52 protein-coding genes (2 of these 52 cut by a window edge) are annotated in these 56,711 nt (G+C 67.6%); 30 read left to right on the forward strand and 22 right to left on the reverse strand.

Going from position 1 to position 56,711, the window contains the following annotated elements; genetic code table 11:
- Positions 1-1,002, reverse strand: the 5' portion of a protein-coding gene (gene fliF / locus ABDW59_RS03465) for a flagellar basal-body MS-ring/collar protein FliF (RefSeq protein WP_343628057.1). 723 nt of this gene lie to the left of the window's left edge; 1,002 of the gene's 1,725 nt are visible here — the first part of the coding sequence; it begins with the start codon at positions 1,000-1,002; its stop codon lies off the left edge, out of view.
- A 167-nt stretch (positions 1,003-1,169) separates the two neighbouring features.
- On the opposite strand from fliF, the gene fliE reads away from it, so the two are divergent.
- Positions 1,170-1,487 (forward strand): flagellar hook-basal body complex protein FliE, encoded by a 318-nt coding sequence (gene fliE / locus ABDW59_RS03470; protein WP_273490848.1) that lies wholly within the window; start codon positions 1,170-1,172, stop codon positions 1,485-1,487.
- A 37-nt stretch (positions 1,488-1,524) separates the two neighbouring features.
- Here fliE and ABDW59_RS03475 read toward each other — a convergent pair whose 3' ends face one another.
- The 7 genes from ABDW59_RS03475 to ABDW59_RS03505 all read right to left on the reverse strand — a co-directional run bounded on the left by ABDW59_RS03475 (position 1,525) and on the right by ABDW59_RS03505 (position 8,326).
- Positions 1,525-2,268 (reverse strand): flagellar regulator YcgR PilZN domain-containing protein, encoded by a 744-nt coding sequence (locus ABDW59_RS03475; protein WP_343628059.1) that lies wholly within the window; start codon positions 2,266-2,268, stop codon positions 1,525-1,527.
- 186 nt (positions 2,269-2,454) lie between these two features.
- Entirely contained in the window at positions 2,455-2,754 is a 300-nt protein-coding gene (locus tag ABDW59_RS03480; protein ID WP_343628248.1) for a flagellar protein FliT, read from the reverse strand.
- Between the two features lie 108 nt (positions 2,755-2,862).
- Entirely contained in the window at positions 2,863-3,297 is a 435-nt protein-coding gene (gene fliS, locus ABDW59_RS03485) for a flagellar export chaperone FliS (RefSeq protein ID WP_343628061.1), read from the reverse strand.
- Positions 3,298-3,553: 256 nt separating this feature from the next.
- Positions 3,554-4,981 carry a flagellar filament capping protein FliD gene (gene fliD / locus ABDW59_RS03490; protein ID WP_343628062.1) on the reverse strand — a complete coding sequence of 476 codons (1,428 nt, stop codon included), beginning with the start codon at positions 4,979-4,981 and terminating at the stop codon, positions 3,554-3,556.
- A 143-nt stretch (positions 4,982-5,124) separates the two neighbouring features.
- Positions 5,125-5,994 (reverse strand): flagellin, encoded by an 870-nt coding sequence (locus tag ABDW59_RS03495; RefSeq protein ID WP_343628063.1) that lies wholly within the window; start codon positions 5,992-5,994, stop codon positions 5,125-5,127.
- Between the two features lie 349 nt (positions 5,995-6,343).
- The gene (locus tag ABDW59_RS03500) at positions 6,344-7,186 is read right to left on the reverse strand and encodes a flagellin (protein ID WP_343628065.1); all 843 of its coding nucleotides are present in this window, start codon (positions 7,184-7,186) and stop codon (positions 6,344-6,346) included.
- Positions 7,187-7,486: 300 nt separating this feature from the next.
- The gene (locus ABDW59_RS03505; protein WP_343628067.1) at positions 7,487-8,326 is read right to left on the reverse strand and encodes a flagellin; all 840 of its coding nucleotides are present in this window, start codon (positions 8,324-8,326) and stop codon (positions 7,487-7,489) included.
- A gap of 639 nt (positions 8,327-8,965) precedes the next feature.
- Here ABDW59_RS03505 and ABDW59_RS03510 point away from each other — a divergent pair.
- From ABDW59_RS03510 to ABDW59_RS03630, 25 genes are all read left to right on the forward strand, one after another.
- On the forward strand, positions 8,966-9,463 hold the full coding sequence (locus ABDW59_RS03510) for a hypothetical protein (protein WP_343628069.1): 498 nt from the start codon (positions 8,966-8,968) through the stop codon (positions 9,461-9,463).
- Positions 9,464-9,904: 441 nt separating this feature from the next.
- Positions 9,905-10,228, forward strand: coding sequence for a flagellar transcriptional regulator FlhD (gene flhD, locus ABDW59_RS03515; RefSeq protein ID WP_343628071.1), 324 nt, complete (start codon positions 9,905-9,907; stop codon positions 10,226-10,228).
- A 76-nt stretch (positions 10,229-10,304) separates the two neighbouring features.
- Positions 10,305-10,841, forward strand: a complete 537-nt coding sequence (gene flhC / locus ABDW59_RS03520) for a flagellar transcriptional regulator FlhC (RefSeq protein WP_067068221.1) — start codon at positions 10,305-10,307, stop codon at positions 10,839-10,841.
- 78 nt (positions 10,842-10,919) lie between these two features.
- Positions 10,920-12,008, forward strand: coding sequence for a glycosyltransferase (locus ABDW59_RS03525; RefSeq protein ID WP_343628074.1), 1,089 nt, complete (start codon positions 10,920-10,922; stop codon positions 12,006-12,008).
- A gap of 179 nt (positions 12,009-12,187) precedes the next feature.
- Positions 12,188-12,511, forward strand: a complete 324-nt coding sequence (gene flhD / locus ABDW59_RS03530) for a flagellar transcriptional regulator FlhD (protein ID WP_343628076.1) — start codon at positions 12,188-12,190, stop codon at positions 12,509-12,511.
- A gap of 47 nt (positions 12,512-12,558) precedes the next feature.
- Positions 12,559-13,095: a flagellar transcriptional regulator FlhC gene (flhC, locus tag ABDW59_RS03535; RefSeq protein WP_067068212.1), complete on the forward strand. Its 537-nt coding sequence runs from the start codon at positions 12,559-12,561 to the stop codon at positions 13,093-13,095.
- A 78-nt stretch (positions 13,096-13,173) separates the two neighbouring features.
- Positions 13,174-14,262, forward strand: a complete 1,089-nt coding sequence (locus tag ABDW59_RS03540) for a glycosyltransferase (RefSeq protein ID WP_343628074.1) — start codon at positions 13,174-13,176, stop codon at positions 14,260-14,262.
- Between the two features lie 179 nt (positions 14,263-14,441).
- Entirely contained in the window at positions 14,442-14,765 is a 324-nt protein-coding gene (gene flhD, locus ABDW59_RS03545; protein ID WP_343628076.1) for a flagellar transcriptional regulator FlhD, read from the forward strand.
- Between the two features lie 47 nt (positions 14,766-14,812).
- On the forward strand, positions 14,813-15,349 hold the full coding sequence (gene flhC, locus ABDW59_RS03550; RefSeq protein WP_067068212.1) for a flagellar transcriptional regulator FlhC: 537 nt from the start codon (positions 14,813-14,815) through the stop codon (positions 15,347-15,349).
- 13 nt (positions 15,350-15,362) lie between these two features.
- Positions 15,363-16,127 carry a class I SAM-dependent methyltransferase gene (locus ABDW59_RS03555; protein WP_343628077.1) on the forward strand — a complete coding sequence of 255 codons (765 nt, stop codon included), beginning with the start codon at positions 15,363-15,365 and terminating at the stop codon, positions 16,125-16,127.
- Positions 16,128-16,308: 181 nt separating this feature from the next.
- Positions 16,309-17,166 (forward strand): flagellar motor stator protein MotA, encoded by an 858-nt coding sequence (gene motA, locus ABDW59_RS03560; protein WP_067068208.1) that lies wholly within the window; start codon positions 16,309-16,311, stop codon positions 17,164-17,166.
- Between the two features lie 15 nt (positions 17,167-17,181).
- Positions 17,182-18,129, forward strand: a complete 948-nt coding sequence (motB, locus tag ABDW59_RS03565) for a flagellar motor protein MotB (protein WP_343628079.1) — start codon at positions 17,182-17,184, stop codon at positions 18,127-18,129.
- Positions 18,130-18,228: 99 nt separating this feature from the next.
- Positions 18,229-18,621 carry a chemotaxis response regulator CheY gene (gene cheY / locus ABDW59_RS03570; protein ID WP_067068202.1) on the forward strand — a complete coding sequence of 131 codons (393 nt, stop codon included), beginning with the start codon at positions 18,229-18,231 and terminating at the stop codon, positions 18,619-18,621.
- Between the two features lie 16 nt (positions 18,622-18,637).
- Positions 18,638-19,276, forward strand: coding sequence for a protein phosphatase CheZ (locus ABDW59_RS03575; RefSeq protein ID WP_343628083.1), 639 nt, complete (start codon positions 18,638-18,640; stop codon positions 19,274-19,276).
- Between the two features lie 205 nt (positions 19,277-19,481).
- Entirely contained in the window at positions 19,482-20,678 is a 1,197-nt protein-coding gene (locus ABDW59_RS03580; RefSeq protein WP_343628084.1) for a flagellar type III secretion system protein FlhB, read from the forward strand.
- Positions 20,679-20,786: 108 nt separating this feature from the next.
- Positions 20,787-22,889, forward strand: coding sequence for a flagellar biosynthesis protein FlhA (gene flhA, locus ABDW59_RS03585; RefSeq protein WP_343628085.1), 2,103 nt, complete (start codon positions 20,787-20,789; stop codon positions 22,887-22,889).
- Positions 22,886-24,562 carry a flagellar biosynthesis protein FlhF gene (flhF, locus tag ABDW59_RS03590; RefSeq protein WP_343628088.1) on the forward strand — a complete coding sequence of 559 codons (1,677 nt, stop codon included), beginning with the start codon at positions 22,886-22,888 and terminating at the stop codon, positions 24,560-24,562. The genes flhA and flhF overlap by 4 nt, the downstream gene beginning before the upstream one ends.
- A gap of 329 nt (positions 24,563-24,891) precedes the next feature.
- Positions 24,892-25,713 carry a flagellar biosynthesis protein gene (locus tag ABDW59_RS03595; RefSeq protein ID WP_343628090.1) on the forward strand — a complete coding sequence of 274 codons (822 nt, stop codon included), beginning with the start codon at positions 24,892-24,894 and terminating at the stop codon, positions 25,711-25,713.
- Positions 25,714-25,734: 21 nt separating this feature from the next.
- Positions 25,735-26,448: an RNA polymerase sigma factor FliA gene (locus ABDW59_RS03600; RefSeq protein WP_343628091.1), complete on the forward strand. Its 714-nt coding sequence runs from the start codon at positions 25,735-25,737 to the stop codon at positions 26,446-26,448.
- Between the two features lie 57 nt (positions 26,449-26,505).
- Positions 26,506-27,879 carry a methyl-accepting chemotaxis protein gene (locus tag ABDW59_RS03605; RefSeq protein WP_343628093.1) on the forward strand — a complete coding sequence of 458 codons (1,374 nt, stop codon included), beginning with the start codon at positions 26,506-26,508 and terminating at the stop codon, positions 27,877-27,879.
- Positions 27,880-28,223: 344 nt separating this feature from the next.
- On the forward strand, positions 28,224-28,754 hold the full coding sequence (locus ABDW59_RS03610; protein WP_343628095.1) for a hypothetical protein: 531 nt from the start codon (positions 28,224-28,226) through the stop codon (positions 28,752-28,754).
- A 432-nt stretch (positions 28,755-29,186) separates the two neighbouring features.
- Positions 29,187-29,519 (forward strand): hypothetical protein, encoded by a 333-nt coding sequence (locus ABDW59_RS03615; protein ID WP_343628096.1) that lies wholly within the window; start codon positions 29,187-29,189, stop codon positions 29,517-29,519.
- A 114-nt stretch (positions 29,520-29,633) separates the two neighbouring features.
- Positions 29,634-30,926, forward strand: a complete 1,293-nt coding sequence (locus tag ABDW59_RS03620; protein ID WP_343628097.1) for a DUF445 domain-containing protein — start codon at positions 29,634-29,636, stop codon at positions 30,924-30,926.
- An 834-nt stretch (positions 30,927-31,760) separates the two neighbouring features.
- Positions 31,761-33,236, forward strand: coding sequence for an Ig-like domain-containing protein (locus ABDW59_RS03625; protein WP_343628098.1), 1,476 nt, complete (start codon positions 31,761-31,763; stop codon positions 33,234-33,236).
- Positions 33,237-33,310: 74 nt separating this feature from the next.
- The gene (locus ABDW59_RS03630; RefSeq protein ID WP_343628099.1) at positions 33,311-33,826 is read left to right on the forward strand and encodes a DUF1697 domain-containing protein; all 516 of its coding nucleotides are present in this window, start codon (positions 33,311-33,313) and stop codon (positions 33,824-33,826) included.
- 66 nt (positions 33,827-33,892) lie between these two features.
- Here the strand turns inward: ABDW59_RS03630 and ABDW59_RS03635 are convergent, their stop codons facing one another.
- The 3 genes from ABDW59_RS03635 to ABDW59_RS03645 form a co-directional block, all read right to left on the reverse strand.
- Entirely contained in the window at positions 33,893-35,869 is a 1,977-nt protein-coding gene (locus ABDW59_RS03635; RefSeq protein ID WP_343628101.1) for a diguanylate cyclase, read from the reverse strand.
- Positions 35,870-35,933: 64 nt separating this feature from the next.
- Positions 35,934-38,141 carry an EAL domain-containing protein gene (locus ABDW59_RS03640; RefSeq protein ID WP_343628103.1) on the reverse strand — a complete coding sequence of 736 codons (2,208 nt, stop codon included), beginning with the start codon at positions 38,139-38,141 and terminating at the stop codon, positions 35,934-35,936.
- On the reverse strand, positions 38,138-38,521 hold the full coding sequence (locus ABDW59_RS03645) for an Hpt domain-containing protein (RefSeq protein ID WP_343628105.1): 384 nt from the start codon (positions 38,519-38,521) through the stop codon (positions 38,138-38,140). Before ABDW59_RS03645 ends, ABDW59_RS03640 begins: the two co-directional genes overlap by 4 nt.
- 230 nt (positions 38,522-38,751) lie before the next feature.
- Between ABDW59_RS03645 and ABDW59_RS03650 the strand changes: the two genes are divergently transcribed.
- Positions 38,752-40,449 carry an ATP-binding protein gene (locus ABDW59_RS03650; RefSeq protein WP_343628107.1) on the forward strand — a complete coding sequence of 566 codons (1,698 nt, stop codon included), beginning with the start codon at positions 38,752-38,754 and terminating at the stop codon, positions 40,447-40,449.
- Between the two features lie 10 nt (positions 40,450-40,459).
- On the opposite strand, the gene ABDW59_RS03655 is transcribed toward ABDW59_RS03650, so the two are convergent.
- The 5 genes from ABDW59_RS03655 to ABDW59_RS03675 form a co-directional block, all read right to left on the reverse strand.
- Positions 40,460-41,095, reverse strand: coding sequence for a response regulator (locus ABDW59_RS03655; RefSeq protein ID WP_343628108.1), 636 nt, complete (start codon positions 41,093-41,095; stop codon positions 40,460-40,462).
- Positions 41,096-41,192: 97 nt separating this feature from the next.
- Complete coding sequence (locus ABDW59_RS03660) at positions 41,193-43,745, reverse strand: PAS domain S-box protein (protein ID WP_343628109.1); 2,553 nt, start codon at positions 43,743-43,745, stop codon at positions 41,193-41,195.
- Positions 43,746-43,789: 44 nt separating this feature from the next.
- Positions 43,790-44,716: a DNA-binding protein YbiB gene (ybiB, locus tag ABDW59_RS03665; RefSeq protein WP_343628110.1), complete on the reverse strand. Its 927-nt coding sequence runs from the start codon at positions 44,714-44,716 to the stop codon at positions 43,790-43,792.
- A gap of 182 nt (positions 44,717-44,898) precedes the next feature.
- Entirely contained in the window at positions 44,899-45,459 is a 561-nt protein-coding gene (locus ABDW59_RS03670) for an outer membrane beta-barrel protein (protein WP_343628112.1), read from the reverse strand.
- Positions 45,460-45,630: 171 nt separating this feature from the next.
- Positions 45,631-46,758: an ornithine cyclodeaminase gene (locus ABDW59_RS03675; RefSeq protein ID WP_343628113.1), complete on the reverse strand. Its 1,128-nt coding sequence runs from the start codon at positions 46,756-46,758 to the stop codon at positions 45,631-45,633.
- A gap of 258 nt (positions 46,759-47,016) precedes the next feature.
- Between ABDW59_RS03675 and ABDW59_RS03680 the strand changes: the two genes are divergently transcribed.
- A complete protein-coding gene (locus ABDW59_RS03680) occupies positions 47,017-47,442 on the forward strand; it encodes an Lrp/AsnC family transcriptional regulator (RefSeq protein ID WP_343628114.1) in 426 nt (141 codons plus the stop codon).
- Here the strand turns inward: ABDW59_RS03680 and ABDW59_RS03685 are convergent.
- Both ABDW59_RS03685 and ABDW59_RS03690 read right to left on the reverse strand, forming a co-directional pair.
- On the reverse strand, positions 47,427-48,308 hold the full coding sequence (locus ABDW59_RS03685) for a hypothetical protein (RefSeq protein WP_343628115.1): 882 nt from the start codon (positions 48,306-48,308) through the stop codon (positions 47,427-47,429). The genes ABDW59_RS03680 and ABDW59_RS03685 overlap by 16 nt on opposite strands.
- Before the next feature lie 192 nt (positions 48,309-48,500).
- On the reverse strand, positions 48,501-49,097 hold the full coding sequence (locus ABDW59_RS03690; RefSeq protein WP_343628116.1) for a hypothetical protein: 597 nt from the start codon (positions 49,095-49,097) through the stop codon (positions 48,501-48,503).
- Positions 49,098-49,414: 317 nt separating this feature from the next.
- Between ABDW59_RS03690 and pncB the strand changes: the two genes are divergently transcribed.
- Positions 49,415-50,629 (forward strand): nicotinate phosphoribosyltransferase, encoded by a 1,215-nt coding sequence (gene pncB, locus ABDW59_RS03695; protein ID WP_343628117.1) that lies wholly within the window; start codon positions 49,415-49,417, stop codon positions 50,627-50,629.
- Positions 50,630-50,685: 56 nt separating this feature from the next.
- On the opposite strand, the gene ABDW59_RS03700 is transcribed toward pncB, so the two are convergent.
- A complete protein-coding gene (locus ABDW59_RS03700; RefSeq protein ID WP_343628118.1) occupies positions 50,686-53,085 on the reverse strand; it encodes a penicillin acylase family protein in 2,400 nt (799 codons plus the stop codon).
- A 90-nt stretch (positions 53,086-53,175) separates the two neighbouring features.
- Here ABDW59_RS03700 and ABDW59_RS03705 point away from each other — a divergent pair, with 90 nt between their 5' ends.
- Positions 53,176-54,135, forward strand: coding sequence for a patatin-like phospholipase family protein (locus ABDW59_RS03705; RefSeq protein WP_343628119.1), 960 nt, complete (start codon positions 53,176-53,178; stop codon positions 54,133-54,135).
- 13 nt (positions 54,136-54,148) lie between these two features.
- Here the strand turns inward: ABDW59_RS03705 and ABDW59_RS03710 are convergent, their stop codons facing one another.
- The 3 genes from ABDW59_RS03710 to ABDW59_RS03720 form a co-directional block, all read right to left on the reverse strand.
- On the reverse strand, positions 54,149-55,480 hold the full coding sequence (locus ABDW59_RS03710; RefSeq protein WP_343628120.1) for a hypothetical protein: 1,332 nt from the start codon (positions 55,478-55,480) through the stop codon (positions 54,149-54,151).
- An 85-nt stretch (positions 55,481-55,565) separates the two neighbouring features.
- Entirely contained in the window at positions 55,566-56,135 is a 570-nt protein-coding gene (locus ABDW59_RS03715) for a YdeI/OmpD-associated family protein (RefSeq protein WP_343628121.1), read from the reverse strand.
- A 23-nt stretch (positions 56,136-56,158) separates the two neighbouring features.
- On the reverse strand, positions 56,159-56,711 hold the 3' end of the coding sequence (locus tag ABDW59_RS03720; RefSeq protein WP_343628122.1) for a methyl-accepting chemotaxis protein. It continues 986 nt past the right edge of the window; only the last 553 of its 1,539 coding nucleotides appear in the window; its start codon lies beyond the right edge, outside the window; the stop codon is at positions 56,159-56,161.

The following is a 56,711-nucleotide window of genomic DNA, read 5'->3' on the forward strand; positions in this document are numbered from 1 at the left end:
CTGCGGCGGAACCTGGTTGGTGGTCGCGCCGGGCACGCCGGTGGGCACGGCGGCGCTGCCGCCGGTCTGCTCCTCGGAGGTCAGGCGGCGCACCGAGCTCTGGGTGTTGGGGCCCTGGTTGGGCTTGTATTCCTCGGCGGTGGACTCGACCTGGTTGAAGTCGACGTCGGCGGTGACCGTGGAGCGCAGGTTGTCGCGGCCGACCACCGGTTCGAGCAGCTCTGCCACACGCTTGTTCAGGCTGGCCTCGACCTGCTGCTTGTACTGCAGCTGCTGGCTGTCCAGGCCGGAGCCGTTGCCGTCGGGGTTCTGGGAGAGCAGGGCGCCGGTGCTGTCCAGCACGCTGACCGCCTTGGGGTTGAGCTCGGGCACCGAGGAGGACACCAGATGGACGATGCCGGCGATCTGGGCGCGGTCCAGGGTGCGGCCGCCGCGCAGGGTCAGCATGACCGAGGCGCTGGGCTTTTGCTGCTCGCGGAAGAAGCCGTTCTGCTGCGGCATGGCCAGGTGGACGCGCGCGTCGGCGACGTCGGACATGGCGGTGATGGTGCGGGTGAGCTCGCCCTCGAGCGCGCGCTGGAAGTTCAGGCGTTCATTGAACTGGGTCTGGCCGATGGACTGCTTGTCCATCAGCTCGAAGCCGACGATGCCGCCCTTGGGCAGGCCGGCGGAGGCCAGCTTCATGCGCAGGTCATAGACTTGGCTGGCGGGGACCATGATGGTGCCGCCGGCCTCGTTGCGGTAGGGCACGTTCATCTGCGCGAGCTGCGCGATGACGGCGCCGCCGTCCTTGTCGGACAGGCCGGAGAACAGAGGCCGGTAGTCGCCCTTGCCGGTCATCAGGGCCATGGCCACGACAACGGCGATCAGCGCGGCCACGCCGCCGCCCAGCATCAGCTTGCTCTTGGCGGGCATGGCGGCCAGACGGGCGGGGAAGCTCGTCGGGGCGGCTTGCTGCACCTCGGGAAGTCCGGCGGCGGGGCTGCTCAGGGCGTTGTCCATGGGGCGGTCGGTCGAGTTACGGCTGGGGGCGGGCGGGGCGCCAAAGCGGACGCTCCGGCACAGTCGAAATTATTTCGATCCGGGGCCTCAAGAATGCCGAGAACAAGCCGACCAAGCCCCCCCAGTTCCAATCAACGGGAGTCCGCGCCCTGGCTACGATGCGTGCCGTGGACCTGAAACTCAAACCCTTCGACTTCGCCAGTGCGGTGGCCCGTGCCGGTCTGACCCCCCAAGGTCAGCCGGTGGCCAAGCCTGCGCCGGGCGCGAGCTTCGCCGATGCGATGAGCTCGGCGCTGAAGTCGGTGAGCACGCAGCAGAACGAGGCATCCCGGCTGCAGCGCGAGGTTCAGCTCGACAACCCGACGGTGAGCCTGGAAGAGACCATGGTCGCGATGCAGAAGGCGCAGATCGGATTCCAGGCCACGCTGCAGGTGCGCAACCGGCTGGTGTCGGCGTATTCGGAAATCATGAACATGCAGGTGTGACCGGGAGGTCGTGCCGAAGAACAACGATGCAGGCGACTTACACCGCCCGCCGCATCAACCGTTCCCGCTTCTGCGCCTGGTCGATGAAGACCTGGAGCGCGCGGGCCGCGTTCGGGGAGAGCGAGACGAATGCGCAGCCGACATGGTGTGGCGCGCCGTTCTCGCCCTCGCTGACGTGCTGCACCCGCAGCAAGGTGGAGAAGCTGACTTCACGCTCGAGCTCCAGCGTCCCGCTGAGCTCTTCCAGCGCTTGCGGCGTCGGGACGACGTTCGCCGGCCATTGCAGAGCGACGCCGCCCGCGCTCAGATTGACCACGCGGATGCGCGGCAGGTCGCCATCCGCCAGCTTGAGCGCCGGATACAGCTGACCGGCCGAGGCCACCCGGTAGGCCTGGCGTCGCTGGAAGCGGTAGATCCGCAGCGGCACCGGCGCGCGCAGTACCTCGCCCTCACCGCGGATCGCCACCAGTCCCGACACGTCGAACTGCAGTTTGATCTTGTCCAGGTAGGCGGTCGCCACCAGCTCGTCGCTGGCCAGTACGGGCGGCAGCGCCTCGCGCGATTGCGGCGCCTCCATGGTCAGCATCCCGTGCGGCGTGTCCAGGGAGCGCAGCACCGTGTGGATCGCCGATCCGTCCGGCGTGCTCAGCTGGATCCGGGCTTGCGAGCGCAGCAGCTCGCGCAGCCAGTTCATGATCTCGCCGGGCGCGTCCAGCCGGAAGTCGGTATCGACGACGGAGGCGGCTTCCGGGGCCGCGGGGGGAGTCTTCGGATCGCTCAAGGCGCAGCTTTCGGCAAGGAGTCGTACGCAAAGGGACGGATAAATTCTCGCCCAGTCCAAAGGCAAACGCCGCGCCAACCCATCGATGCAGGGGGTCGGTCGCGGCGTCGGCCGGCTCGGGGAGCGGTGCCGACAAGCGGCGTCGCTGCGAGCTCAAGTCCCGGTCAGGTCCGAATCACATCTGGATCAATGGACCGTCTTGGACTTGCCCTTCATCAGGTGATCCAGATCTTCCAGCCACGGCTCGGCCAGGTGGCGGATCTCGGCGTCGTTCACCAGGATGCGCTGCATGATGCGCGTCTTGAGCTGGGTCTCATCCGGGCCCAGCTGCTGCTGCGACGCGGCATGCTTGAGCTGCGAGATCAGCAGCACGCAAGCGCCCTCGAGCTTCACCACTTCATCCCAGTTGCCCGAACGGGCGGCGCTCAGCATGTCGGCGCTGGCCTGTTCGATGGCTTCGTAGTAGCTCAACAATTGGGTGTTCATGATGCGGTCCGTGGTCGTCGGGGCGGCGGCGGTCAGGGGCTTGGCGGTGTGCTTGGGCATGGAACAGCTCGAAATCTGAGGGCGGGGCGGTCGGTCCGGGACTCCGGATCAGGCCGCGGCGCGTTGTTCGGCGGCGGCCGGGGAGATCGAGCCCCAGGCTTCGCGAATCGGTTGCAGCAGGCGCACGCACTCCTCCACGGCGGCGACGTCGGTGTGCAGATTGGCGTGGGTGAGCCTCATGCACATGTAGGCATACAGGTCGCGCAGATCCAGCGCCAGGCTGCCGCTGTCCAGATCGAGGGCCGCCTTCAGGCCTTCATCCAGGATGCGGACCGCGCGGCTCAGGCTGCGGTTCTTGATCTCGACATTCCCGGTGCGGATCGCCCCGATGGCTTGCGTCATCGAGTCATTCGCGCCGTCCAGCAGCATGGCGACCAGGCGGTGCGGCGTCGCCATCAGGACGTCCGTCTCCACGCCCACGCGGTTGTACATGTTGCTTGCGCGTTGGCCGTGGGAAGCGAAAGGGGAGGAATTGCCGTACATGATCTGCTTTTCTGCTGCGGGATTGCTGTAGTGCTTGAATCAGTTTTCGGCCCGCGGCGGCTCAACTTGAGCCCTCCATCCGTTGAATATGTCTCTGAATTCTGAGCGATTCCAGAAAAGAGAAAGCCTCCGTGAGGAGGCTCGTCGACGCGCTTTTCGAAGCGCCGGAGAAGGGCGGTGACCACCGGCTAGTTCATCTCGTGCCCACCCCGTCGTGACGGGGCGTGGATGCGGCGCCGAGTCGCCGAGACCGCCCTCAGCTGCTGGTCAGCATGCTGGTGATCTTGTTGACGTAGCTCTGCATGTCGTTGAGCTTGGCCATCTGCGTGTCCAGCGCCGTGTACTGCGCGCGCACCCGCTTCTCGTAATTGGCGGCGCGGTCGTTGAGTTCGTCCACGCGCTTGTTGTTGGCCGTCACTCGCGACTGCAGCCCGGTGGTGCGCGTCGTGATCTGACCGTCGAAGCCGGTGACCTGGTCGGCGAACGAGCGCCAGCGCGAGGCCAGACCGTTGTTGTTCGGGTCGTTGTTGTCCACGCCCATGAACAGATTCTTCAGATCGCTCATGTTGCCCAGCGCGCTGGTGAGCTTGGTGTCGTCGACGGTGATGGTGCCGGCGGTGCCGATGCTCAGGCCCAGATCGGACAGGCGCTGGAACGCGCCGCCCAGCGTGCTGCCCGAGGCGGTGATGTTGCGCAGCTGGCTCTGCAGGCCCACCGCCGTGCTGTCGCCTTGCAGCGGGCCGGCGGTCTTGTTGGCGTCGTCGTACTTCGTGTCGTCGCGCATCAGGTTCATGAGCGAGTTGTACGAGGTGACGAAGTCGTTGATCGCCTTCTTGACGCTGTCCTTGTCCTGGCCGACGGTCACGGTGGACTGGCCGGTCTTGAGCAGATTGATGGTCAGGCCGTCGACGGCGCCTTCGATGTTGTTGGACGCGGAGCTGATGTCCAGGCCATTGATCGTGAGTTTGGCATTGGCCGCGGCCGTGTTCTGCGTCATCGACGTGATCGACGCGGTCGGGTCGTAGGCGAGGGCGGACAGGCCGCTGGCGTCGCCGTTGCCGCCGTCGTCGTCGGCCGTGGAGATGCGGAAGCCGTTGGCCTCGCCGGTGTCTTTGGAACGGATCACCAGACGCGAGCCGCTGGCGTCGGTCACCACCGAGGCCAGCACGCCGGCGCCCGAGCCGTTGATCTTGTCGCGGATGGTGCTCAGCGTATCCGTGGCGGAGATGCTGATGCTCACGGGCGAGGCGCCGTCCTTGCTGGTGAAGGTCGAGTTGTTCGTCCCGCTCCACTGGCCCAGCTCGATGGTCATCGAGCCCGAACCCACCGTCGCGTTGTTGGCGAAGGCCTTGCTGGACAGGCTTTGCGAGGAGGCCATGCTGGTGACGTTGAGCGTGTAGGCGCCCGCGCCGCTGCCGGTGCCGGCGATGACCGAGGCCATGGTGGCGTCGGACGAGGTCGCCGTCAGCCCCTGCCAGGTGCTGGGGTTGCTGAGCTTGGCCGCCGCATCCCGCATCGCGCTGAAGGCGCTGTTGATCTTGCCGTAGGCGGAGATCTGTGTCTGGATGGTGGACGTGCGGTCTTGCAGGTCCGTGATCGGCTGCTTCTCGATCGCGACCAGCTTCGAGACGATGCTCTCGACGTCCAGGCCGCTGCCCAGACCGGTGGAAGTGATGGATGCCATCTTGCGGAACTCCTGTGACCTTGGCCAGGCTTCGTGCGAAGCCCCATGCGCGACAGGGCCCCGCGAGAGGCCCTGTCCTGCATATCGGCGCCTGGCGCTCCGACTTTAGGACGGAGCCCTGGATGCTCTATTGCGTTTTTCTATCAGCCCTTGAGCAGCGACAGCACTTGCTGCGGCAGCTGGTTGGCCTGCGCGACCATCGCGTTGCCGGCCTGCTGCAGGATCTGCGCGCGGCTCAGGTTCGAGGTTTCGACCGCGAAGTCCGCGTCCATGATCCGGCTGCGGGAGGCGGTCTGGTTCTCGTAGGCCACCTGCAGGTTGGAGATCACGGCGTCGAAGCGGTTCTGCGTCGCGCCCAGCGTCGCGCGCTGGCTGTTGACCGAGTCCAGCGCCGCATCGATGTTGGAGACGACGGCGGCGATCGCCGTGGCGTCGGCCGTGTGGTCGATCACCGAGCGGCCGTTGCCGCTGTTGTCGTTGCCCGAAACCTTGGTGATCGCGTCATCCGAGGACATGTTGGGCGTGATGACGGTGATCTCGTCATTGGAGCTGGTGTTCGGGCCCACCTGGAAGGTCTGCGGGGTGCCCGCATCCGCGCCCAGGATGTACTTGCCGTTGAACGTGGTGCCGCCGGTGACGCGCTGGATTTCCTTGGCCAGCTCGCCGAACTCCTTGTCCAGCGAGTCCTTGTCGCTGTCCGCGTTGGTCGCGTTGCGGGCCTGGATGGCCAGCTCACGCATCCGCTGCAGGGAGTCCGCCACCTTGCCCAGCGCGCCTTCCGCCGTCTGCGACAGCGAAATGCCGTCGTTGGCGTTGCGGATCGCCACGGACATGCCGCGTGCCTGAGCGTTCATCCGCTCGGCGATCGCCAGGCCGGCCGCGTCGTCCTTCGCGGAGTTCACCCGCAGGCCCGAGGACAGGCGCTGCATCGACGTCGCCAGGGAGGACTGGGACGAGTTCAGATTGCGTTGCGCGTTCAGCGAAGCAAGATTGGTGTTGATGGTCTGTGGCATTGATGCGCTCCTGCGGAGATCCTGTCCTGGCTGCGATCCCGGTTGGGGTGGTCGTTCCCGACCTCGCCTGCGGAATCCGCGCCGCGCTGTCGCGGTCGATGTCGGAGCCCGCCGGTTGGACCGGTGATCGAGCCGTCAGTTCATGCTCGATGACTCCATTGTGCGAAGAGAGCGCATGCACCAATTGGCCGAACAAGGCCCCAAACACCCGCCAAAAGAAAACAACAAAAGAGGCCCCGCATCGCTGCCGAGAGGCGCGATGCGGGGCCTGGAGGCTCGGCCGCGAGGGCCGTGCTTGAGGAGTCTTGCGAGGGCTGGCGGTGTCCTGGAGCGACGCGAGCCTGGTCGATCAGCCGCGCAGCAGCGACAGCACTTGCTGGGGCAGCTGGTTGGCCTGGGCCACCATCGTGTTGCCGGCCTGCTGGAGGATCTGGGCGCGCGACAGGTTGGCGGTTTCCGCGGCGAAGTCGGCATCCATGATGCGGCTGCGGGCGGCGGTCTGGTTCTCCACCGAGACCTGCAGGTTCGAGATGATCGCGTCGAAGCGGTTCTGCGAGGCGCCCAGGACCGAACGCTGGCCCGAGACCGTGGTGATGGCGGCGTCGATGTTGTCGATGACCGTCTTCAGGCTGGCCGCGTCGGAGGTGTCGTCGATGACGCCGCCGGTCACCGCGGTGATCGTCGAGTCGTTCGTCATGTCGTTGGTGATCACGTCGACCGAGTCGTTGGTCGTCGTGTTGGCGCCGATCTGGAAGGTCTGCGTGCCGGCGTCGCCGCCCAGGATGGCCTTGCCGTTGAAGGTGGTGCCGCCGAGCACGCGGCCGATTTCGGCGCCGAGCTGGGCGTATTCCTTGCCGATGGAGGCCAGGTCGGAGGTCGTGTTGGTCGCGTTGCGCGCCTGCACCGCCAGTTCACGCATGCGCTGCAGCGAGTCGCTGACCTTGGACAGCGCGCCTTCAGCGGTCTGCGACAGCGAGATGCCGTCGTTGGCGTTGCGCACCGCGACGTTCATGCCGCGGACTTGCGCGTTCATGCGGTCGGCGATGGCCAGACCGGCGGCGTCGTCCTTGGCGGAGTTGACGCGCAGGCCCGAAGACAGGCGCTGCATCGACACCGACAGCGAGGACTGCGATTGCGACAGGTTGCGCTGAGCGTTCAGCGATTGCAGGTTGGTGTTGATGATTTGAGCCATGATCCATTCCTTTAAAAAACAGGGACCTTGTCGGTCCGGTCGGACGGTTGATTAACTGTCCGACTGGGCCGGACTACGCGGCCCCTTGCAAATTTGCGGACCCGTTGATGCAGTTATCGGGCCGCCAGGAATGGACTTGAGGCCTTCTTCAAAAGAAAGCGTGCAACGGCCTGTGTAGACCGTGATGGATTGGCGGGGGCCAATCGCAAGAGTCGGGAAAAAAGAGGCCGGCTTGTGCCGGCCCTTCGGTGGTCGCCGAGGCAGCGCGCGGGCTGCTTCGGCGATCTTGCCGCGCCGGGATCAGCGCAGCAGGGCCAGGACCTGTTGGGGCTGCTGGTTGGCCTGCGCGATCATCGCGTTGCCGGCCTGTTGCAGGATCTGCGCACGGCTCAGGTTGGCGGTTTCCGAGGCGAAGTCCGCGTCCATGATCCGGCTGCGGGCGGCGGACTGGTTTTCCACCGAGATCTGCAGGTTCGACACGATCGCGTCAAAGCGGTTCTGCGAGGCGCCCAGCGTGGAACGCTGCGTGGAGACCGTGGTGATGGCGGCGTCGATGTTGTCGATGACCGTCTTCAGGCCGGCGGCGTCGGAGGTGTTGTCGATCGCGCCGCTGGTGACGGCGGTGATCGTGGCGTCGCCAGTCATGTCGGTGGTGACCACGTCAACCGAGTCGTTGGCCGTCGTGTTCGCGCCGATCTGGAAGGTCTGCGTGCCGGCGTTGGCGCCCAGGATGGCCTTGCCGTTGAAGGTGGTGCCACCCAGCACGCGGCTGATTTCAGCGCCCAGCTGCGAGTATTCCTTGCCGATCGAATCCAGGTCGGAGGTCGTGTTGGTCGCGTTGCGCGCCTGCACCGCCAGTTCACGCATGCGCTGCAGCGAGTCGCTCACCTTGGACAGCGCGCCTTCAGCGGTCTGTGCCAGGGAGATGCCGTCGTTGGCGTTGCGCTGGGCGACGTTCATGCCGCGGACTTGCGCGTTCATGCGGTCGGCGATGGCCAGACCGGCGGCGTCGTCCTTGGCGGAGTTGACACGCAGGCCCGAGGACAGGCGCTGCATCGACACGGCCAGCGAGCTTTGGCTGGTGGACGTGTTGCGCTGAGCGTTGAGCGACAGCAGGTTGGTGTTGATGACTTGGGCCATGATTGCTCCTAACAGCTATACATAAATACCGGCAAAAGCGCCGAACCACACATGAGCGCCTGAGTCCTCCGATCCTCCGACCCGCCGTGAGGCGAACCGGCCGAGGATCTCGGATGCTCCTGCTGAACCTGCCGGGCGCATCCCGGATCGGTCCCAGTCCGACGCTAGTCAACCGTTGCCGTCCCACTCCCCCTCGTCGGGTTCCCTGGATCGTCTGGCCTTCTAACCGGACCACGTGTCGCTGCTGCTTCGATGCGCCAGCTGCTTGTTGCTGGCTTGTCGCTGCGATCAGCAGACCCGTTGTTTTGGTTGTCGGCACCCGCTCCATAGAACTTGAGGGCAATTTGTCAAGACATCTGATCCGTGGATAAGCAGGCCTTGCAACGCGCTATTCATCGTTTGACTTCGGCCCGGACTTGCGCCTGGGCGTCGTCTGGCGACGGACATGACTGTGGTTACGGCCGGAATGCGGCGGGATTGAGGGGGAAAGCCGGCGCTTTTCGTGCGCTCGATCACGGGGGTGCCCCCCTAAAGTGACCAACGGTGCTGCCGACAAGGGGTGGCACCGCATCCGCCGGGGTCCGGAGGGTGACACCACCGGGACTCGATCGACGAGCCACAACGACCATGGAGAGGTCTATGCCACTGCAATCGCAAACCGAGGCACGGTCCACCGTGTCGATGATCAACGCCTCGATCGAGGAACAAATTCACGGCGAGCGCCGCGTCCGTCAGGGCTCGAGCGAAGCCCGCCTGCTGCTGGCGCAAGCCCGCAATGCCGCTTATGCGCAAGCGGCGCAGGGCCGCATCGGCGACGGCGTGACGCTGCTGTGCGACGCGCTGGAAATGGCGCCGTCCAGCGTCGATCTGCTGAGCGACGTCGGCGCGCTGCTGCTGGCCTCGGGCCAGCTGCGCGACGCCGCGCTGTATGCGCACCGCGCCGTCGAGCTGTCCTCGCAGCACGCGCCGTCGCTGTACACGCTGGGCTTCGCGCTGTCGGGTCTGGGCGAAATCAAGGCGGCCATCGAAGTGCTGAGCATCCTCAGCGAAGGTCAGGCTTTCGAGAGCCTGAAGAAGGACTCGCCGGAGCTGGTCGCCATCGTCGAGACCGAGCTGGCGCGCCTGCAGGCCGCCTGAGCATCGGGCGCCGCTTGCTCGACTCCGGGGCGGTGTTCGCTCCGAAGCAAAAAGGCGGGCGGAGCGCGCGATCACAGCGTCGTGCTCCGCGCCGCCTTCACGCTTCGATCGGCGTCTTCTCGGACGCTGATCAATCGCTGATTCTTGTCAGTCGCCGGTCACCCGGCCATCGCCGCGCGTGAGCGCCGCCGCCGTCCCTCGCGGACGCGCCTGACAGGCGGTCCGCTTCGCCGCCTCCCTCCCAAGCCCCTGGCTGCCGGCCTTGCGGCGACTTCATCCCCCGCTCCCGCCGCGTCGGCCCTGGCACCGTGTAGGAATCCGTCTGACAAGCCCGTCGGCGGGCTTCGTAGCTTGTATCTGGCAGCAACCTGATGTTGCTGAAGCGGCTGCTTGTTCAGAATTCATTCCATCGCAGCACGCCACCGACCAGGAGCCCCCGAGATGAACACCGAGCAGATCCTTGCCGAAATTCGCGAAGCCAACCTGTCCTACCTGATGCTGGCCCAGAGCCTGATCCGCGCGGACCGCGAACAAGCGCTGTTCCGTCTGGGCATCTCGGAGGAGACCGCGTCGCTGCTGAACACGCTGAGCCCGGCGCAGATGATGAAGATGGCTTCCGGCAACACGCTGCTGTGCCGCTTCCGCATGGACGACGACCTGGTGTGGGGCCTGCTGACTTCCCACGGCAAGCCGGCCGCCAACGACAGCGTCTCCCGCCTGCATGCCTCCATTCTGATGGCGGGCCGCCACCAGGAAGCCGCCTGAGCCGCAGGGCTTCCGCCCCGCACAGGCAACCCGATTGCCGCCCGAGAACACGTTCCTATAAAGAGACGGAGCCGCCATGCGTACCAAGTCCATCTTGACCGAAGCCAAGCAGATCGAACGCGCCGTGACGCTGATCAAGCTCGGCGCCCGCCTGCAAGTGCTGGAATCGGAAACGGACCTGAGCTACGAGCGCCTGCTGCGCCTGTACAAGGAAGTCTCGGGCAAGAGCCCGTCCAAGGGTCAGCTGCCGTTCTCGACGGACTGGTTCATGACCTGGCAGCCCAACATCCACGCCTCGCTGTTCCTCAACATCCACGAGTACCTGAACAAGGTCGCGGAGATGGATGAGATCGACGTGGTCATCAAGGCCTTCCAGCTCTACGACGAGCAGACCAAGGCGCAGGGCCTGGAGCAGCTGCTGTCGGTGACGCGGGCCTGGCGCCTGGTCAAGTTCGTCGACAACGGCATGCTGACGATGACCAAGTGCAGCAAGTGCGGCGGCCACTTCGTGACGCACCCGCATGAGGTCGCCAAGCATTACGTCTGCGGCCTGTGCAACCCCCCGGCGCGGGCCGGCAAGGGCAAGGCGGCCGGCGGCATCCAGATGCATTGATTCGGCGCGGCTCGCATCGACATCGAATCTCCGCCCGAATCGCCCCGATTCCTTCTCGAATTCAAGCCTCAATCCCCGATGCGCTGGCGCAGCTGTCTCGTCGTGATCGCCCGCAATGAAGCGGCCACGATCACGAGGCTGCTGGCCAGCGTTCGTCCGTTCGTCGACGACATGCTCGTCATGGACACCGGCTCCAACGACGACACCGTGCGACTGGCCGAAGCCGCTGGCGCGCGGGTCGCGCATTTCACTTGGATCGATGACTTCGCGGCCGCGCGCAATGCGGCGCTGGACGCTGCGGGCGCGGACTGGCATGTGGTCCTCGACGCCGATGAATGGCTGATCGGGGAGGGCAGTGGGGCGGCGCTGAATGCGCTTCGACTGACCGCCCCAGAGTTCATCGGCACGATCGATCTGCACGACCAATTCGACGGCGGCACCGCGCAATCGCGATTGAGCCGTGTGCTGCCGGGTGCTGTCCGCTACACCGGGCGCATTCACGAGCAGCCCGTCCATTCATTGCCGATTCGCGCGCTGCCCATTCAGGTCGCGCATGACGGCTATCTGCCGGAGCGGCTTCACGTGAAGCAGGGGCGCAACGCGCAACTGCTGGTCGCGGAGATTCAGGGCGATCCGGCCAATTCGTATCTCTGGTATCAGCTCGGCAAGGACCACTCGGTCTATGACCGCTTCGCCGATGCGGAAGTCGCCTTCGCGAATGCGGTCGAGTGCTTGACCGCTTTGACCCCTCCGACCGATGCGGCCGAAGGGGCATTGAACGACGAATCGCAGCGCCCGCCCTGGTGGTTCGATCTGGTCGCGCGCCGGCTGTTCGGACTCAAGTCGCTGAAGCGCCATGCGGATGGTATGGTCTTCGCGGAAACGCAACTGCACCTTTGTGCGGAGTCTCCGGATTTCTTCTTCGCGCTGGGCGACTTGCTGCTCGACTGGGCGGCCGAGACGCCGGAGCAGTCCGAGGTCCTGATTCCGATGATCGAGGACGCTTGGCGACGCTGCCTGGAGATCGGCGAGCAGCCCGGCCAATCGGGCGCTGTCGCGGGACGCGGCAGTCATCTGGCGGCGCACAACCTGGCGCTGGTGCTCGAAGCGACGGGGCGAGCCGAAGAGGCGCAAGCGCTCAGAGCGCGTCATCGATCCGTCAAATAGGACGGCCGAAATAGCGCTGATCCGGCACCGTGTAGGAATCTGTCTGACAAGCGCGTCGGCGCGCTCCCTAACCTGTTGATGGAAGCGACCTGATGTTGGCTTCTTGTGGGGATCTCTACAGTTCGTATCACGCTGAAACGCAGCAACGAACACCCCGAGACCCCCGCAGGAGCCGAACGATGAACGCCGACCAAATCCTCGCCGAGATCCGCGAAGCCAATCTGTCCTACCTGATGCTGGCTCAGAGCCTGATCCGCGCGGACCGCGAGCAAGCCCTGTTCCGCCTGGGCATCTCGGAAGAAACCGCCGCTCTGCTGAACACGCTGAGCGCCGCCCAGATGCTGAAGATCGCCTCGGGCAACACGCTGCTGTGCCGCTTCCGCATGGACGACGACCTGGTGTGGAACCTGCTGACCTCGCACGGCAAGCCGGCCGCCAACGACAGCGTGTCCCGCCTGCATGCGTCCATCCTGATGGCTGGACGTCATCAAGAAGCCGCCTAAGCTAGTGATCGACGCCGTCCGACCGAACTGAAGCCGGAGACACCGACATGCGCACCAAGTCCATCCTGACCGAAGCCAAGCAGATCGAGCGCGCCGTGACGCTGATCCACCTGGGCGCCCGCCTGCAGGTGCTGGAGTCGGAAACGGACCTGAGCTACGAGCGCCTGTTGCGCCTGTACAAGGAAGTCTCGGGCAAGAGCCCGTCCAAGGGCCAGCTGCCGTTCTCGACGGACTGGTTCATGACCTGGCAGCCCAACATCCACGCCTCGCTGTTCCTCAACATCCACGAGTACCTGAACAAGGTCGCGGAGATGGACGAGATCGACGTGGTCATCAAGGCCTTCCAGCTCTACGACGAGCAGACCAAGGCCCAGGGCCTGGAGCAGCTGCTGTCGGTGACGCGCGCGTGGCGCCTGGTCAAGTTCGTCGACAACGGCATGCTGACGATGACCAAGTGCAGCAAGTGCGGCGGCCACTTCGTGACGCATCCGCATGAGGTCGCCAAGCATTACGTCTGCGGCCTGTGCAACCCCCCGGCGCGGGCCGGCAAGGGCAAGGCGGCCGGCGGCATCCAGATGCATTGATTCGGCGCGGCTCGCATCGACATCGAATCTCCGCCCGAATCGCCCCGATTCCTTCTCGAATTCAAGCCTCAATCCCCGATGCGCTGGCGCAGCTGTCTCGTCGTGATCGCCCGCAATGAAGCGGCCACGATCACGAGGCTGCTGGCCAGCGTTCGTCCGTTCGTCGACGACATGCTCGTCATGGACACCGGCTCCAACGACGACACCGTGCGACTGGCCGAAGCCGCTGGCGCGCGGGTCGCGCATTTCACTTGGATCGATGACTTCGCGGCCGCGCGCAATGCGGCGCTGGACGCTGCGGGCGCGGACTGGCATGTGGTCCTCGACGCCGATGAATGGCTGATCGGGGAGGGCAGTGGGGCGGCGCTGAATGCGCTTCGACTGACCGCCCCAGAGTTCATCGGCACGATCGATCTGCACGACCAATTCGACGGCGGCACCGCGCAATCGCGATTGAGCCGTGTGCTGCCGGGTGCTGTCCGCTACACCGGGCGCATTCACGAGCAGCCCGTCCATTCATTGCCGATTCGCGCGCTGCCCATTCAGGTCGCGCATGACGGCTATCTGCCGGAGCGGCTTCACGTGAAGCAGGGGCGCAACGCGCAACTGCTGGTCGCGGAGATTCAGGGCGATCCGGCCAATTCGTATCTCTGGTATCAGCTCGGCAAGGACCACTCGGTCTATGACCGCTTCGCCGATGCGGAAGTCGCCTTCGCGAATGCGGTCGAGTGCTTGACCGCTTTGACCCCTCCGACCGATGCGGCCGAAGGGGCATTGAACGACGAATCGCAGCGCCCGCCCTGGTGGTTCGATCTGGTCGCGCGCCGGCTGTTCGGACTCAAGTCGCTGAAGCGCCATGCGGATGGTATGGTCTTCGCGGAAACGCAACTGCACCTTTGTGCGGAGTCTCCGGATTTCTTCTTCGCGCTGGGCGACTTGCTGCTCGACTGGGCGGCCGAGACGCCGGAGCAGTCCGAGGTCCTGATTCCGATGATCGAGGACGCTTGGCGACGCTGCCTGGAGATCGGCGAGCAGCCCGGCCAATCGGGCGCTGTCGCGGGACGCGGCAGTCATCTGGCGGCGCACAACCTGGCGCTGGTGCTCGAAGCGACGGGGCGAGCCGAAGAGGCGCAAGCGCTCAGAGCGCGTCATCGATCCGTCAAATAGGACGGCCGAAATAGCGCTGATCCGGCACCGTGTAGGAATCTGTCTGACAAGCGCGTCGGCGCGCTCCCTAACCTGTTGATGGAAGCGACCTGATGTTGGCTTCTTGTGGGGATCTCTACAGTTCGTATCACGCTGAAACGCAGCAACGAACACCCCGAGACCCCCGCAGGAGCCGAACGATGAACGCCGACCAAATCCTCGCCGAGATCCGCGAAGCCAATCTGTCCTACCTGATGCTGGCTCAGAGCCTGATCCGCGCGGACCGCGAGCAAGCCCTGTTCCGCCTGGGCATCTCGGAAGAAACCGCCGCTCTGCTGAACACGCTGAGCGCCGCCCAGATGCTGAAGATCGCCTCGGGCAACACGCTGCTGTGCCGCTTCCGCATGGACGACGACCTGGTGTGGAACCTGCTGACCTCGCACGGCAAGCCGGCCGCCAACGACAGCGTGTCCCGCCTGCATGCGTCCATCCTGATGGCTGGACGTCATCAAGAAGCCGCCTAAGCTAGTGATCGACGCCGTCCGACCGAACTGAAGCCGGAGACACCGACATGCGCACCAAGTCCATCCTGACCGAAGCCAAGCAGATCGAGCGCGCCGTGACGCTGATCCACCTGGGCGCCCGCCTGCAGGTGCTGGAGTCGGAAACGGACCTGAGCTACGAGCGCCTGTTGCGCCTGTACAAGGAAGTCTCGGGCAAGAGCCCGTCCAAGGGCCAGCTGCCGTTCTCGACGGACTGGTTCATGACCTGGCAGCCCAACATCCACGCCTCGCTGTTCCTCAACATCCACGAGTACCTGAACAAGGTCGCGGAGATGGACGAGATCGACGTGGTCATCAAGGCCTTCCAGCTCTACGACGAGCAGACCAAGGCCCAGGGCCTGGAGCAGCTGCTGTCGGTGACGCGCGCGTGGCGCCTGGTCAAGTTCGTCGACAACGGCATGCTGACCATGACCAAGTGCAGCAAGTGCGGCGGCCACTTCGTGACGCATCCGCACGAGGTCGCCAAGCATTACGTCTGCGGCCTGTGCAACCCTCCGGCACGCGCCGGCAAGGGCAAGGCGGCCGGCGGCATCCAGATGCATTGAGCGGCGGCACCGAATGGCCGCCCGACTTCCTCGCGCCGCCGCCGGTGGCGACCATTCCCCCTCCGCCCTGCGCTGGCCCACGCTGGCGCTGCTCAGTTGGGCCGCGTGCTTCGCGGTCTGGCGTCTGCTCGGTCCGGGCTGGCCCGCGGTGCTGATCGCCTCGGGCCTGGGGCTGATCTTCGCCTGCCTCCATCGACAGACCTGGCGCCGGCTGATTGTCGCGGGCGGTTTCCCGCTCGCGTTGCTGGCCACGGGCTCGGACCTGCCGGCCTGGATCTGGCTGGTCCCGCTGGCCGTGCTGCTGCTGGCCTATCCGCGCCGCGGCTGGACCGACGCGCCGCTGTTTCCCACCCCTCATGACGCGCTCAAGGCCTTGCCCGAGCGTGTGAAGCTGCACGACGGCGCCCGTGTGCTGGACGCCGGCTGCGGGCTGGGCGACGGATTGGTGGCGCTTCGCCGCGCTTATCCGGGCGTCCGCCCGGCGGGGATTGAATACAGTGCCTTCCTGTGGCTGCTGGCCCGCCTGCGCTGCCCCTGGGCCGAGATCGCCCGGGGCGACCTGTGGGCCCAGTCGTGGCGCGACGTGGACTTGGTCTACCTGTTCCAGCGGCCCGAGTCGATGCCACGCGCGCTGGACAAGGCGCGCTCGGAACTGCGGCCGGGCAGCTGGCTGGTGAGCCTGGATTTCCCGCTGCCGGGGCAGGCGGTCTTCGCGCAGCTGGACACGGGCACGCGCCATCAGCTGTATGTCTACCGGGCGCGCGACCTCCAGGCCTGAAATCGGCCGCGGGGATCAGCGCCCAAAGATCCAGGATTCGAGAACGACGTCCGATCGGCGCCCGCTGATGTCACCGACCGAGCCGTGTCGGGCTCAAGCGGGCGGGGAGCCGGTCGATAAGGGATGAGACGACCCGTACCGCGAGGGGACGCGGCGGCAACTTCAAGACGGAACGATTTCCATGTTTGTCATCATCGGTTGGGTGCTTGCCCTGGCCTGCATCTTCGGCGTCTTCATCGCACACGGCGGCAACATCAGCGTCGTGCTGCATGCCTTGCCGTTCGAAATGACGACCATCTTCGGCGCGGCCATCGGCGGCATGCTGGCGACCAATCCGCCCAAGGTCATGAAGGCCACGATGAAGGGCCTGGGCGACTGCTTCAAGGGCAGCAAATACACCAAGGCCCGCTACATGGAGCTGCTGGCGCTGCTCTACGACATCCTGCAGAAGGCGCGCAAGGAGGGTCTGATGTCCATCGAAAAGGACGTCGAGGATCCGCACAGCTCGCCGCTCTTCCAGAAGTACCCGACGGTGGGCAACGACCACCACGTCGCCGAATTCATCACCGACTACCTGCGCATGATGGTCTCGGGCAACCTCAACGCTCACGAGATCGAATCGCTGATGGACGCGGAAATCGACACGCACCATCACGAGGCCTTCCTCGCGGTGATCGCGCTGCAGCGCCTGGCGGGCGGATTGCCCGCTTTCGGGATCGTGGCCGCCGTGCTGGGCGTGGTGAACACCATGGGCTCGGTGGGTCAGCCGCCGGCGGTGCTGGGCGGGATGATCGGCTCGGCGCTGGTGGGGACCTTCCTGGGGATTCTGCTGGCCTACGCCTTCGCCGAACCGCTGGCGGGGGCGCTCGAGGCCAAGGTCGACGAGGCCGGCAAGGAGCTGCAGTGCATCAAGACCACGCTGCTGGCCTCGATGCAGGGCTATGCGCCGCAGGTCGCGATCGAATTCGGACGCAAGGTGCTGTATTCGACCGAGCGCCCGACCTTTGCCGAGCTCGAAGGCCACGTCAAGAAGAAGTGATCGGAGTGACATCCCATGGCCGGTGACGCCAAGAAACTCCAGCCCATCATCATCAAGCGCGTCAAGAAGGGCGGCCATGCCGCCCATGGCGGCGCCTGGAAGATCGCATATGCCGACTTCGTGACGGCGATGATGGCCTTCTTCCTGCTGATGTGGCTGCTGGGCTCGACCACCGAGGGCGACAAGAAGGGCATCGCCGATTACTTCGCCTCTCCGCTGAAGGTGGCGATGTTCGGCGGTTCGGGCTCGGGCGACGCCTCGCACATCATCAAGGGCGGCGGTCAGGACCTGACGCGCCAGACCGGTCAGGTGAAGGCGGGTGACGTGGAATCCCCGCGCAAGACCATCAATCTGAAGGCGCTGAAAGAGGAGCAGCGACGCGCTGAGCGCGTGCGTCTGCAGCAGCTCAAGGACAAGGTCGAGAAAATCATCGCCGACAACCCTAAATTAGCGGCATTAGGTGGGCAAATCCGGCTCGACATGACTCGCGAGGGCTTGCGTATCCAAATCGTGGACGAGAATAATCGTCCGATGTTTGACAGTGGCAGCGCGGTGGTGAAACCGTATATGCGCGAGTTGCTGCAGGAACTGGGCGGCGTGCTGTCCGAGGTGCCCAACCGGCTGACGCTGGAAGGTCATACGGATGCGCAACCCTTTTCTGCGGGCGAGCGTGGCTACAGCAACTGGGAACTGTCGGCGGACCGTGCCAATGCCTCGCGACGCGAGCTGGTGGCGGGCGGTCTGCCGGATGCCCGGGTGCTTCGCGTGCAAGGTCTGGCGTCGAGCAAGTTGCTCGCTCCGAAAGACCCCAATGCCCAGATCAATCGCCGCATCAGCATCATCGTGATGAATCGCGATGCCGAGGATGCGGTGCTGAAGAACCTGCCCGACGAGGACGACGAACCGGCGGATGCCGCGGCCAGCGCGCCGATGCTCTCAAGTTCCGCGCCCGCGAGCCGATAAGGCTCCGGATGCGCCCGACTCCGAGTCCCCGTCGGACAGGAACACCGCAAAAGAATCGACTAGCCGTCGTTAGCCCTCCAGTCCCCCCAGAGGAACGCCATGAGCACTGACATGAAATTCTTGATCGTCGACGACTTCTCGACCATGCGCCGGATCGTGCGCGGTCTGCTGAAGGAGATCGGCTACAACAACGCCGAAGAGGCGGAAGATGGCGTCGAGGCCCTCAGCATGCTGAAACAGGCGAAGTTCGACTTCGTCGTCAGCGATATCAACATGCCCAACATGAACGGCTTCGAGCTGCTCAAGGCGATCAAGGAAGATGCGACGCTCAAGCACCTTCCCGTGCTGATGGTGACGGCCGAGGCCCGCAAGGAGGACATCGTCCTGGCGGCGCAAAGCGGTGCGGCGGGCTACATCGTCAAGCCCTTCACCAAAGCGACTCTGGAAGAAAAAGTCCAGAAGATCATGCAGAAGCTGGCCGCCGCGGCCTGATGCTGGAGAGTCCACCATGCAGATGGAAGAGCTGGCCAAACTGACCTCGCAGACCAACGAGCCCCTGATGGTCTCGCCCGAGGTGTTCCAACAGATCGGCACGATCACGCGCGTGTTGCACGACACGATGCAACAGCTGGGCGTGATGCCCAAGCTGCAGGTCGCCACGGACGGGCTGCCCGACGCGCGCAGCCGCCTGACCTACATCGCCAACAAGACCGCCGACGCCGCCAACAAGGTGCTGAACTCGGTCGACCAGGCCAAGGCCGAGCACGTCAAGATCACCGAGGCCGCCAATGCGATGGCCCAGGCGATCACGGCGGATCCGGTGCGGGCCGTGGCCTCGGGCGCGGTACTGAACTTCGTCAAGGAGGTCGAGTCCTCGACCACCAAGATCGACACGCACCTGACCGACATCATGCTGTCGCAGGACTTCCATGACCTGACCGGCCAGGTCGTCGCCAAGGTGGTGACGCTGGCCAACGACCTGGAAGATTCGCTGGTGAAGCTGCTGGTCTCGGTCGTCCCGCCGGAGCAGCGCGAGAAGGTCGATCCCAGCATCCTGCAGGGTCCCGTCGTCAGCCACGAAGGCCGTACCGACGTCGTGGCCAACCAGTCCGAAGTCGACGACCTGCTGGCCTCGCTGGGCTTCTGAGCCCGCGTCGACCGCAGCGCGAGCGCTGGTCGCTCGCCCCCGAAACCCGCGCCTCGGCGCGGGTTTCCGTTTTCTGGCGTCCGCCTCCCGGAGGCGGGCGGGCAGGGCGGTGAAGACCGCCGGATTTCCGCCCCTTATCGGACCAAGGCCCGGGGCGCTTCGGCCGAACAATGGCGGCACCACGGCATAGGGCCGTGACCCGCACATGGCCGATCAAGACGCACAAGACCGCAACTTACCCGCCTCGCAGAAAAAGATCGAACGATCGCGCAAGGAGGGTCAGCTGCCGCGTTCCCGGGATCTGCCGCATTTCGCGGTGATGGTCACCGGCGGCGCCTTGCTCGCGTCCACCGCGCCGTATGCCGTCGAGAAGCTCCAGCGTATGCTGGAGGGCGCGCTGCGTTTCGATGCCGAACAACTGCGCACCGCCGGGATGATGACCGAGCGGCTGTCGCTGCTGACCTGGCAGGGCGCGATGCTGGCGCTGCCGGCGATGGTGATCCTGGCGCTGGCGGCCATCGCCGCGCATTTGGCCGGGGGCGGCTGGAACTTCACCATGAAGCCGCTGGCGCCCAAGTTCTCGAATCTGAATCCGCTGACCGGTTTCGGCCGGCTGTTCCAGTGGCAGCACCTGATGCAGGCGCTGAAGGCGGTGCTGCTGGCCATCGTGCTGGGCATCATCGGGGCGCTGGCGCTCAAGGACCGGGTGGCCGGCTTCGTGGGAATCATGTCGGTGCCGCTGCCGGCGGCGCTGGCCTTTGCCGGCAAGCAGCTGATGGGCGGTCTGACGCTGCTGGGCATCGCGCTGGCGCTGTTCGCCGCGATCGACGTGCCGCTGCAGCGCTTCCAGTACCTGAAGCGGCTGCGCATGTCCCGCGAGGAAGCCAAGAACGAGCTCAAGGAAGCCGAAGGCAACCTGGAGATGAAGCACAAGATGCGCGCCAAGGCCCGGGAGATCGTCAAGCGCCGCATGATGGCCGCCGTCCCCAAGGCCGACCTGGTCGTGATGAACCCGACCCACTATGCGGTCGCCATCGCCTACGACGAGACCAAGATGGGCGCCCCGCGCGTGGTGGCCAAGGGCATGGACCTGCTGGCCTTCAAGATCCGCGATCTGGCCAAGGAGAACAAGGTCCCGGTGCTGCAGGCGCCGGCCCTGGCCCGTGCCCTGTACGCCCATGCCGAGTTGGACCGGGAGATCCCCGGCGCGCTGTTCGGCGCGGTGGCGCAGGTACTGGCCTACGTCTATCAGCTCAAGGCGGCGATGAAGGGGCAGGGCATGGCGCCGCAGGCGGTGCCGAACCCGCCGGTGCCCGACGAGCTCGACCCGCACAAGAAGCCCGGCTGGACCCCGCCGGCCGACGAGGCGGACGACGCCTTCCCCGAGGGCACGCCGGCCTGATATCGACGGGGAATCCCCCGCTTATCGCGCTAAAGCGAAGGACCGACCCGTCGAACAATGGCGGGGCCCGACGGCGGTGTCGGGTGTTTGAACACGAAGGCAGACCCGATGAACGAGCTGATGGCCCGTTTGCAACAGCTGATCGGTCCCCGCGCTGCGATCCTGCAGGCGCTCGGGGCGCCCATCGCCATCATGATGGTGCTGGCGATGATGGTCTTGCCGCTGCCGCCGTTCGCGCTGGACCTGTTCTTCACCTTCAACATCGCCATGTCCATCATGGTGATGATGGTGGCCTCCCAGATGGTCAAGCCGCTGGACTTCGCCGCCTTCCCCACCGTCCTGCTGATCACCACGCTGCTGCGCCTGTCGCTGAACGTCGCCTCCACGCGGGTGGTGCTGATGCAAGGCCACACCGGCGCTGGCGCGGCCGGCCAGGTGATCGAATCCTTCGGCCACTTCCTGATCGGCGGCAACTTCGCCGTCGGCCTGATCGTGTTCGCGATCCTGGTGGTCATCAACTTCATCGTGGTCACCAAGGGTGCGGAGCGCATCGCCGAGGTCGGCGCGCGCTTCACCCTGGACGCGATGCCCGGCAAGCAGATGGCGATCGACGCCGACCTGGGCGCCGGCCTGATCGACGAGAAGGAAGCCAAGCGCCGCCGCGCCGAGCTGGGCGACGAAGCCGACTTCTTCGGCTCCATGGACGGTGCCTCCAAGTTCGTCCGCGGCGATGCCATCGCCGGCATGCTGATCCTGTTCATCAACATCGTCGGCGGTCTGATCATCGGCATGGTCCAGCACAACCTGCCCGCGGCGCAGGCGGCCGACAGCTACATCCTGCTGGCGGTCGGCGACGCGCTGGTGGCGCAGATCCCGGCGCTGCTGATCTCGGTGTCCTCCGCGCTGGTCGTGTCCCGCGTGGGCAAGGACAAGGACGTGGGCCAGATGATCGGCGCGCAGATGTTCGGCTCGACTAAGGCGGTCGCGATCACCGCGGGCGTGGTCCTCGTCCTGGGCCTGATCCCGGGCATGCCGCACCTGGTCTTCCTGATCATCGCGGGCGGCCTGGGCTACCTGGCCTACTGGATGCGGACCAAGGAACAGGCCAAGCAGGCCGCCGAGTCCCGCGCCAAGCCCGCCGCCGCCGTACCCGGCGCGCCGAATCCGGATGCCGAGGCGTCCTGGGACGACCTGGTGCCGGTGGACACGCTGGGCCTGGAAGTGGGCTACCGCCTGATCACGCTGGTGGACAAGTCCCGCGAGGGCGACCTGCTGAGCCGCATCAAGGGTGTGCGCCGCAAGTTCGCCCAGGAAATCGGCTTCCTGCCGCCGTCCGTCCACATCCGCGACAACCTGGAGCTGCGCCCCAGCCAGTACCGCGTCACGCTGCGCGGCGCGGTCATCGGGGAGGCCGAGGCCTACCCGGGCATGTGGCTGGCGATCAACCCCGGTCACGCGACGCAGAAGCTGATCGGAACCGCGACCACGGATCCCGCCTTCGGATTGCCCTCGGTCTGGATCGAGGAGCGGCAACGGGAAATGGCGCAAATGGCGGGCTTTACCGTCGTTGATTGCGCGACCGTGGTGGCCACGCATCTTTCACACTTGCTGCAAGTTCACGCGGCCCGATTGTTGGGCCGGGTGGAAACCCAGCAGCTGGTGGATCACCTCACCAAGCAAGCGCCTCAGCTCATCGAAGACGTGATTCCGAAGATGGTCAATGTCGCCACCCTGCAACGAGTCCTCCAGTTCCTGCTGGAAGAGGGCGTGCACATCCGCGACATGCGTTCCATCGTCGAAAGCCTGGCGGAGAACGCCACGCAGACGACCGACCCGGCCGAGCTGGCCCGTCGCATCCGCATCCACATCGCTCCGGCGATCGTGCAGCAGATCTACGGTCCGGCCAAGGAACTGGACGTCATCGCCCTCGAGCCCGAGCTGGAGCGTCTGGTCACGCAAGCCCTGAACTCGCCGCACGGTGCGGCGCTGGATCCCGGCGTTGCGGACACGCTTGCACGGAGTGCCGCCCAGACCGCCCAGTCCCAAGAGGACCGTGGTTTGCCCGCTTGCCTGCTGGTGCCCGATCTCATCCGTGCCCCTCTGGCCCGACTGCTCAAGCGCGCTGCGCCGCGGCTGAAGGTCCTGGGACACAGCGAGATCCCTGAAACGCACACGATCCGCATCGGCTCCATCATCGGAGGCACGGCATGAACGTCAAACGCTTTACCGCCCGCAACACCCGCGAAGCCATGGCCCTGGTCCGCCAGGCCTTCGGCGAAGACGCGGTCGTGCTCTCGAACAAGTCGTGCCCCGAAGGCGTCGAGGTGCTGGCCATGGCGCCCGAAGGCATGTCGCAGATCGAGCGCGTGGCCGCTTCGGCGCCCCGCGCCGCCGCGCCGCGCCAGGCCGCCCCGCAGCGTCCCGCCGACGCGCAACCGCGACAGGCGCTCAAGCAGCGTCTGTCCGCCGCGCCGGCCGGCCGCGAAAGCCGTGAGGCGCGCGAGCCCGGCTTGGGCGCCTCGGTCGGTGACGACGTCAACGCGATGGCCATGAGCACGCTGTCCTTCCAGGACTACGTGCGCGAGCGCATGCTCAAGCGCCGTGCCGCCGAGATCAACGGACAGCCCGATCCGATGATGGACGAGCCGGCCCCGGCGCGCCTGTCGCAGTCGCAGCAGATGGCCGAGTCGGTCGCCTCGATGGCCGCGCAGCGCGATCAGCGCGCCCGCTCCGCGATGCAGACCCTGGGCGCCCGCCGCGTCGACGAGCGCGGCTACGAGCAGCAAGCCGCGCCGGCCCCAGCGCCGCGCGTGGTGCCGCCGGTGCTGCGCGACGAGATCCGCGTGCAGCCGTCGCAAGATCTGAGCGGCATCGCCGCCGGCTTCGGTGGCTCGCATCCGCTGAACGACATGCCGTCGACCCGCCGCGAGGCGGAGATGATGACCGAGCTGCGCGCCATGAAGGGCATGATCGAAGAGCGCTTCGGCGCCCTGGCCTTCATGGAGAAGCTGCAGCGCCAGCCGGCGCAGGCGCGCCTGACCCAGAAGCTGCTGGATGCCGGTTTCTCGCCGGCCCTGGTGCGCAAGCTGGTCGAGGGCCTGCCCGCGACGATGACCGAGGAATCGGAATCCCACACCTGGGCCTCCGGCGTGCTGGCGCGCAACGTCCAGACCGCCGAGCAACTGCCCCCGCTGGAAGACCAGGGCGGCGTGTTCGCGATGATCGGCTCGACCGGCGTGGGCAAGACCACGACGACGGCCAAGATCGCCGCGGCCTTCGCCACCAAGTACGGCGCCAGCCAGCTGGGCCTGATCACGCTGGACGCTTACCGGATCGGCGCTCACGAGCAGCTGCGCGCCTACGGCCGCATCCTGGGCGTGCCGGTGCACACGGCGCATGACCGCGCTTCGCTGGAAGATCTGCTGGATCTGCTGTCGAGCAAGAAGATGGTGCTGATCGACACGGCCGGCACGGCCCAGCGCGACAGCCGCACCGCCGAGCTGCTGGACATGCTGGCGCACAAGAACATCAAGCGCATCCTGGTCGTCAACGCGGCGCAGCAGGGCGAGACCATCGAGGACGTGGTCGGCGCCTGGCGCGGCACCGAGGCGCAGGGCGTCATCCTGTCCAAGCTGGACGAGGCGGTGAAGCTGGCCCCGGCGCTGGACACGGTGATCCGTCACAAGCTGCGCGTGCTGGGCGTGACCAACGGCCAGCGCGTGCCCGAGGACTGGCATCGCCTGTCGGCGCAAGCGCTGGTGCAGCGCGCGCTGCGCAGCCACGGTCAGACCGCTTGGCGCATGGATTCGGCCGACGTGAACCTGATCTTCGCGGCCGGCTCGGTCGGCGCGACGCCGGGTGTCTCGCCGATGGGCCTGAACTGAGCGAACCGCCCTCGGTGGCGCCCGCGGCGGGAACTGACCGGATGGTCAGTCAGCGGTCCGGGTTGCCCAAACGGGGCGAAGGTTCTAGAAACGAGGAAGGGCATGGCCCTTCCTTTTTCGTTTCCGGAGATGGAAACCGGGGGAGGGCGCTGCCGGAAGCGGGTGGCGGTCCGGGTCGGACCCGCCCCGGACCGGTCGAGAAAAGCGGGGTGTTTCCCCCTTTCAATTCCGCGTCACGGGGAGGGCCTCGGGGCGAAACTTCCGGTAACGGCTCCCGTGGTGCAGTCTCTGCGGACTGGAGCGAACTCGAAAGAAGACAAGAGCAGCCCATGCGCGACTTCAGCAATGCTCCCAAGGACCAGGCCGACGGCCTGCGACGCCTGTTCGCCACGGCGCGCGTGCGCGTGGTGCCGGTGGTGAGCAACCCGCATGTGGTGGGCAGCGGCTCGCTGCTGGAGGGGCTGTGCGCCGCCTTCGGCGAGCTGGGCCTGCACACCCTGGTGGTCGACGCCGGCGAGCAGGCGGCCGTCGCGTCGGATCTGGCCGCGGTGGACCTGGCCGCGTGTGTGGAGCCGCTGTCGGCCAAGGTGTCCTTCCTGGCCGCGCGCGGACTGCCGCTGCGCTACATCAACGCGAACGGGTCGGCCGCGCAGTTCCTGGAAGCGGTGACCGATGCGGCGCCATTCGCCGACGTCGTGCTGCTGCACGCGAGCGCGGCGGAGTTGAGCCGCGTGCTGGTCTCGCGCGAGGTGCGTCCGGTGCTGCTGGCCGACACCGACGTGCAGAGCGTGACCCACGCCTACGCCGGCATGAAGTGGCTCACGCAGCGCGCGGGTCTGATGGTCTACAGCCTGCTGCTGGCCTGCAATCCGCAGCTGCGACTGGCGGAGCGGATCGCGCAGCAGCTGTCGAGCTGCGGAGACGGATTTCTGGGCGCGGTGCTGCGCGAGTGGGCCTGCATGGACCCTCGCCAGCCGGTGAGCGCCCCCCTGACGCATGAGCTGCGTCACATGGCGCGCGAGCTGCTGCTGGCCTCGGTGCCGGGCGCGGCGCTGGACAGCGCCGCCGACGCGATGCCGCTGAGGCCGCGGCCGATGTGGCAACCCAAGGCAGGTCGCGCCCAGCCGGGTGCGACACTGGCTGCGCATTGACCTCGGATGGGAGACGAGAAGATGTACACCGCCAAGGGTCAACTCGACAACAACTCGTTGATTCGCCAGTACAGCCCGCTGGTGCGGCGTCTGGCGCATCAGATGATCGCCAAGTTGCCCGCCAACGTGGAGCTGGACGATCTGATCCAGGTCGGCCTGATCGGTCTGACGGATGCGCTGTCGCGCTTCGACACGGCGCAGGGCGTGCAGTTCGAGACCTTCGCGACGCAGCGCATTCGCGGCGCGATGCTGGACGAGCTGCGCGGCAGCGACTGGATGAGCCGCGGCTCGCGTCGTCAGCAGCGCTCGATCGAGACGGCGGTGCACAAGCTGGAGCAGAAGCTCGGCCGCGCGCCGCAGGAATCGGAGATCGCCGCCGAGATGGGCATTCCGCTGGCCGAGTACCAGGAGATGCTGGGCAAGGTGCGCGGGACGCAGCTGGTCTATCTGGAGGACATCTCCGGGGACGACGACAGCGACGACTATCTGGACCGCCACGTCAGCGACGAGGCCTCGGATCCGATGGCCATGCTGCGGGACCACCGCATGCGCACGGCGCTGGTGGAGGCGATCAAGAACCTGCCGGAGCGTGAGGGCTATGTCATGTCGATGTATTACGAGCACGACATGAACCTCAAGGAAATCGCGGCGGTGTTGAAGGTGACCGAATCGCGGGTGTGCCAGCTGCACAGCCAAGCGATTGCCCGGTTGCGCGTGAAGCTGCGCGACTGGTAAAAGAGGCCGAACCGGCCGCATTCCCCTTGTGGTCGCAGACCCAAAGGGAGACGGCCGATGTGGGACTCATGGCGCGGGCGCGCCGGGAAGGCGGCGCCTGACGCGTCGACGCACGACACGGGACTCGTGAGCGCGTCGTCGGCGAACGGCAAGACATCCACGGTGGTGCGGCAGCTGTCGAGCGGTGTCTCGAAGCTGGGCCGCGACGCCGCTGAAGTGCGTGGTCTGCTGGAGGACACGCAGAAGGTCGTGCTCTCGCAGGCGCAGGCGATGCAGGCGCTGGGCGGCGAGCTCGAACACGTCCGGCATGCGCAGGACGGCATCAATCAATCGACGCAGCAGACCCGCGAGGCGGTGGAGCGCGCGCGCTCGGCCTTGGCGGGCGTGGGCGAGGAAGTCGGCGGCATCGTGTCGACGCTGCGGCAGGTGTCGGACGCGGCGTCGGACATCACGCGCATCGCCTTGCAGACGCGGCTGGTGGCGTTCAACGCCTCGGTCGAGGCCAAGCGCGCGGGCGAGGCGGGGCGCGGATTCGGCGTCGTCGCCGATGCGGTGAAGGATCTGGCGGCGCAGGTCGAGGCCTCGTCCAAGGCCATCATGGGCACGGTAGGGACGCTGGACTCGCGCATCGAGACCTTCAGCCGGGAACTGCGCGCCGACGGCGGCGGCGGTGCGGGGCAGAGCTCCATCCATCAGGCCTTCGCGGACGTGGAGGTGGATGTCGACCTGATCGCGAAGTCGGCTCGGGAGAGCCAGTCGACGACGCAGCAACTGGCGGAGCGATCGAGCGAACTGGGCGTCGACATCCAGCAGGCGATGCGCAAGCTGGAAGCGGCGTTCGCCTGCAGCGACCGCTTCCTGCGCTTGTCGGAGCAGATGATCGAGCAGATCGCCTCGAGCGGGATCGAGGTCGAGGACTCGCCCTACATCCAGGCGGTTCAGGGCGCCGCGGCGGAGATCTCCGCGCTGCTGGAGCGCGCGGTGAAAGAAGGCCGGATCGATTCGGCGGCGCTTTTCGACGAGCAATACCAGCCGATGGCGGGGACGGACCCGCAGCAGTACACGACGCGTTTCACGGGGCTGGCGGATCAGCTGTTCCCGGAGGTGCAGGAGCGGATGCTGAGCGTCTCGGACAAGGTGGTGTTCTGCATCGCGGTGGACCGCAACGGCTACGTGGCGACGCACAACCGGCGGTACTGCCAGCCGCAGCGGTCCGGGGACACGGCGTGGAACACCGCGAACAGCCGGTATCGGCGGATCTTCAATGACCGGACGGGGCTGGCGTCGGCGCGGAATCAGCGGCCGTTCCTGCTGCAGACCTACCGCCGGGACATGGGCGGCGGGAACTTCGTGCTGCTCAAGGAGGCGTCAGCGCCCGTCACCGTGGCCGGGAGGCATTGGGGTGGGGTGAGGTTGGCGTTTGGGTTCTAGGATCTCGTACGTTTGTCGTACCGATCCCGAACGAAATACTGATTCCAGTCGGTCGACTACTGGTTGATCTTGTGAATCCCTGATTCCGTACAGATTCCAGTAATGGCGAGGATGGGTGAATCTGCCGATGATTCATCCTAGGTGCTCTAAATCACCTCACCACGAGTGGGAGGCCGCCTCCATAAGCGCGGCCCCTTTCGATCAACGGGTTTTCCCAATGGGCGAGATGGGCCTATCCGCGAGGACGGCCGCACGACTTGTGGCGTGATTTAGACATCTCGCCCACCCTTATTCGCATGTTCGCGCTGGGTGGGTTCCATCAACCTTCCCCGAGGAATCAGCAAATGTCCACTGTCTCCACCCCAGCCGACGTCACAGACGCCGCCCATCACTTCTCCGCCAAGCTCGCCACGATGGACGCCAAGTCCACCATGGCATTCGGCGGCATCCCTCCCCGCAACCCCCCGGTCGACATCTGCACCGCGCAAGCGGAACCCCCTCGCATCCCCATCCTCGACCGCTGCCCGCTGATGAACGAAACCAGCGTCTCGCTGGAGTTGATCAGCGAGCTGAGCAATATCCCCGGCCGCTATGAGCCGACCCGCCCGCAGGTCGTCGGCTCCCGCTGCTTCCTGCTGAATCCGAATCTGACGACCCGCGCCGCGATGTACAGCCTCCGCGACCGGCTCACGCAAGTGACCGCCATCCTGAAGGAAGCGCAAGTTCCTGTGGGCGTGCCCAATACCGATTCTGGGAATGTGCAGGTTGCTACCGCCGACCTGCTCCACGAGGCCAACTGCCTGCTGTCCGCCGTCGAGATCGCCATCTTCGAGGAACACGACTTCCAGACTCGCCAAGCCCGCCGACTGTCCTGATGCGTTCCCCACCCCATACCCCGGAAAGAGGGCAGGGCTCAAGAAGTTATCAGCCAAGTCCAAGAAGAAAGAAAACGAGCGCCCATGTGGCGCTCGTTTCGTTTTGGCAACGGGAACGCATTTCCTTCTGGAGCGGAGTCGGCGGCTTCAAGTCGGTGGGGCTAGCAAGGGATTGCTATGGAAATGACGCCTGCCAGATATTCCGGTTAATGGACTGCCAGCGCGCTCGATCGCGTCGATGTAGCAGCGAAAAGTAAATTACCGGAGTCGCGAAAAATATGACTGGAACGAGTCGTTGAAGGTTTTCTGACGACCTCATATGCTCCCGATCATTAAGTTGTCAAAGAATCGTCCGATCAGATGCGCGGTCAACAGGATTCAGACCGGCTCGCTGTTGTCAACATGTACTACTGAACAAACCAGAGGTCTGATATGAGCATCGAGTTCAAGGATGTTTTCTTCTGCTTGCTGCCTGGTGTCGTGGGTGGCGTTCCCTACTGGATCATTTGGCCGGTGCGTCGCCGCGTAGGTGATGTGCTCGCGATGAGCATTCTTCTGACGATTGCATCCGCCATCATCGCGGGTGGGTTTGCAAAACTATGCATTGCCGCCACTGGCGGATCCATGATGTTCGGCGAATGGGGCGAGGTGCCCTTACTCGCGTCGGTTTGCCTGATAGGGTTGGCATTGGGGACGATCGTAGGGATCGACTGCAATCGACGCGGACCGGATTTCTATCCGTACAGCCCGTTCTTGTTTCGCTGAGGCGGACGTGGTCGATTGCAAGCGCGAACAGCCTTGGGGACCCCCATCTGACGCGCCCGGTGATAAAACCCCGCATCCCCGCTCGCCAGGCGCCTCGCCTGCTCCCTTGCGCCGATGCCACCGCAGACCCTCACCGATCCTCGTATCGCCGCGCTCCGCCGCATGAAGCTGGTCGCCCTCGGCTGCCTGCTGCTGTCCTTGGCCGGCCTCGGCCTGAGCCTCGTGATGGGCGCCTCCGGTCCCTGGGCCTGGCTCAAGGCCTTTTGCGAGGCAGCCGCCATCGGCGGCCTGGCCGACTGGTTCGCCGTCGTCGCGCTGTTCCGGCATCCGCTCGGCCTGCCGATCCCGCACACCGCGCTCATCCCGCAGGGCAAGCACCGCATCGCCGACAGCCTCGCCGAGTTTGTTCGCGACAACTTCCTCCACCCCGAGGTCCTGCTCCGCAAGCTCCAGATCCTCAACCCCGCCGAGCGCCTCGGCGAATGGCTGCGCGAGCCCCGCAACCTCGCGCAGGTCACCGGTTCGGTCCGCTCGATGGCGATCGAGGCGCTGTCCCTGCTCAACGAGCAGGCCGTGCGCCGCGCCATCGGCGAGTTCCTCGTCGCTCGCGCGCTCGCCTGGAACGCCACCGCGACCGCCGCCTCGGTGCTCGACGTCATGACCAAGTCCGGTCGCCATCAGGACGTGCTTGACGGGGCGCTGTCCAAGCTGCGCGATTACCTCGCCACGCCCGAGGTCCGCGCGCTCGTCGCCTCCCGCCTGCTGAAGTTCGCGCGAGCCCAATGGCCCAAGGCGACCTCGCTGGTCGACACCATCGCCAACGTCGACAAGATGGCGGACTCGCTGTCCGACAAGCTCGCGCTGCAATTGGTCGAGGAGGTTCAGACCGCGCTCTCGCAGCCGGAGCACTCGGTCCGCCGCCAGTTCGACGCCTGGATCATCGAGTTCATCGAGCGCCTGCGGCAGGACCCCGAGTTCGCGCGCGACGTCAATGCGATGAAGGATCGCGTCGTGCAGAGCGACGATGTGCGGGCCTACCTCGACGGCGTGTGGACCGAGGTCCGCGCGACCATCGAAGCCGACCTGCGGCGCGACGACTCCGTGCTGATGCGGCATCTGGACCATTCGCTGGCGAGCCTGGGCGAGCGGCTGGGTCGCGACCCGGGTCTGGTCGAGGCGATCAACGAGCACGTGTTGTCCTCCGCCGCCCGCATGGTCGGCAGCATGCGCGAGGGCGTGACCCAGCACATCGCCACCACGGTCAAGGCCTGGGATGACCGCAGCCTCGTGCGGCAGATCGAGCTCAGCGTCGGCCGCGACCTGCAGTACATCCGGCTCAACGGGACGCTGGTCGGCGGGGTCATCGGGCTCGCGCTCTATGGGGTGACGGTGTGGATGGCCGGCTAGGCGAGGGCTCTGCATGTTCATGCGTGTCGTTGCTCATGAAACGTGAGGAGTAGTGCCAGGAGCGTTCGATCGCCATGCACTTTCAAGTCATTCCAGTGAATCGCCTGCTCAATCGAGTGGAAGCGGTAGTCAGATCAGACAGGGTGGGGCTATCGGAGGTCCGGGCTGAGATCCGGAGACTGGCGGACTGTTTTCCGCTAGATCAAAAGGTCTCCCGAGATGTCAGATCGCATCCTCCGATCCGCCCGCCACGCGGCCCACGTGGCGCAGTCTCCCGCTCAACCGGAGGCCACCGATACGGTGCTCCAAGCACTTCCCCGGCGCCGTCGAGACATCGATGCCGACGAGTCCGAGGACGAGGCGCTCACCGACCAGGAGAGTGCCGCATCGAGTGCCGCACCAGACGCGGCCGGAGCCGGTTCGACGTCCACGCTCTACATCGGGGGCGGCCTGCTAGGCGCCATCGGCATCGCTGCGGCAGCTGGTGGCGGAGGAGGCGCAAGTCCGATCGTTCAGGTCGAACCCGTCCCACCGAATCCCAAGCCGGAAGAGGACCGACCAGAACCGGACCCCATGCCCGACCCGAAGCCTGAACCGAAACCCGAGCCCACGCCTGAGCCTCAACCGGAACCCAAGCCAGAGCCGAAACCCGATCCTCAGCCAGAACCTGGACCAGAACCCAAGCCAGAGCCAGAGCCGAAACCCGAGCCCAAGCCGGAACCTGAGCCTCAGCCGGAGCCCAAGCCTGAGCCCAAACCGGAGCCCGGACCGGAGCCGGAGCCCAAACCGGAATCGAAGCCCGAGCCCAGTCGCCCGGCGGCCCCGACACTGAGCTTGCGCGACGACACCGGCGCGTCGATCGACGCCGATCCCGAGCAGCGCTCCGCCCGCGACGGACGCACGCGCGACGCAACGGTGCTCGTCGACGGCATCGCGTCCGGCGCCATCTGGGAGTACAGCCGCGACGGCATCGATTGGATCGAGGGCAGCGGCAATCGCCGCATCGACGCCAGCTTCTTCGGCAGCAACGACGGTGCCAAGTCCGTCCATGTCCGGCAGGTCGACACCGCCGGCCATCAGAGCGCCATCCAGACCCTGGCCTTCGTCCTTGATCGGACTGCCCCGGCGGTCACGCCGCTCACCTTGCTGGACCGCGACGGCGCCGCCAGCGCTGACCGCGTCAGCAGCAACGCCGGATTGCGTGTGGCCGCCGAGACCGGCAACTACTGGTTCTACTTCTTCGACACCGGCCACAGCGGGCAGGGCATCGGCGCGGGGATCACCGACGCTTCGCTGCGTGTGCCTGACGGCCAGCGGACGCTGACGGTGAAGCAGTACGACGGCGCCGGCAATTACTCAGAAGCCACGACTTCGTTCTGGCTCGACCGTACGCCGCCCTCAACGCCGATGGCGCAGCTCGATCAGGACACCGGCATCAGCGCCAGCGACCGTCTTACCCAGAACGGCAGTCTCACCATCTCCGGGCTGGAGGTCGCCTCAGTGTGGAAGTACCGCATCGATGGCGGCGCCTGGGTCACGCGGGCGGTCGACAGCAAGGCCGCGACCATCCCGTCCAGCGCCTTCGGCGCCGACGGCCACAAGCGCGTCGAGATCATGCAGACCGACCCGGCCGGGAACGACAGCGGTTTGTGCGTCTTCGAGTTCGACCTCGACCGCATCGCGCTCGCGCCCATGCTCTATCTGCAGAACGACACGGGACGGTCCGGTGACCTCATCACCTCGGATCCGACCGTCGTGCTGGGCGCCGTCGAACCAGGAGCGCGATGGCAATGGCGCCCCAGTGTCTTCCAGGCCTGGGAGGACACCAGCTCGGTGCAGTTCAACCCCGGCGTGACGTCCGGTCGTTCCATGGTGCACATCCGGCAGGTCGACGTCGCCGGCAATCTCAGCGACGCCCGCGTGCTCAGCAGCTGGATCGCGCCCGCCGGCGACGAGGCCCAGCAGCCGTTGTTGAACGCGAAAGGCGACGATGCGCTGCTGGTCGGCACCTTGGGCGCGGACGTGTTCAAGTGGCAGCCCAAGACGGTCATGCACACGGGCTTCGACCGCGTCCTCAACTATCGCGTCGACCAGGGCGACGTGATCGACCTGACCGGCATCCTGGACCTGAGCAGCGGCCCGCCGCAGGCGGAACGGCTCGTCAAGATGTACGGCCTGGTGGATCAGGCCGTGGTCCTGAATGTGGTGCACTCGTCAGGAGCGTACGTGGACTACGCCATCCAGCTCTGGAACACGCTGCTGACGGACCCGATCGCGGTGAGGGTCGGCGCGGAGACCTTCATGGTCTGACGCAAGGCAGGGCGGGCCGGCGCACGTAGACTGCGCCGGTCGCCATTTCCGGCGCTTCCACGTCCGAGTCCGCCATGCCCCGTTACGTTGCCTTCCTCCGCGGCGTCAGCCCGATGAACGCCAAGATGCCCGATCTGATCCGTGCGTTCGAGTCCGCCGGGTTCACCCGCGTGAAGACCGTGATCAGCAGCGGCAACGTGGTCTTCGATCACGAGGGCGCGCCGGTCGACGAGCTCGAACGCATCGCGGAACAGGCGATGACCGACACGCTGGGCAAGAGTTTCGGCACCACGGTGCGGCCGGTGGATCACCTGATCCGCGTCGTGGACGCCGATGTGCACCGGGCTTTCGACCCGCCCGCCAACGCCAAGCTCCTGATCACCTTCCTGAAGCGCCCACACGAGGGCACCGTCGAGCTGCCGCTGCGCGGCAACGATGCGGCCATCCTCAAGCTGGACGGCGTCGAGGTCTTCAGCCATTACCTGCCCAACGAGCAGGGGCCGCTGTTCATGACCATGCTGGAGAAGAGCTTCGGCAAGCAGATCACCACGCGCACCGTCGACACGGTGCGCAAGTGCATCAAGGCGTGATCCCGCCGAGCAACACCTGACCCCCGAGGCCGTCGTCGCGACGGGCGAGGGCGGTGTCTGCGTTCCTCAGGCCACGCAGGCGCGGTTCTTCCCGGTGCGCTTGGCCTCGTAGAGGGCCTCGTCGGCGCGGTCCAGCGCTTGCTCCATGGTCTCGCCCATGCGGAACAGCGTGACGCCGGCCGAGAACGTGACGAACACGTCGCGCCCCTCGTGCATGAACAGGCTGGCCGACAGCGAGCGCTGCAAGCGCAGCAGCACCGCCTGCGCTTCCTCGAGCGGCGCTTCCGGCAGGATCAGCACGAATTCCTCTCCACCCCAGCGGCCGACCTTGTCGCCCGGCCGCAGCAGTCCCGACACGCGCGCGGCGAGCGACTTCAGCGCCTCGTCGCCGGCCGCATGGCCGAGGTTGTCGTTGAGCTTCTTGAAGTTGTCGATGTCCAGCAGCGCCAGCGCCAGCGGCTTGGGATCGCGCTCCAGCTTGGCCCGCTCGGTGTCGAAGGTCGCGATCAGGCCGCGCCGGTTGGCGATCTGGGTCAGCTGATCGGTCTGCACCTCGCTGGAGAGCTTGCGCAGCTCGCCTTCGAGCTGCTCCACCCGCTCCGCCAACTGCGAGGCGCGGTCGTGTTCATCGCGCAGGCGGCCTTGCGTGGTCTGCACCAGCGACTGCACGCTGCGGCTTTCCTCGACCATTTCGCGCACCACGCCGGCCAGGCTCTCCAGCGAGTCCGCCTGCTCGATCACGGTGGCGTACTTGCCGACGCTGTCGCTGAAGCGGTCGGTGTGCTGGCCCAGCTCGCCCAGCTCCTGCAGCATGCGGTTGATCAGGCCCTTGAGCGCGTCGCGGGCGCGGCCACGTTCCTCGCGCAGGCTGTGCTGGCGCGCGCGGGTGTTGTGCAGCAGCTCGCTGACCGAGCGCACGCTGCGCGCCGTCAGCCCTTGCGACAAGGTCTGCGTCATGGCCTCGCACTGGCCCTGCGCCCAGGAATCGTCCTCGGCGAGATCCGCCAGGCTGCCCGTCAGTTCGCCGCAGAGCTTGCCCAGCTCGCTGAATGCGTGCTGGCGGTGATCCAGCCAGCGCCGCGCGCGGATGCACAGCGCGTCCATCTGCGCGGCGCGCTCGGGCGTCGCGCCGTCGCGAATGATCTCGGCGTGCGCCTGGCCCAGTTCCTCGATGAGCTCCAGTGCGCGCGCGTCGTCCGACTGCAGCGCGTGGCGCACCGTGGCGTTCAGGTGGGTGCCGACCTCCGGCCAGGATTGCAGTCCCGGGCCGGTCTCGCCGACCGCGCCGCCGTGCGCCCCCATCAGCGTGTCCAGCGACCCGTAGCGACCCGCCTCGGTCGCCGCGGCCCCGCTTGAGCCGGGCTCGGCCAAGGGCTGCGAATTTTCCTCGTCGGTGAAGAACTGCGTCGGCGTGCCGGCGCGTTCGTCATCGTCTTCGTCGCCGTCTTGCGAGGCCGGCGAGGGCGCGCCGAAGCGTGCCGATGCCGCCGCGCCGCCCGCCGTGCCGACGGTGGACGGCAGTTCGTCCAGCGGCGCCGGCTGCGTCTCCACGCGCGCGTCGCTGGTGTCGCCGTCCCAGCTGGTGACCAGTTGCCGCAGACGCAGCGTGAGCCGCTGCGGATCGCTGCGATTGCTCTGCAGCACGCGCAGCACGCCGTCCTTCTTGCGCGCCAGCGTCCATTGGCGCCCGCCACGTTCCAGACCGCGCATCAGTTTTTCGATCAGCTGAGCCAGTTGCTCCGCTTGGGCGCCGGGGCTGTGCGTCTGCTGCAGCGCTTCCAGCGCCCGTTGCAGCTCGTCCCAGCGACCGTCGCGCAGTTGCAGCGACAGGTTCTGGCGCTGCTGCGCATCCGGCACCGCCAGACCCAGCATGCGTGCCAGGGCCGGCTGCGCGCGTTCGGGCATGGCGCCGTTGTCGCGCGCCGGCTCGCCCGCTTCCTGCGCATAGGCGCGGGCGTAGTTCTCGGGCGTGGGCTCCAGCTTGTCCAGCGCCAACCGGCGCAGGGCCGCCTTGGCCAAAAGAGCGGGGGGCTGCTGCGGCATCGGTCGGGGCTCGTTGATTCGGTGGATTCAGAGGAGGGCCAGCGTGCGCGAGATCAGCGCGGGCTCAACGAGGCGGCAGGTCCTCGCCGGCCTCGGAGGCGGGCAGGATCCAGGGCGCCTTGCGCGTGAGCACCGTCTGCGCCAGCCAGCGCTCCAGTTCGTCGGGCGGGAGCGGCTTGCTGAACAGGAAGCCCTGCATCAGGCTGCAATCGAGCCGGCGCAACACTTCCATCTGGCGCAGCGTCTCCACGCCCTCGGCGATGACCTGCAGGCCCAGCGAGCGCGCCAGCGCGATGATGGCCGTCACCACGGCGGAGCTCTGCGGCGTGATGCCCAGGTCCCGCACGAAGCTGCGGTCGATCTTCACTTCGGAGATCGGAAGCGTCGTCAGATACGCGAGCGAGGAGTAGCCGGTGCCGAAGTCGTCGATCGAGATCTCGACGCCGACTTCGTTGAGCCGATGCAGCGAGGGGATCACGCTCTGCAGGTCCTTCATCAGGCCCGTCTCGGTGATCTCCAGCTGGATCGCGCGATGCGGCACGCCCCATTGGCTGACGAACTGGTGGATGTGCTCGACCAGGTCCGAGCGCTCGAACAGCCGATTGGGGAGGTTGACCGCGATGGACTCGCTGAAGCCGAAATTGAGCTGCCAGACCTTGGCCTGGCGCGCGGCCTCGCGCAGCGCCCATTCGGACAAGGGGACGATCAGGCCGGTCTCTTCCGCCAGCGGGATGAAGTCGCCGGGCGGGACCAGCGTGTTGCCGCGGCGCCAGCGCATCAGCGCCTCGGCGCCCACCATGCGGGCGGTGCGCACGTCGATCTTGGGCTGGTAATGCAGCACCAGCTCGTCGCGCTCGATGGCCTTGTGCAGCGCGGACTCGAGCTCCAGCTTCTCGCGTCCGCGGCCCGCCAGCATCGGCGAGTACAGCGCGGACGCATTGCGTCCCTGGTTCTTGACCGCGTACATCGCCACGTCGGCGTTGCGCAGCAGGTCGGCCATGGTCAGACCGTCGCGCGGATAGAGCGCGATGCCGACCGAGGCGGTGACGAAGCACTCCTGGCCGGCGATGAAGATGGGCTCGCGCAGCGCCTCCAGCACGCGCTCGGCGACGCGCTCGGCATCGCTCTCGTCGCCGACCTCGGGCAGCAGGGCGACGAACTCGTCGCCGCCCAGGCGGCCGACGGCCTCCAGCGTACGGTGCGAGCGGGTGCCGACCGATTCCAGCATCCCTTCCATCACCTGATCGCTGTGCCGTACGCAGCTGCGCAGGCGGCGGCCGACCTCCATCAGCAGGTCGTCGCCCGCCGCGTGGCCCAGGGTGTCGTTGATGACCTTGAAGCGGTCCAGGTCGATCAGCAACAGGCCGACCTCGTGGCCCATGCGGCGGCCGGCCTCGATGGCGCGCTCGGCGCGCCACATCAGCTGGCGACGGTTGGGCAAGCCGGTGAGCGCGTCGAAGTTGGCCAGCTCGCGGATACGGTCCTCGGCCATGCGCCGATCGGTCACGTCCTGGATCACGCCGGTGTAGCCGCAGGCGTTGCCGTGCTCGTTGAATTCGGGCTCGGCCTCGATGTGGATGACACGCTTGCGGCCGTCCAGCAGCGTGAACGGGAGGTCGGTCACCAGCACCGAGTTGTGGGCCACCACGTCGCGCAGCAGACGCATGAAGAGCAGCCGCTCCTCGCGCGGGACCATGCGCATCACGCCGATGAAGTCCAGCGGATCCGACGGGCCGCGGCCGAAGACGCGCAGCGCCTCGTTGGCCAGCTTGAAACCGTGGCCCGTCTGCCACTCGAAGCTGCCCATGCGTGCCAGGTCTTGCGCGCGGGCCAGCTTGGCCTTGCTGCGCTCGAGTTCCTGACGCGTGCGCGAGCTGCGCAGCAGATAGCGCAGCCGGCCGGCCAGCAGACGCCATTGCGTCGACTTGACGAAGAAGTCGGTCGCGCCGGCCTGGTAGGCGCGGTTGATCGACGCCTCGTCGTCCAGGCCGGTCAGCATGAGGATGGGGGCGTTCTCGAAGCCGGGCTGGGCGCGCAGTCGCTCGCAGACTTCGAAGCCGTCGATGCCGGGCATCAGCGCGTCCAGCACGATGAGCTCGGGGGTCCAGGTGGCGACCAGCTGCAGCGCGGCCTCGCCGCCGGTCAGGGCGGTGACCTCGAAACCGTGCTCCTTGAGCGCGGCCTCGATCAGCATCAGGTTCACCGGGTCGTCGTCCACCAGGAGGACGCGCGGGCGCTCGTTCAGTTCGACTTCCTTCACGTCGCGGCTCATCGGGACTCGCCGACCAGTTGTCGCATCGCCAGACGCGCCGCGGCGATGTCGCCCAGCACGCCGGTCAGCAGTTGATCCAGGCCGTCCTCACGACCGGCGCGGGCCAAGGCCTCGATCTCGGCGCAGCGCTGCGAGAGCGCGTTGGCGCCCAGACTGGCGGCGGCGGATTTCAGCGTGTGGGCCACGTGACGCAGCCCGTTCAGGTCGCGCGGCGCGTGCAGGCCTCGCGCGAGCACCTGCTCCTGTTGATCGAGCGATTTCAAGAACGCCGCCACGACGCGATGCAGCAGCTGGTTCACGCCGTCCGGGTCCAGTTCGCGCAGGCGCGCGAGCGCCTGCTCGTCCAGCACGGCGGGTTCGGGCTGCGGCAGCGGAGGCATGGTCGGGACTTGGGCTGGTGACATCGTCGGGTCATGACGCCGCGCGGACGGTTCCACGCGAAGTTGCGGACCATTGTCGTTCACCGCAAGGATGGGAGCGCGCGAAAAAGCAGTCAATTCTGGGCTTCTTGGAGAGTCATCCGCGGGTAACCCCCGGGGTCGGGTGTCGCTTGGAGGCTGCACCTGGACGCCGGCCCGACGGTGTCGCCGGGCTACATACAATCGCGCGCATGAACAGGTTGGGGGAAGCTGCCACGCGCCGGCGGCCATGGAGGGGGATCGCGCTGGCCTTGGGCCTGGCGGTGATGGTCCTGCTCCTGCTGCTCGCGCTCAACCTGGAGCCCAGCGGCCCCGGCCTGGTGCTGACCTCGGTGCTCGCGGGCGCGGCGCTGGTGGTCTTCGTGGCCGCGCTGACCTGGCACCTGGCGGTGCGCCTGGCGCGGGCGCAATTCGGCGAGTTGCTGCGCGAGAGCCGGCAGCAATCGCAGACGCTGATCCAACTCGTGCCCGACTGGCTCTGGCAGACCGATGCGCATCACCACCTGGTGCGCTGGCAGGCGCCGCAGGGCGGCGTGGCCTCGAGCTGGGCCGGCACGCCGATGAACGGCGCGGCGGTGACGCAGACGCTGTGGGAGCGCTTCGAGCCGGCCGCGTCCGATCTGGACCTGCGCCGTCGCATCGAGCTCGGCCAATCCTTCGACGGCCTGCGCGTGCGCGACGCGCAGGGCAAGTGCTGGGAGCTGCGCGCGCAGCCGGTGGCCGACGCCGCCGGCCGCTTCGCCGGCTACCTGGGCGCGGCGCGCGTGGTCGATCTGGAGGCGGAGGCCTCGGCGGCCGAATCTGCCGCGACCAACGCCGCCATCGGTGAGATGGCCCTTGCCGGATCGACCGCATCGACTGAATCAGCCGCGGTCGTGACCGACTGGCTCCAGGCCTTGCCCGGACCGGCCTGGCTGATCAGCGACACACAGCCCGGCGCGCAGACGCGGCTGCTGGACTACAACGAGGCGGCGGCCCAGATGATGGGCGCCGGCGCGCAGGCGCGCGGCCAGCTCTGGCGCGCCTGCGAGGAGCGCCTGCCCGAGGAGTTGCGCGAGGCGCTGGCCGATCCCGAGCTGCAATCGGGCAGCGCCTGCGGCGCGTGGTGGCTGTGCCTGACTTCGCTGCCGCAGGGCGGCCAGACGCTGCTGAGCTTGTGGCCGCAGGGCGCGGCCGACACGGTGCCGGCCGCGCTGGCGATGCAGGCGGCCGAGCAGGCGCGGGCGGATCAGGCGTCCTTCAGCTACACGGTGTCGCACGACCTGCGCGCGCCGCTGCGGGTGGTGGAAGGCTTCACCCGCATCCTCAAAGAAGATTACGGCCGGCTGCTGGACCGCGTCGGCAACGACCATCTGGAGCGGGTGCTGGGCGCGTCGGCGCGCATGCACAGCATGATCGACTCGCTGCTGGCGCTGTCGCAGCTGTCCTCGCAGGCGCTGCGTCATGAAACGGTGGATCTGTCGCTGCTGGCGGCGCAGGTGATGGACGAGCTCAAGCGCGGATCGCCGCAGCGCCAGGTCGATGTGCAGGTCCAGCCGGGCCTGCGGGTGCAGGGCGATCCGACGCTGCTGCGCATGGTGCTGGAGAACCTGCTGGGCAATGCCTGGAAGTACAGCGGCAAGCGCGAGCAGGCGGTGATCCGCTTCGACGCGCAGCAGCGTCAGGGCGAGCGGGTGTTCGTCGTCAGCGACAACGGCGCGGGTTTCGACATGCGCTTCGCGGACCGCCTGTTCGGCGTCTTCCAGCGGCTGCACAGCGCCAGCGATTTCCAGGGGACGGGTGTGGGACTGGCCTCGGCGCGGCGCATCGTGCGCCGGCATGGCGGGGACATCTGGGCCGAGTCCGAGGTCGGGCAGGGCGCCCGATTCTTCTTCACGTTGCCGGGCTGAACGCCGGCGCTCAGCTCCCGAGCGCGAGTTGCTCGACGGCCTCGACCAGGCGGCGGGCCTGCTCGCCCAGGTCGATGCGTTGCTCGGCGGCCATGCGCTGCAGACGCGCGAGCGCCTGAACGCGGGTCAGCGAGTAGCGATGCATCAGCACGCCCAGCGCCATGGCCTCGACGACCTGGAGCGAGGCATCGGAACCGGCTTCCGACGCGACGGGCACGGTGCTGACGCGGGTGCCGGGCGCGGGCGCGACGCCGGGCTTGGGCCGGTTGGCGAAGGCGGCCTCGACGGCGGGAACGATCTGGTGGATGTCCAGCGGCTTGACCAGATAGGCCAGCGCGCCCAGTTCCTTGACCTTGGCGACGGTGGCTTCGTCGGCGAACGCGGACAGGAACATGAACGGGAGCTGCAGATAGTCGCGCAGATAACCGGCGACATCGAATCCGGTCATCCCTTCCATGCGGATGTCGAGCAGGGCCAGGTCGGGGCGGTGCTGACGCGCGATGAGGATGGCGTCGTCGCCGTTGTCGGCGTCCAGCACCTCGTAGCCGGCCTGGGCCAGGCCGTGCGTCAGCGTGGCCAGGACCAGACGGTCATCGTCCACGACCAGGATGCGGCCCTTGCCGCTTCCGCTCACGTTGCTGCTCACGCCGTCCACGCTGCTCCCGCAAGAAGACTCCCCGTGCGGGGATGAGCCGGGATTGTCACCGAAATGAGGGTGGGGGGATTCCCGGGGACGCGGGACCTCACAGGGCTTCGAGCAGCTGCACCCCCGGCGGCCACAAGCTCAGCTCGCACACCACGTGCTGGCCTTCCTGCGTCAGTCCCAGCAAGACACTGCGGCGCGGCAACAGGGCGCGCACCAGGCCCAGGCCGGACACGCCGCCCCGCACCTGCGCCAGATCGAAGCCCGCCGGCAGCTGCCCCGTGTTGACGATGCGCAGCACCACCTGCTCGGCCTCGAACTGCAGCTCGCAGCGGACCGGCGCGTCGCCGCCGTGCTTGACCGCGTTGGTGAACAGCTCGTTGAGCGTCAGCGCGATCGGGATGGCCTCGGCCTCGGGCAGGCCCCAGCGGTGCGACTGCTCCGCCAGCGCGCCGCCGACTTCGACCTGGATCTCGCGCCCGAACATGCGCTGCACCGAGCCCATCACCGCCTCGACGATCTTGCGCAGCCGCAGCGGCCCCGACATGCCGACCTGCAGGCCGTAGACCTGCGCGATCGCCTGCACCTGACCGACCGCTTCGTTGATGACGCCCTGGACCTCCGGCCGTCGCGCGGCGATCTGCTGCAACAGACCTGCCACGCCCTGCAGGTTGTTCTTGATCCGGTGATGGACCTCCCGCACCAGCAGCTCGCGCTGCGCGATCGCGGCTTCCAATCGCGCCGCCTCCTGCGCACGCTGTTGCGTCACGTCGGTCGCGACCATCAGCAGCTGCTCCGCCTGCGGCTCGCCGCCGGGGTCTTGCACGCCGGACAGATGCAGCAGGCGCGCATCCCAGATGCGCGCCTGACCGCGCACGTTCAGCCGGTACTCGCGCTGCAGGACTTCGCCGCTTTGCAGCGCGAATTCCATGTCCGAGCGGATCGTCTGCGCCTGCTCGATACCGAACAGCGCTTCCGGGCTCGCCCCGAGCAGCTCTTCCTCGGGTCGGCCGGCCAGCGCCGCGGCGGCCTGGTTGATCTGCTGGACCTGCAAGGTCCGCGCGTCGTGCAGGCTGATGCCCACCGGCGCCGCTTCGATGATGCGGCTCAGCGAGGCCTGCGCCTGCTGGCTCTGGGCCTCGGCCTGGCGGCGGCGCTCGATGTCGAGCAGCGCATAGGTGAGCTGACGCGTGCCGTCGATGCCGCCGCCCGTCGCCACCGCATTGCCCACCACCCAGAACTCCCGGCCGTCGCGCGCGACGACCCGGCATTCGAAAGTCTCGGCTTGGCCCTCGGGCAGATCGTCCAGGTAATGCGTCTGGCGGAAGGGGTGGTCGGGCGCGTCGGTCGCGACGCTGCTGATGGGCTGACCGGCGAATTCCGGCAGGTCGCCGCCGAACATGCGCCGGGCCGAACGGTTCATCCATTCGATGCCCTGGCGGCCCACCGTCACGATGCCCACCAGCACCGAGTCCAGCACCGCGCGCTCACGTTCCGTTTGCAAGGCCAGCGATTGCTGAAGCAGCTCGTTGCGGGCCTGCGCCTCCTGGTGGTCGGTGATGTCCACCGTCAACACCGAGGTCGTGCGCTGGCCCGAGGCCAGCTGCCCGATCTCGACCCGCGTCATCAGCCAGCGCAGGCCGTGCTCGGGATGGCGCACCGCGTAGCGCGCCACCGTCGGCGTCTGCTGCTTGAGGGCGAGTTGCAGCTTCTCGTACTCCGCGCGAGAGGCGGGCTCGACCATCTCGCGGTTCACGCCTTGCAGCGCCGGCGCGGGCCGCGGGTGGGCGTCGTCGACGGGTCCCGGGCTCGGGCCGGGCGTGGGCGTGGTGGTGGGCGCGGCGCCGGTGCCCGGGCGCGACCAGCCCGCTTCCGGCTGGAAGGTCGCCAAGCCCACACCGGCCGTGTCCATCAGCGTCTGCAACTGCTGCTGGGCGAGCTCCAGATCCTGTTCGGCGCTGCGGTCCTCCAGCATCACCAGCGTGCGGGGACGCGGCCAGGGGCCGGACAGCCGACGGGCGCGTACGCGCATCCAGCGGCGGCGGTCGCCGGGCGGCGCGAGCAGCGCATTGCGGGTCGCCTCCTGACCGGCCTCGGGCGCGGGGCCGGCGATCAGGGCGCGCCACTCGGGCGGCAGCTCCTGCAGGCTGATCGGGAGCTGCGGCAGCAGCCGCTTGCACAGCGTGCCGAACGCACCGTTGAAGCGCAGCAGCAGGCCCTGGTCGTCGTGCATCAGCGCGGGCAGCGGGCAGAGATCGAGCCACTGGTCAATCTCGGATTGCATGCGGTCGGCGCGCTCGCGGGCGGCCAGTTCGGTGCTGTGGTCCTGCAGCAGCGCCAGGCCCAGGTCGCCGCCGTCCAGCGGCTGCACCCAGGCCTGAAGCAGATGCTCGCGGCCCTGGTCGTCGACCAGTCGCAGCTCCTGCGCCTTGCCGCTGGGCAGCAGGCGCCGACCTTTCAGGGAGACCTCGCCCATCAGGTCCTGCAGCCGGCCGTTGGTGAGCAAGACCTGGCCCCGCGCATCCATCACGAAGGCCGGCCACGGGCCGTCCCAGAGTCCGGCGAGCAGGTCCGGCAGCGCCAGCGCGCGGGTCTTCAGCAGGGCGCGAAGCGCGTCGAGGTCCGGGGAGGAGAGGGGGAGTTGGGGCGACACGCCGCGAGTTTAGGGAAAAAAGGTCTGCTGCCGGCGGCCGGTCCTCAGCCGCTGGCCAGCCGGCGCAGCGCGCTGATCTGATCGGCGATGCGCGGCGGCACGGGCTGGGCGCCGGCCAGGATGTCGCGGATCAGAGCCGCGTTCTCCCCGGGCTCGCAGGCCGTCGACAGCGGCCAGTCCAGATCCTCATTGCGCTCTGGCTGAAGATCCATTGCCGTCCCGTCCGCGAATCCCTGCAGGTGCGCCTTGCGTCGCAGATGCAGATAGGCCTCGCCCTCGCTGGCCCGCATCAGCAGGGCGCGGCTGCCGTCGGCGCTCAGCACGGGCAGGGCCTGGCCCATGCTGTCGACGTACTCGGGGTGCGTCACCGCCACCACGCGCACGCTGCGACCGGGCAGCGGATCCAGCAGCTTGGCCACGCTGTGGCTGCTGTTGCGCAGGCCCAGCCGGGGGCGCAGCGCCATCATCGCGTCCAGGCCGGCGTGGATCGCGGGGGTGGGCAGGATGGCCAGCCGCTCGGACGCCAGACGACGCGACGCGTCCTCGACATCGCCCGACACCGCCAGCCCCAGCGCCTCGAAAAGCGCGAAGGGGCTGACGCGGCTGTCGAAGTCGTGTCGGCCGTGGATCAGCACCGGGATGCCCTCGCGGGCCAGCAGCAGCGCCACCAGCGGCATCAGATTGGCCTGCTTGCGCGCGCCGTTGAAGGTGGGCAGCACGACGGTGCGCGGCAGGCCCTTCGGTGCCTGCACCCGCGCCGCGCCGGTCTGCATGGCCTCGACGAAGCCGAGCAGCTCATCGAGGCTCTCGCCCTTGATGCGCATCGCGATCAGGATCGCCCCGCGTTCCAGATCGGGGACGGTGCCGTCCAGCAGCTGCGCGAACAGGTCGCGCGCCTGCTCGCGCGTCAGGTCGCGGGCGCCGCGCGCGCCGCGGCCGATTTCCTTGAGCAGTGGGGCGAAGGGATACACGACGGTAAACAGCCGCGCGCAGGCGCACAGGCGCCCGGGGCGGGGTTGCTGAATGGGGAGAGGGCCGTCATGTTAATCAGTCGGCAAAAAAAGCACCGGCACGAGGCCGGTGTGGGAAGCCGCCCGGAAAGGGCGGGGAGAGCAGTCGGAAGCAGTTGGACGTCTCGAGCCAGACGCCAGATTCAGAAGGTCTTGCGCAGCGTGACGCCCAGGTTGGTGAAGCGCTTGTGGCCGTTGTCGACCTTCAGATGGGTCAGATCCAGCATGCCGCCCAAGCTCAGGCCCTCGGACAGTCGGTAGCTCACGCCGACACCGACGTAGGGGCCGGTGGAGTCAATGTGCTTGTCGCCGGCCTTGACCTTGTCGGTCCAGGACTCGGTGGTCATGCGGGCGCGGGTCAAGCCGGCGCGCGTGTCCAGCGTCAGCTCGTTGTTCAGCGGATGCCGGTAGCTGATGCCGAGCTGGCCGCCGCCGACCTTGCGCTTCAGGCCGGTCGTGTCGTTGCCGGCCTTGGCCATGCCGTAGCCGGCAAGGCCGGCCTCGACACCCAGGCCGTTGCCGAAGCCGTAGCCCAGCGTCAGGCGGCCGTCCAGGCTGCGGGTCTTGCAGCTGGCCATGCTGTCGCACAAGGTCTTGGGCGCCTTGCCGAGGCTGGCCTGACCTTCGAGATAGACCTGCGCCTGCGCCGAGCCGCCGGCCAGCGCCAGCATTGAAATCAGAGAGAGGGGGGCGATGAACTTCATGTCGTGTGCCTTGTGTCGGGACAAAAAAAGTCCAGCCGAAGCTGGACTGGCCATTCTCAGAACGGCCTTCCCGGCCCGATATGCCCACGATTTGCGCACTATTCACGCCTGACTGACTCAGATGAGCGGGCTCATACCCCTGAATCTGTAGGCCGGCGTGGCGTTCCCGCCTCAGACGGCGATGGGTTCCCGGTCTGCGGACAAGGCTGTGGCCACCGCGGTCGCCGGGGTCATCGGCACCCCCGGGGCCGCGGCGACCGGAACGTCGCCGAGGGACGGCGCCATCGTGCCCAGTTCGCCGAACAAATCCTTGGGATCGGCCATGTCCGGCACGAGCGGGAGCTCGCGTCCCAGTCCCAGCGCGAGTGCGCGTTCGCCCAGCCAGCGCAGCGTCGCGAAGTCTTCCAGCGCGAAGCCGACCGAGTCGAACACGGTGACCTCGTCCTCGCGTCGGCGGCCGGCGATCTCGCCGCGCAGCACGCGCCAGAGCTCGGTGACCGGGAAGTCGGCGGGCATCTGCTGCAGGTCGCCTTCGATGCGGGATTGCGGCTCGTACTCGACGAAGACGCTGGCGCGCTCCAGCACGCCGCGATGCAGCTCGGTCTTGCCGGGGCAGTCGCCGCCGACCCCGTTGATGTGCATGCCGGGCTCGACCATCTCGGGCGTGAGGATGGTCGCATTGCGCTTGTCGGCGGTGACGGTGGTGACGATGTCGGCGCCGCGCACCGCCTCGGCGGTACTGGCGCAGCGGATCAGCGTCAGGCCGTCGATGCCGGAGAGGTGCCGGACCAGCTTGTCGGTCGCGGCCGGGTCGATGTCGAACAGGCGGATCTCGGCGATGCCCAGCAGGTGGTGGAAGGCCAGGGCCTGGAACTCGCCCTGAGCGCCGTTGCCGATCAGCGCCATCGAGCGTGCGTCCGGACGTGCCAGGTGTTGCGCGGCCAGCGCCGACGTCGCCGCGGTGCGCAGCGCAGTGCTCAGCGTGAGCTCGGTGAGCAGGGTCGGGACGCCGGTCGCCACGTCGGCGAGCACGCCGAAAGCCATCACCGTGGGCAGGCCCACGCGGTGGTTTTTGGGGTGGCCGTTGACGTACTTGAAGCCGTAGAGCGAAGCGTCGGAGATGGGCATCAGCTCGATCACGCCGTCTGCCGAGTGGTTGGCGACGCGGGCGCTCTTGTCGAACTCGTGCCAGCGCCGGTAGTCCTCGGCGATGTGACCGGCCAGCGTGCGCAGGCTGGCCGCCAGGCCGTCGTGGCGGATCAGGCGCGCCACGTCGGCAGTCAACAGCATTCGGGTCATGGGCAGGCTCTCTGGTAGTGAAGATGCCCCGATTCTTCGGATCCGCCCTGTCAGCAGGAAGCCAAAGAACCGATCAATAATCGACCTGCATTGCGTATTTCGTCAGAGTCGGCTGGCGTTTTGACGTGAGATTCGGGTTAACCCGGGCGCAGTTCGCGCGTTCCGGCGGGCGGTGCGCCAAGGTGGTGCGGGCGCGACCAGCCGATCCCCGATCGGGCGATCGGGTGATCGGCCAAGAACGAGAGGACAAGGCAGGACATGGACACGCTCGACCAGCAATTGATCGCGCTGCTGCGGCAGGACGCGCGGGCCAGCATCGCGACGCTGGCGCACAAGCTGAAGGTGTCGCGGGGCACGGTGACCAACCGGCTGACGCGGCTGGAGGACAGCGGGCAGATCGTCGGCTACACAGTGCGGCTGCGGGCCGACGTGGCGCAGCCGCACATCACCGCGTGGATGAGCATCGCGGTGGAGGGCAACCGGACCCGCGAGGTCGTCGGCATCCTGCTGGGCGAGCCTGGCGTGGCCGGGCTGTTCGACACCAACGGCCGCTGGGACCTGCTGGCCGAGCTGCGCGCGGGCCATCTGGGCGAGCTCGCCGAGATCCTGGAGCGCGTGCGGCTGATCAAGGGCATCGGCGCGACCGAGACCAGCATCCACCTGCAGACCTACAAGGTCGGCTGAGCGCGCGATCGCGTGGCCGCCGCGGTGCTTTCCGCATCGCGGTCGTCGTCCGGTTCGGTCTCGGGATTGGGCAGCAGGTGGAAGCGGCCGTCACGCAGTTCCATGCGGGTGCGCTGGACCACGGCTTGCGGCGACGGGCACTTGCCCTCGTTGAAGCGCAGCACGATCTCGATGCGCGGCCCCAGGCCGGGGCTCAGCACGTTCACCGCCGAGCTCTGCGGTGCGGCGCCGGAGCCGCAGGCGCCCGGGCCAGGCTTGGATTCGAAGCCAAGCTCGGCTGCGAGTTGCAGCTCGCCGTCGCGCTCGATGACCAGGCGCTCCTGACGGTCCTCGATGCCGCCGTGCACGTCGGAAACGCGGCTGCGCAGCAGCCAGCGATCGTCGGCGAGCTGCAGCATCTGCAAGTCCTCATCGCCCGAGAACGGCGATCCCGGCATCAGCAGCAGCCCGCGCGCGCGCAACCGCCAGCGGCCCTGCGCGTCGGCGGCGAGCACCGCGGCGCCGAGCGCCGGGATGCAGGCATGGCACTGGAACTGCGCATGCGGGCCGGGCGTGAGCTGGTAGACCAGCATCAGCTTGTCGACGTCGGCCTCGACGTAGCGTGCGCGGAAGACCTCGCGCACCTCGGCCCGCAGCGTCGGCGCGCGGCCGCCGAAGAACGCGGCGGCGCGCTCGTCGCGCCAGGTGTTGCCTCCGTAGACCATCTTCATCGCCACCTCGGGCTTGGGCGGCGATTCGATGGCGATGGGGACCTGGGCATCGGCGGCCGCCGCGAAGCTCAGCCATGTGAGGGCGAGTCCGCGTCGCACCCCGCTCAGGCGCGGGGAGTGAAAGTCGGCGGAGGCGTGTTGACGGAGAGTGGACACGGACGGCTTGGCGGGGACGGCGAAGTGCACATCATCGCCGAGGCTTCCGCAACGGTGGCTCAATCGCGAGGGGGCTCGCGGTTCACGCTCAACACGAACTCGGGGTCGGGGACTGTGAAGCCGGCGGGGACGTCACGGTGCACGATCGTCAGCGTAGTGGTCAGTCACGATGCCTCGTCGCCGAGCGCGGCCTCAGCGTCCCGCGCAGTGCTTTGCCATGTACAGCCGATGCAGCGTTCCGAGCGCCGGGACCGGCAGCGGCGTCGAGGCCGGCTGCACGGTGATGAACTTCAGCTCCAGCATGTTGTCGGTGGGAGTGGTCTCCAGGCTCTTCCGCCACACCAGTTGGGGCTCATGCCGCCGCGCGTCGTGGAAGCCCTGATCGCCCGTGATTCGATGCTCGGGAAGGAACGGATCGTCGATCCAGCCCGGGGCATGGAAGGCATGAAGCACGCCGGCAGCGTCGATGCCGAAGGCGACGGTGGCGCGACCGGCATGGTCCGTCCGCCACGCGGCGAGGATCCGATCTCCATGCTTGCCTAAGGTGTGGAGCTTGCCGTCCCGGTAGCTCAGGCGCAGCGACTCGTTCGCCCAGGTGCCAGGCCCGTCGTGCGCTTCGCGCAGGCCTGACAAAGTCCACCGCGCATAGACGGTGCCGTGCTGATTCCAGGGACTGGTGTCCACATGGGCGACCCATCGCGGCAGCTCGTGGGATTGCCAGCCCGGCAGCCGCAACTGGAAGTGGGCCTCGACCACGCGTGTCCCGTGCCGGCCCGGGTTCGCGGTCAAGGCATCAGGCCCGCGGCCGGCGTCGAGCCGTTCCGCGACGACCTGCAGACCGGTTCCAGGAAGGTCCCCGCAGTCCGTCATCCGTACCGGGGGAAGGTCGACCCATGCGGTGGCGAAGGCCTCTGATCCGAAAGCCGAGGCGCAGATGACCGCGACCGCCAGCGCACCCGTGAACGAACGAGGAGCAAGGAAAGTGGATCTCATGGCATCGGACCGAGTCTTGATGGCGATCGTCCTGGGTGATCGTCGACCCGCGAGCGGGCATGACAACCCCATCACCTCGCGTTCATCGGTCCCGCGGGTACAGTCCCGGTCTCATGAGCCGCCCCTCGACCCATGCCCCCGTGATCCGCAGTCTGCTGGAGACCGATCTCTACAAGTTCACCATGTGGCAGGCGATGCTGCATCGCCATCCGCAGGCGCAGGCCGAGTACCGCTTCGCCTGTCGCAACACGCCGCAGTACCCGCTCGCCGAGCTGGTCGCGGACCTGGAGCGCGAACTCGACCACCTGTGCGCGCTGAGCTTCCGCAAGGATGAACTCGACTACCTGCGCTCGCTGCGCTTCATGCGGCCGGACTTCATCGACCTGCTGCGCATCTTCCGTTTCCAGCGCGATTTCATCCAGGTCGCCGCCGAGGGCGACAAGCTGTCGATCATCGTGCGCGGACCGCAGGTCCACGTGATGGGCTTCGAGATCTTCGTGCTGGCGATGGTCAACGAGCTGTACTTCCGCCGCTTCGACCACGGCCCCGCGATCGCCGAGGGCCGTCGCCGGCTGGCGGAGAAGGTCGAATCCCTGCGCGTGTTCTCGCGCGACGAGGTGCCGCGCCGCCACCCCTTCCAGTTCTTCGACTTCGGCCTGCGCCGGCGCTTCTCCGGCGAGTGGCATGCCGAGGTGCTGCGCACGCTGCGCGACGAGCTGCCTGATACCTTCCGCGGCACCTCCAACGTGCTGCTGGCCAAGGAGCTGGACCTGGTGCCCATCGGCACCATGGCGCACGAGTACCTGCAGACCTACCAGGCCACCGGCGTGCGGCTGCGCGACCATCAGAAGGCGGCGCTCGAGGACTGGGTGCAGGAGTACCGCGGCGACCTGGGGATCGCGTTGACCGACGTGATCTCGATGGACGCTTTCCTGGCCGATTTCGATCTGTACTTCGCCAAGCTCTTCGACGGCCTGCGCCACGACAGCGGCGAGCCGGTCGAATGGGGCGAGAAGGCGCTCGCCCATTACGACAAGCTGCGCATCGACGCGCACAGCAAGCGGCTGGTGTTCTCCGACGCGCTGGACATGCCCAAGGCGCTGGCGCTGTACCGGCACTTTGCGGACCGCGTCCAGCTGGGATTCGGCATCGGCACCAAGCTGAGCAACGACATGGGCCTGGCGACGCTGAACATCGTCATGAAGCTGACCCACGTCAATGGCCAGCCGGTGGCCAAGCTCTCCGACAGCCCCGGCAAGACCATGTGCGAGGACCAGACCTTCCTGGCCTATCTGCGGCAGGTGTTCGGGGTGCCGACGCCGACATGACGGCGATCGGGTTCACTCCCTCTCCCGCGCTGCGGGAGAGGGCGGGGAGAGGGTCTTCAATCCCGATGCGCCGTGATCCGATGCACCACCGGCCCCGCCAGCAGCGGCGTGTGCTTGCCCTCGACCCAGTCCTGATGACCGGCGCCGTAGAACGGCGACATGGGGTGACCGCTTTGACCGCCGGGCATGCTGAGCCAGCCTTGCTCCTCGCGCCCCGGTGAGACCACCAGCCGCTCCGACTGCCCGAACGCCGGTCCCGCGACATGCGGCAGGTTGCTGTCGCCGCTCTGCGGCACGGAGGGCATGTCCAGCCAGCGCGACAGCGCCGGGATCGCCTTGGCCAGCACGTGCTGGATGCGGCTCGCATTGGCTGCGCCCCAGGTCGCGCCGCCCAGGTTGCCGTCCGGCGCGGCGTCCTTCGCCGCCGCGTCCATCTGCGCCAGCAGCAGCGCGTCCCAGCTCGCGAAGACCGGCGGCAGCAGGTGGATCGGACGCTCGTCCAGCGCGCGGGCGGCGGGGTACTCGAACTGGTTGCGCCAGCGGATACGGCGCATGGGTTCGGTCTGGCGCTCGCCGAGCGACGGCGTCGTCCACGCGTCCCACAGCGTGTCCAGCACGCGCAGCCGCGTCTGCCGCACCAGCCGATACGCGGCGCTGTCGGCATCGGCGCGGCCGTTCCAGTTCTCGAGCAGCTGGACGAAGGCCCGATGCGTCGGGTTCTTGCCCGCGTCCGTGCGCGCGGCCGCCAGCAGCCGCGCCGACCAGGTCTTCATGAAACGCGCCTCGTCGTCCAGATGGATGGCGCCGATGCTGGCCTCGTCGTGCTTGGGCTTCTCGCTCAGCCGGTCGCGGATCTGCTGCGCCCGCGCGCCGAGATCGAAGCCGCCGTCGCCCAGCAGCTCGCTCGTGTCGCCCCCGAGCTGTCGGTTGTTGGCCGTCCACAGCTGGCCCTGCGCGGGCGACAGCACCTGCGGCGCGCGGTCGGCCGGCAGCCACTCGTGGTGGATCGCCGCGAGATCGGTGAAGCGGCCGTAGGTCGCGGTCAAGCCCGGCTGCGACCACAGCCGGCCGGCGATGGTCCAGCCGATCTGGCCGTCGCGGTCCACCGCGACCAGGTTCTGATGCGGCATGCCGGCCCGCTGCGCGACGCCCAGCGCTTCGCTCACATGCCGCACTTGCAGCATGCGGTCCAGCTCCAGGTTGTAGGCCGCGCCCTCATGCGCGATCCAGTGCAGCGCAAAGCGGCGCCGGCCCTCGGTACTGATGACCGGCGCGCCGTCGGCCTCGACGACCACCAGCGTCTGCGCCGCACCGCCCTTGACCTGGATGGGCTCCTGGTGCGATTTGATGACGGCGTGCTCCGGCAGGTCGACCCAGTCGAACCATTTGCCGTAGGCATTCGTGAACCCCCACGCCACCGTGCCGTTTGAGCCAACCACCATCGCCGGCAGGCCCGGCAGCGTCACGCCTGCGGCACGCAGCATGCCGCGGCCGCTGCCGATCTGGAACTGAGCGCGATACCAGATGCTGGGCACGCCCAGGCTCAAGTGCATGTCGTTGGCCAGGATCGCGCCGCCGTGCGCGCTACGCGAGCCCGAGACCGCCCAGTTGTTGCTGCCGAAGACGGGGGGCTCCGCCGCGGTCGCGCCGATCGAGGCGCTGATCGAGGCGTCACGTCTCGCGCCACTCGTCGCGCCGCTGGCGGGCGTCCCCGGCGCGCCGGGACGGGCGCGCAGATCGAGCTGATCCGGCGTCGGCATCACCGCCTCGGCCACGGTGCTGCCGTCCAGCGGCGCATCCCAGGCGCCGCCGCGCGGGCTCAGCCAGCCGAAGACCGCGTCGCCGACCTTCTCGCGCAGCAGCGCGCGCTCCAGGCCCGTGTCGATCGAGCCGGACTGCAGCATGAAGTACATCTCGCTGATCACCAGCAGCGAATCGACCGGCGTCCAGTCATCGGGCTTGGCCCGCAGCAGCAGGTATTGCCAAGGTCGCACCGGCAACGCGTGCAGGCCTGCGTTGACGCCTTCGGCGTAGGCGAGCAGCAGCAGCCGGTCCTCGCCGGAAAGCTGCTCGAAGCGATCGGTGAGCCGCGCGCGTAGCCGGTGCACCCGACGCGAGCGGTCGCGCTCCAGCGCCTTCTCCCCGAACAGCGCGGCGAGCTCGCCCGCCGCCGAGCGGCGCACCAGGTCCATCTCGAAAAAGCGCTCCTGCGCATGCGCGAAGCCCAGGCCTCGCGCGACATCCAGCCGCGTGCGTCCTTCGACGACCAGCGTGCCGCGTTCATTGCGACCCAGGCTCAGCGGCGCACTCAGGCCGGGCAGGGCGATCTCGCCGTCGAGCTGCGGGCGGCTGGCTCGCACCAGTCCCCACGCCGCCGCGGCCAGGGCGATCGCCAGCACCACCAGCGCCAGCAGGCCTCGCCGCATCCAGCGCCACGGCGCACTCCTTCGATTCATGGGGTCTCCCTGTTGTGCCTGCTTGAGGCGGGCGATTGTGAGTGCGCGGCGTCACGGGCCCGCTACCGCATTTCCCTAGAATCGGCGGCCATGTCTCGTGACCATACCAAGGACGGCCTCCCGATGCCGTCGCGCCGCCGCTGGCTGGGATCCGCCGCGGCGCTTTCCCTGACCGCCCTGGCTGCCTGTTCCACCGTGCCGACCCCGGCGCCGGACGTCGTGACGACACCGTCGCCCGAGCTCCCGACGCCCGTCACGCCCAAGCCCGTTCCCAAGCCGCCGCGTGTCGGTCTGGCGCTGGGCGGCGGCGCGGCACGCGGTTTCGCCCACATCGGCGTGATCCAGGTGCTGGAGGAGAACGGCATCAAGGTCGATCTGGTCTGCGGCACCTCGGCCGGCAGCCTGGTGGGCGCGCTGTACGCGGCCGGCCGCAACGGCAAGGAACTGCAGGCGGTGGCCGAGTCCATGGACGAGGGCGCCATCACCGACTGGACCTTCCCGATGCGCGGGCTGATCCGTGGCGAGGCGCTGGCCCGCTATGTCCGGCAGATGACCGGCAACCGCGGCTTGGAGCAGCTGCCCTTGCCGCTGGGCATCGTGGCGACCGATCTGGGCGACGGTGCGGCCATCCTGTTCCGGCAGGGGGATGTGGGCACGGCGGTGCGCGCGTCCAGCGCGGTGCCGGCGGTGTTCCAGCCGGTCAAGATCGGCACGCGCGAGTACGTGGACGGCGGCCTGGTCGCGCCAGTGCCGGTGCGTTTCGCCCGCCAGATGGGCGCGGAACTGGTCATCGCCGTCGACATCGGCGAGCCGCCCGATCCCAAGATCCCCGGCGACGCGATGCGCATGTTGATGCAGACCTTCTCCATCATGGGCAAGTCCATCAACCAGTTCGAACTGCGCGAGGCCGACGTGGTGCTGCGCCCCAAGCTCGATGGATTCAGCGGCGCGGACTTCAGCACGCGCCGCCGCGCGATCACGCTGGGGCGCGAGGTCGCGACGGCGATGCTGCCGGAGATCCGCCGCAAGATCGCCGCGAAGACGCGCTGAGCGCCAGGACCGATCAGCGCGAACGGCGAGGCGGCCGTTTGCGCGTCAGGAGGATGTCGTGCAGCTCCGGCAGCGGTGCGCGCCGCAGGTCCGACATGCTGAGTCGTTGGCTGCCGTCCGGCGCCCACAGCGAGGTGGTGATGGTGAGGGTCATCGTCTTGCTCTCGGGCCAGCGGACGCGGTAGTACAGGGGCAGCAAGCGCCCGTCGCCGTCCAGGTCCAGCCGCATCAACCCCTTCCGATGCCAGCCGTCGCCCTGGAAGAAGCGCACGCGGCCAGGATCGTCGATGCGCAGCGCCAGTTGGCCTCGGCCCTTTCTGCTCAGCACGGGGACGCGGCTTGCCGCGTTCGTGGCGAAGTCATCGATCAGCATCGGGCGCTGCTCGCCGGTCATCTCGATGCTGGCGTGTCGGTCGTAGCCGCCTGGGGGTCTGCTGAAGCTCGGCGAGTGATAGTGCTGTTCCGGCGTCCACGACATGAGCTTGCCCTGCGCATCCAGTCGAATGCCGGAGCGGTCCGGGTGAGGCATCGTGAACCGCACGATCCAGGTGGGTTGCTCGCGCGCGTCCCAACCCGGCAAGGTCAGCTGGTACTTCTTGCTCAGCAGCTTGCCGCCGCTGCTCACGTGCATCGTATCGCCCTGCGGCGCCTTGATCCTGCGCACCAGCTCCGGCGACGAGCACCAGTGGTCGGGATCGACGTAGCCGGAGAAGCCGGTCCATTGCGCCATCGCCCGGCCGCACACGACCGGCTTGAGCTGCTTGGGCGCGAGCGGGCCATGCTCGCCCGGCGCCAGGCAGGTGGTGGCGTCGAAGGACTTGCACATCACGTCGCCACGAGGATTCGTGGACAGCACGACCGGATAACCCAAGGGCTGATAGTTCGTCCATGTGGCGAAGAGGTTGGCGTAGGCGTTGTTGCACCAATGGTCCGACTGCTCGTAACCGTAGATGTTCTCGATTTCAGGGATGATGTGGCGAAGCGGGTGGGCTTGGCGCTTCGCGCAGCGGATGGGGCGCGCCAGGGCGGGGTTCGGCCTGTTCAGGCTGCAATGCTCGCCATCCTCGCTGTAGCACTGGACGTCGCCGGTCTCGTCGAGCCGGAAGTACCGGCCGTTCCAGGCCTTCCATTCGTCGGGGGCGACGGGCTCACCGGGCGCCGGTGCGGACGCGCTGGAAGCGGGTCCGGATGCTGGCGGCATCCCTTCGGACGGCGCCTCGACGGCTGAAGTCTCAAGGGCGTCCTCGGCGGTCGGGAGATCCTGGGCGGGCGTCAGGCCAGCGACGGCGCCAAGCGACAAGGCCAGCACGAGCTGGCGCAGGGGACAACGGAGTGGGAAAGACAAGGTCTGGCCTCCTGGCAACAAGGAGACCGGTCAGTGCGCGACGCCGGCTGGTCGGCTTGACGGTTAGGCGGGCCGGACGCCGCAGCTAAACCCGCTCGCCGCGCGCGCTGGCCTCGATGAGCTTGTCCAAGCGCGCCAGCTGGGTCTGCGGTTTCTTTGCGCTGAGGATGTGCCAGATCACCGTCCGGCGGTAGCCGTCGGGCTGGTCCTGGAAGAAGCGCCAGGCTTCGGGATGGCGCCGGAAGACGACCTCGTGCGCCGGGCTCAACTCGACCAGTTCCTTCGGTTGCTCGAAGGAGTAGACCCGCGACTTCTCTTCCTGGCGACGCTCGAAAGCGGCCAGTCCGGCGGGCCGCATGCGGCCCTCCAGGATCAGCGCCTGGGCGCGGCCGATGTTGACGGCGCTCCAGACCGAGACCGACTTGCGCGGCGTGAAGCGGATCTTGTAGGTCTTGTCGTCGATGCGGGTGCGCACCCCGTCGATCCAGCCGTGGCACAGGGCCTCGTCGACCGATTCGGGCCAGTCGATGCTGGGCGTGCCGGTGGCGCGCTTGTGGAAGCCCACGACCACCTCGGTGGCCGTGGCGGCATGCTGGTCCAGCCAGGCGCGGAACTCCGCGGCGGAGGCAAAGAAGATCGGGGTGCGGGCGGCCATGGGCCGGGAGTATGCCTGCGGCGTCAGGCCACCTTGAAGACCGACACGACCTGCGCCAGGCGCTGCGCCTGCTCGCTCAGCGAGCTGGCGGCGGCGCTGGATTCCTCGACCAGCGCGGCGTTCTGCTGCGTCATCTGGTCCAGGTTGGCGACGGCCTGGTTGACCTGGTTGATGCCGTCGCGCTGCTCGGTCGCGGCGGCGGCGATATCGCCCATCAGATCGGTCACGCGGCCCACGCCGTTGACGATCTCGTCCATCGCGCGGCCGGCCTCGGCGACGTCCGAGGCGCCGGCTTCCACCGTCTCCACCGAGCGGGTGATCAGCTGCTTGATTTCCTTGGCCGCCTCGGCGCTGCGCTGCGCCAGCGAACGCACTTCCGAGGCCACGACCGCGAAACCGCGGCCCTGCTCGCCGGCGCGCGCCGCTTCCACCGCGGCGTTCAGCGCCAGGATGTTGGTCTGGAAGGCGATGCCGTCGATGGTGCCGATGATGTCGGCGATGCGGCTGGAGGATTCGCTGATCTCGCGCATCCGGTTCACGACCTGGCCCACGACCTGCCCGCCGCGGGTGGCGGCT

The sequence above is a fragment of the Roseateles sp. genome, assembly GCF_039595295.1.
Classification (GTDB): Bacteria; Pseudomonadota; Gammaproteobacteria; order Burkholderiales; family Burkholderiaceae_C; genus Roseateles.

Excerpts from the sequence above, each read along its gene's own strand:
- ABDW59_RS03595 (WP_343628090.1), top strand. The coding sequence starts at position 24,892 with ATGCGCGACTTCAGCAATGCTCCCAAGGACCAGGCCGACGGCCTGCGA.
- ABDW59_RS03645 (WP_343628105.1), bottom strand. The coding sequence starts at position 38,521 with ATGCCTCCGCTGCCGCAGCCCGAACCCGCCGTGCTGGACGAGCAGGCG.
- ABDW59_RS03670 (WP_343628112.1), bottom strand. The coding sequence starts at position 45,459 with ATGAAGTTCATCGCCCCCCTCTCTCTGATTTCAATGCTGGCGCTGGCC.
- flhA (WP_343628085.1), top strand. The coding sequence starts at position 20,787 with ATGAACGAGCTGATGGCCCGTTTGCAACAGCTGATCGGTCCCCGCGCT.
- flhD (WP_343628076.1), top strand. The coding sequence starts at position 12,188 with ATGAACGCCGACCAAATCCTCGCCGAGATCCGCGAAGCCAATCTGTCC.
- pncB (WP_343628117.1), top strand. The coding sequence starts at position 49,415 with ATGAGCCGCCCCTCGACCCATGCCCCCGTGATCCGCAGTCTGCTGGAG.
- ABDW59_RS03580 (WP_343628084.1), top strand. The coding sequence starts at position 19,482 with ATGGCCGATCAAGACGCACAAGACCGCAACTTACCCGCCTCGCAGAAA.
- fliD (WP_343628062.1), bottom strand. The coding sequence starts at position 4,981 with ATGGCATCCATCACTTCCACCGGTCTGGGCAGCGGCCTGGACGTCGAG.
- ABDW59_RS03615 (WP_343628096.1), top strand. The coding sequence starts at position 29,187 with ATGAGCATCGAGTTCAAGGATGTTTTCTTCTGCTTGCTGCCTGGTGTC.
- ABDW59_RS03480 (WP_343628248.1), bottom strand. The coding sequence starts at position 2,754 with ATGAACACCCAATTGTTGAGCTACTACGAAGCCATCGAACAGGCCAGC.
- ABDW59_RS03500 (WP_343628065.1), bottom strand. The coding sequence starts at position 7,186 with ATGGCTCAAATCATCAACACCAACCTGCAATCGCTGAACGCTCAGCGC.
- motB (WP_343628079.1), top strand. The coding sequence starts at position 17,182 with ATGGCCGGTGACGCCAAGAAACTCCAGCCCATCATCATCAAGCGCGTC.
- ABDW59_RS03630 (WP_343628099.1), top strand. The coding sequence starts at position 33,311 with ATGCCCCGTTACGTTGCCTTCCTCCGCGGCGTCAGCCCGATGAACGCC.
- ABDW59_RS03495 (WP_343628063.1), bottom strand. The coding sequence starts at position 5,994 with ATGCCACAGACCATCAACACCAATCTTGCTTCGCTGAACGCGCAACGC.
- ABDW59_RS03525 (WP_343628074.1), top strand. The coding sequence starts at position 10,920 with ATGCGCTGGCGCAGCTGTCTCGTCGTGATCGCCCGCAATGAAGCGGCC.
- ABDW59_RS03680 (WP_343628114.1), top strand. The coding sequence starts at position 47,017 with ATGGACACGCTCGACCAGCAATTGATCGCGCTGCTGCGGCAGGACGCG.
- motA (WP_067068208.1), top strand. The coding sequence starts at position 16,309 with ATGTTTGTCATCATCGGTTGGGTGCTTGCCCTGGCCTGCATCTTCGGC.
- ABDW59_RS03705 (WP_343628119.1), top strand. The coding sequence starts at position 53,176 with ATGTCTCGTGACCATACCAAGGACGGCCTCCCGATGCCGTCGCGCCGC.
- ABDW59_RS03555 (WP_343628077.1), top strand. The coding sequence starts at position 15,363 with ATGGCCGCCCGACTTCCTCGCGCCGCCGCCGGTGGCGACCATTCCCCC.
- flhC (WP_067068221.1), top strand. The coding sequence starts at position 10,305 with ATGCGTACCAAGTCCATCTTGACCGAAGCCAAGCAGATCGAACGCGCC.
- flhD (WP_343628076.1), top strand. The coding sequence starts at position 14,442 with ATGAACGCCGACCAAATCCTCGCCGAGATCCGCGAAGCCAATCTGTCC.
- ABDW59_RS03620 (WP_343628097.1), top strand. The coding sequence starts at position 29,634 with ATGCCACCGCAGACCCTCACCGATCCTCGTATCGCCGCGCTCCGCCGC.
- ABDW59_RS03635 (WP_343628101.1), bottom strand. The coding sequence starts at position 35,869 with ATGCCGCAGCAGCCCCCCGCTCTTTTGGCCAAGGCGGCCCTGCGCCGG.
- ABDW59_RS03675 (WP_343628113.1), bottom strand. The coding sequence starts at position 46,758 with ATGACCCGAATGCTGTTGACTGCCGACGTGGCGCGCCTGATCCGCCAC.
- flhD (WP_343628071.1), top strand. The coding sequence starts at position 9,905 with ATGAACACCGAGCAGATCCTTGCCGAAATTCGCGAAGCCAACCTGTCC.
- ABDW59_RS03505 (WP_343628067.1), bottom strand. The coding sequence starts at position 8,326 with ATGGCCCAAGTCATCAACACCAACCTGCTGTCGCTCAACGCTCAGCGC.
- flhC (WP_067068212.1), top strand. The coding sequence starts at position 14,813 with ATGCGCACCAAGTCCATCCTGACCGAAGCCAAGCAGATCGAGCGCGCC.
- ABDW59_RS03540 (WP_343628074.1), top strand. The coding sequence starts at position 13,174 with ATGCGCTGGCGCAGCTGTCTCGTCGTGATCGCCCGCAATGAAGCGGCC.
- ABDW59_RS03650 (WP_343628107.1), top strand. The coding sequence starts at position 38,752 with ATGAACAGGTTGGGGGAAGCTGCCACGCGCCGGCGGCCATGGAGGGGG.
- ABDW59_RS03700 (WP_343628118.1), bottom strand. The coding sequence starts at position 53,085 with ATGAATCGAAGGAGTGCGCCGTGGCGCTGGATGCGGCGAGGCCTGCTG.
- cheY (WP_067068202.1), top strand. The coding sequence starts at position 18,229 with ATGAGCACTGACATGAAATTCTTGATCGTCGACGACTTCTCGACCATG.
- flhC (WP_067068212.1), top strand. The coding sequence starts at position 12,559 with ATGCGCACCAAGTCCATCCTGACCGAAGCCAAGCAGATCGAGCGCGCC.
- ABDW59_RS03640 (WP_343628103.1), bottom strand. The coding sequence starts at position 38,141 with ATGAGCCGCGACGTGAAGGAAGTCGAACTGAACGAGCGCCCGCGCGTC.
- fliS (WP_343628061.1), bottom strand. The coding sequence starts at position 3,297 with ATGTACGGCAATTCCTCCCCTTTCGCTTCCCACGGCCAACGCGCAAGC.
- ABDW59_RS03510 (WP_343628069.1), top strand. The coding sequence starts at position 8,966 with ATGCCACTGCAATCGCAAACCGAGGCACGGTCCACCGTGTCGATGATC.
- flhF (WP_343628088.1), top strand. The coding sequence starts at position 22,886 with ATGAACGTCAAACGCTTTACCGCCCGCAACACCCGCGAAGCCATGGCC.
- ABDW59_RS03610 (WP_343628095.1), top strand. The coding sequence starts at position 28,224 with ATGTCCACTGTCTCCACCCCAGCCGACGTCACAGACGCCGCCCATCAC.
- ABDW59_RS03715 (WP_343628121.1), bottom strand. The coding sequence starts at position 56,135 with ATGGCCGCCCGCACCCCGATCTTCTTTGCCTCCGCCGCGGAGTTCCGC.
- ABDW59_RS03575 (WP_343628083.1), top strand. The coding sequence starts at position 18,638 with ATGCAGATGGAAGAGCTGGCCAAACTGACCTCGCAGACCAACGAGCCC.
- ABDW59_RS03605 (WP_343628093.1), top strand. The coding sequence starts at position 26,506 with ATGTGGGACTCATGGCGCGGGCGCGCCGGGAAGGCGGCGCCTGACGCG.
- ABDW59_RS03600 (WP_343628091.1), top strand. The coding sequence starts at position 25,735 with ATGTACACCGCCAAGGGTCAACTCGACAACAACTCGTTGATTCGCCAG.